The organism is Stenotrophomonas sp. CASM110, assembly GCF_049384345.1.
In the GTDB taxonomy this organism is placed as follows: Bacteria; Pseudomonadota; Gammaproteobacteria; order Xanthomonadales; family Xanthomonadaceae; genus Stenotrophomonas; species Stenotrophomonas muris.
In genome coordinates this window covers 1-56,012 of sequence record NZ_JBMRGI010000003.1, presented here as the reverse complement: position 1 = coordinate 56,012, position 56,012 = coordinate 1, and the positions used below count along the sequence as shown (strand labels likewise).

Sequence of the window (56,012 nt, the reverse complement as noted above, 5' to 3'; positions counted from 1 at the left end):
AGGCCCTGCACGGCGGCGCACTGCCGCTGACGATGGTCTCCGGCAGCCGCTTCATCATTGCCGGCGGCCTGATGTTCCTGGCGCTGCGCCTGTTCTGGAAGCTGCCGAACCCGACCCTGCGGCAATGGCGCAACCTGGTCATCATGGGCGTGACCATGCTGGTGCTGGGCAACGGCATGGTGGTGCTGGCCGAGCGTGAGGTGTCCTCGGGCCTGGCCGCCACCGCGGTGGCCTCGGTGCCGCTGTGGATGGCGCTGTTCTCGGCGCTGCGCGGGCAGCATGCCAGCCGCGGTGAGTGGCTGGGCATCGCCATCGGCTTCCTCGGTGTGGTCTGGCTCAATGCCGGCAGCAGCCTGACCGCCTCGCCGACCGGGCTGGTGCTGCTGCTGATCGCGCCGATCGGCTGGGCCTTCGGTTCGGTGTGGGCACGCGGGCTGGACCTGCCGGGCCCGTTCATGACCGCGGCCGGGCAGATGATCTGCGGTGGCGTGCTGCTGGTGCTGATCGGCCTGGCGGTCGGCGAGCGCCCGAGCACGCTGCCCGATACCGGTGGCCTGCTGGCGATGGCGTACCTGTGCGTGTTCGGCTCCATCGTCGCGTTCACTGCCTACGTGTGGCTGCTGCAGAACGTGCGCCCGGCGCTGGCCGGCAGCTATGCGTACGTCAATCCGGTGATCGCGGTGCTGCTCGGCGCGCTGCTCAACGGTGAGCGCTTCGGCTGGCGCGACCTGCTGGCGATGGCGGTGATTCTCCTGGGTGTGGTGGTACTGACGATGGCAAGGACGCGAAAGAGATGAGCATGGACGAGAAAGAACAACGCCGGGGCCTGCTGGTCACCGCGTCCACCTTCGTGATCTGGGGCCTGGTGCCGGTGTACTGGCACCTGCTCAACGAGGTGCCTTCGTTCCAGATCATCGCCCACCGCATCATCTGGAGCACCGTGCTGGTGCTGGGCTGGCTGCTGATCAGCTCGCGCCTGGGCTGGTGGCAGAAGATCGCCGCGCAGCCGCGCGCGCTGCCGATCCTGCTGGTGTCGAGCCTGACCATCGCCTTCAACTGGGGCCTGTACATCTGGGCGGTCAACGCCGGTCATGTCATCGAGACCAGCCTGGGCTACTTCATCAACCCGCTGGTGAACGTGCTGCTGGGCGTGCTGGTGCTGAAGGAACGCCTGCGCCGCCTGCAATGGGTGGCGGTGGCGATGGCGGCGGTGGGCGTGGCCTGGCTGACCATCGACGCCGGCACACCGCCGTGGATCGCGCTCGGCCTGGCTTGTTCGTTCGGCCTGTATGGCCTGCTGCGCAAGCTGGTCTCGGTCGACCCGGTGGCCGGCCTGGGCGTGGAAAGCATGTACCTGTTCCTGCCGGCGCTGGCCTTCGCGATCTGGGCGGAAAACGGCCATGGCGGTGCGTTCTTCCATGGCTGGGGCTGGCGCAACGACCTGCTGCTGATCTTCGGTGGCGCAGTCACCGCCGTACCGCTGATCGGCTTTGCCTACGGAGTGAAGCGCATTCCGCTGTCGCTGGTCGGCATCCTGCAGTACATCGCACCGAGCCTGCAGCTGCTGCTGGGCGTGTTCTTCTTCCACGAAGCGTTCGATACTGCCAAGGCGATCGGCTTTGCCGCGATCTGGGCCGGCCTGATCCTGTTCGTCGGCGACAACATCCGCACGATGCGCGCCAAGCGCTAGCGCCGGCGGGGCTGCGGGGTCGGATCCCTCCGCAACGCGGAGGGCTCTGACCCTGTTCTATCCGTCGCCTGGGGTCAGAGCCCTTCGCAGGGCGAAGGGATCCCACCCGCTTCCACCCAAAAAAGAACGGCGCCCCGAGGGGCGCCGTTCTGCTTCCGTCCACGGCCAGGAGAGAGGGATGGCCGTGGCGGGAAGGCGGTTGCAGGCTTAGAAGCGCTGCTGGTACTTCATGTACATGAAGCGGCCGATGTCGAAGCCACCGTAGTAGGTGAAGCTGCTGTTCGGCTGGCTGTACATGATCGGACCCTGGTGGTTGAACACGTTGTTCACGCCCAGCGACACGGTGCCATCCCACGGCAGGCTGTAACGCACCTGCAGGTCGTGGAAGGTGTTGGAGCCCACCTTGTTGGTCGGCGACGCGCTGGTGTACGACGAGTTGAAGCCCGGCAGGTTGCACTCATCCATGTACGAGCACTTCTCCTTCATGCTGGAGTAGTAGCGCGCGGTCCAGCCGATGCCGAGGTCGCCATACTGCCAATCCAGGTTGAAGGTGGAGCGCACGCGGAAGTCGCCGGCCCAACCGGTACGCTGTTCCACCGGGGTGGTCGCGGCGCTGTCGTTGCGCTGCTCCAGGTAGTCGGTGTAGGTGGTGTTCCAGTTGACGGCGAACTTGCCGAACGCGGTTTCCGGCAGGCGGTAGCGCACGTTGATGTCATAGCCGGCGGTTTCGCGGTAGCCCGCGTTGACCAGCGAGCGGTCCAGCGAGTTGACCTGGCCGTTGCTGCCACGGGTGAAGCGGCCGCAGGCGGCATCCGAACCCTGCACGTAGCACTGTTCCAGGATGTTGGTGGCCGACTCACCAACGATGGCGTTGTCGATGCGGATCTTCCACCAGTCCAGGCTGACGTCCAGGCCCTGCACGAAGTCCGGGCTGTAGACCAGGCCGACGGTCCAGGTCTTGGCGGTTTCCGGCTTCAGGCCCGGGTTGGAACCCGAGCTGAAATCGGTGGTGGCCTGCTGGCCGGGCTTGGTGGCCACGCTGCCATCGCTGTTGAGCTGGTGGAAGTTGGCCGGCACCTTCAGCGCCTGGCAGCGGGCAGCAACGGTCGGGCTGGTGGCGGCGGTACCGAAGGAGGTATCGCACGGATCGGTGAACGAGTCGCGGCTGCTGACGGTGCCGCCGTACAGGTCATCCACGGTCGGCGCACGGAAGCCGGTGCCGTAGGTGGCGCGCACCAGCAGGCTGTCGATCGGCTTCCACTTCAGGCCGAACTTGCTGTTGGTGGTCGAACCGAAGTTGTTGTAGTCCGAGTAGCGGCCGGCCATGTCCAGCGACAGTTCGCGGGCGAACGGCAGGTCGGCCAGCAGCGGCACCTGCAGTTCCAGGTAGACCTCGTTGAGCGAGTAGTTGCCGCGGGTCGGCTGGCCGCTGGTGCCGGCGATCTCGCCCTTCTGCACCATCGTGTCCGGAGTGTAGCTGGCTTCTTCGCTGCGGTGCTCGAAGCCCATCGCGGCCAGGATGTCGCCGGCCGGCAGGGTGAACAGCGAGCCGGAGATGTTGCCGCTGGCGACCTTGGTGGTGCTCTGCATCTTGTCGACGAAGCGGGTGAACAGGTAGTCCTGCACGTCCTGGTTGCTCAGCGAGCCGGGTCCGGTGTAACCCATCGGGGCGGCCGGGTTCCACGGCACGCAGCCGGCGATCACCGCGCCCGGCGCACCGCAGCGGGCCACGTTGCCGTCCATGAAGGACGGGCCGACGGCCAGGTTGACGTGCGGCTGGTACATGCTGCCGGTACCGATGCGCTCGCCTTCGTTGCGGTTGTACATGTAGTTGACGTTCCAGTCCCAGTACCGCGAACCGGTTTCGAAGCTGCCTTCCAGACCAATGCTGGCGCGCTTGGTTTCCAGGTTGTTCTCGGTGCCGCGCGGCAGTTCCTCGGTACGGTGCGCGAACAGCGCATCCTGGCCCCACAGGTTGAACGCGCTGTCCTTGGACAGGGCGGCACGGCTGCCATTGCGGGCCTGCGCGGCGCTGACCGAGTACGGGTAACCGGCCAGGTGCTTGGTCGACTCGCGCTTGCTGTACAACGCGTCGGCGACGATGCGCAGGTTGTCGGTGATCGAGAAGCCACCGTTGGCGAACACCGAGGTGCGTTCCAGGCCTGTCAGCAGGCTCATGTTCGACTTGGTGTTGGCACCATCAGCCGGGTCCGGCGCATGGAAGTTGCCGGCCTTGCCCGGGTCGCCGCCCGGGCCCACCGTCAGGTTCTTGCCACCGACGGTGACGTAGCCCCACGGGGTGTTGCCATTGAGGCCATCGTTGGGGTGGCGCGGGCCGTTGGTGTAACGGCTGAACGCGCGGTCCTTGCCCAGCACCTCATCTTCCTTGGTGCGCTCGGCGCCCACGCTGAACCAGCCGCGCTCGAAGGTCTTGCCGAAGGTCGCGCTGTAGGCGCGCTTCTGGCCGTCACCCTGGCCGTACTGGCCGACATAGACGCTGGCTTCGCCACCATCGAAATTCTTGCGGGTGATGATGTTGACCACGCCGGCGATGGCATCGGAGCCGTACAGCGCGGAGGCGCCGTCGGTCAGCACTTCCACGCGCTCGACGATGGACGACGGGATCGAGGCCAGGTCGGAGTAACCGCCGGCGCTGACGCCCATGCGGCGGCCGTCGATCAGCACCAGGCTGCGTTCCGGGCCCAGGTTGCGCAGGCTGACGTACATGCCGCCGAAGTCGCGCGAGGAGGTCAGCGACGAGGCGCGGCTCATGCTCGGCGCACCGGCGGCAGGAATGTCCTGCAGGATGTCAGCGACGTTGACGTAGCCCTTCTTCTCGATCTCGGCGCGGTTGAGCGCGACCACCGGCTGTGCGGTTTCGACACTGGCCTGGCGGATGCGCGAGCCGGTGATTTCGATGCGGTCGAGGTTGGTCGGGGTATCGCTGGTGCTCTGTGCGAAGGCGGGGGTGGTGCAGCTGGCGGCCAGCGCGATGACGATCGCGTTGCGCAGCGGATTGGTTTTCAGGGACATCCGTGAAATCTCGTGTTTCGGTAAAAACAAGCGCCCGTTCTATGGGCGCGTGGGGTGCTGCAAACCAACGTGGGGGGCGCGATTCTAGAATGTTTCCATTCGTAACTGTTTGTCTCGGCGCTGCTGGAAGTGCGCGAAAATGAATCGCAACCAACAATCCACAGATGCGCTGTGCGCAGCGTCACGCGCGCTGCGTTTGCGATGGGCAGAGGCATCGATAGCGGCACGAAGCTGGCACGCTTGAGTGGTTGCGACAACGCGTCGCAGTACGCGCTTGTATGCAGGCGCGCAGGCGTTGTGATGCACCTGCCCGCATGAAATGCTCTTCGCCTTGTCATCGAAGGCAGGAGACGAAGGAATGATCCAGCTTGAAGAAGCACGCCGTCGCGTGGAGGCTGCACTTGCCAGCGACGATGAGCCGGTTGCCATCACGCATGAGCACGAAGTGGTCGAAGGCTGGCTGTTCTGCTTCCAGTCGCTGCGCTACCTGCAATCCGGCGAAATCTCGGATGCATTGGCCGGCAATGGGCCGATCTTCGTCGACCGGCACACAGGCGAGCAGCACGCGCTGGGCACGGCGTATCCGCCCGAGGAGGTCCTTCGCCAGCATCTGGCCGCGCGCGGCCCCGCCGTCTGATGCTGCGGCGGCGGATTTCTGAGTTCGGCAACGTGAAAGGGACGGAGCCTTCGCTCCGTCCCCTTGCGTGATGCGCAGTCCACCGCTGCGCGATGCTCAGGTTTCGCGCAGCGCCGTGGTGATCGGCAAACGTGCCGCGCGCAGTGCCGGGAACAGGCCGCCGACCAGGCCGATGCCCAGTGCCCATTTCAGGCCGGTCCACAGCAGTTCCGGCGACACATGGAACTTGAACACCACTGCGCTGAAGTTGCTGCCGATGGTGGACACGCTGTAGCCATTGAACAGCAGCCACGCCACCGCACAGCCGAGCAGGCCACCGAGCAGCGCCAGCAGCATCGTCTCCAGCATCACTGCCGTCACCACCGGCAGGCCGCGGAAGCCGATCGCACGCATGGTGGCGATTTCGCGGGCGCGCGTGGCGACGGCCGCATACATGGTGTTGAGCGCGCCAAACACCGCACCGACCGCCATGATCGTGCCGATCACCTTGCCAAGGATGTCGATCAACTTGGTCAGCCCGCCGCCCTGCTTGCTGTAGTACACGCGGGTGGTTTCCACGTCCAGTTTCAGGCGCGGGTCGGCGGCGACGGCGGCCTTGAACTGATCGAAGCCTGCCTTGCCCTCGGTGCGCACGCTGATCGACTGCCAGGCGCTGCGCTGGTAGGTGGTGGCCAGCGTATCGGCGTCGGTCCACAGTTCCGAATCATGCGCATCGCCGGTGGCGAACACACCCACTACGGTCCAGGTCTGGTTGCCCAGGGTCAGTGTCCTGCCCACCTCCATGTCGCGGAACTGGCCCTTGGCGCCCTGGCCGACCACGATCTCGCGCAGGCCGGTGGCGAACTTGCGCCCCTCGACGATCCTGACCTTGTCATGCACCGCCCATGCCTGCGGGCCCACGCCGCGGAACTGCGCGTTGACGTCGGTGCCATCGGACTTCGACACCAGGTTGACCACCTGCGACAGCTCCGGCGACAGCAGCGGCCGGCCCTGCGCATCGCGGCTGATGCCGGGCAGGGTGGACAGCATCGGTACCTGCTCGCGGGTGATCACCGAGTTGGTCTCGGCCTGCGAGCCACCGCGCAGCACGATGGCAGTGGTGTCATCGCCGGTGTTGTTGAGCGTGGCCTGGAAGCCTTCGCCCATCGCCAGCATTGCCACCAGCACGCCGACCACGCCGGCGATGCCGACCACGATCACCGAGGACGCGCCCCAGCGCTGCGGCAGGCTGGCCACGCCGATATGGGTGGCGGCCAGCGCCAGTCGCCCCCCGCGGGTCAGCAGCAGCCACAGGGCCACCAGCACGGTCACGGCCAGCACGCCGGTCCACGGCAGGCTGATCCACAGCACCAGGCCGACCGCCAGCAGCAGCACCGTCACGCCGTTGCCCAGCCACTTCTTGAGTTTGCTCTTGAACATGTCTGTGTTCTCCTCAGCGACCGGCCAGTGCGTCGACGATCTTCAGGCGCTTGGCACGCAGCGCCGGCAACAGGCCGACGATGATGCCGATCACCACGATCAGGCCCAGCCCCATCAGCCAGGTTGGCGTCGGCACGTGCGGCGGCAGCATGCCCATGCTCTTCGGGCCGATGGCCGGCAGGATCAGCGCGGCCAGGCCCATGCCGATCAGGCCGCCCAGGCCGATCAGCAGCACCGATTCCACCATCACCAGGGTCAGCACGGTGCTGTCCTTGAAGCCCAGCGTTTTCAGCGTGGCCAGCTCCGGCACGCGCTCGCGCACGGCCTGCGCCATGGTGTTGCCGGTCAACAGCAGCAGGGTGAAGAACACCGCGCCCATGATCGAGGTGACGATCATGCCGATATCCGCGAACTGCTTGACGAAGGCCTGCTGGAACGCCGATTCGGTCTGGGTCTTGGTCTCGTGGTCGGAGTTGGCCGAGATCGCGTCGATCGCCTGCGCCACCCGCGAAGAGTGGTCCGGGTTGTCCAGCGTTACCGTGTACCAGCTCACCTGGTTCTTGATGTAGTCGTTGGATTCATCGAAGTACTTCCAGTTCATCATCAACTGGCGTTCTTCGTTGGCGGCCAGCGCACGGTCCTTGGAACGGTAGATGCCCTTGAGCACCAGCGGCCAGTCGTTGCTGCCGCCACGCGGGAAGATCGTGGCCTGCAGCGGGATGGTGTCGCCGATCTTCCAGCCGAACTGCTTGGCCAGGGTTTCGCCGACGATGGCGCCGGTACGGGTCTGCTTCCAGTCTTCCAGTTGTGCCGGGTCGATCTGCAGCTCGCGGTAGACATCGAAGTAGTTGGGGGACACCGAGAAGTTCGGGAAGAAGTTCTTCGGGTCCTGGTAGATGCCGCCGAACCACATGCCATAGGCCACGTCGCGCACGCCGGCCACCTGCCGCACCTGGGCCTCCAGGCGGATCGGCAGCGACTGGGTGATCGACAGCCGCGATGCGACCACCAGGCGGTTGGCGCCTTCCACGCTGCCGCCGGAGGTGAATGCCACGCGCACCGAATCGAGCATGCCGAACAGCAGGAACGCGGCCACCACGGAGAGCAGGGTCAGCAACGTGCGGGTACGGCTGCGGAACAGCTGCGCCCACACCAACGAGAAGTATTTCATCGCCGTGGCCTCCGTCAGTGGGCCAGCGGCGCGTCGGCCAGCTCGCCCTTGTCCAGGTGCACCGTGTGCGTGGCGTACTCGGCGGCCTTCGGGTCATGGGTGACCATGATGATGGTCTTGCCATGCTCCCGGTTGAGCTGCTGCAGCAGGCCGAGGATCTCCTCGGCGGACTGGCGGTCGAGGTCGCCGGTCGGTTCGTCGCAGATCAGGAAGGTCGGGTCGGAGACGATCGCCCGGGCGATTGCCACGCGCTGCTGCTGGCCGCCGGACAGTTCATTCGGGCGGTGGCTGCGGCGGTCGGCCAGGCCGACCAGGGTCAGCGCGATCTCGGCGTTGCGGCGGCGCTGCGCCGCATTGAGGTGGGTCAGCAGCAGCGGCAGTTCCACGTTCTTCTGCGCGGTCAGCATCGGCATCAGGTTGTAGAACTGGAACACGAAGCCGACGTGGTGGCTGCGCCAGGTCGACAGCTGGCCGCCGCTCATCTGGTCGATGCGCTCGCCCTCGATGCTGATCTCGCCGCCGCTGGGGTTGTCCAGGCCGCCGATCAGGTTGAGCAGGGTGGTCTTGCCCGAGCCGGACGGGCCCATCAGCGCGACGAAGTCGCCGCTGGCGATGTCCAGGTCGATGCCGTGCAGCACCTGCACTTTCTCGGGGCCACGCTGGTAGGTCTTGGTGATGTTGCGCAGTGAAACCAGGGTCGACATGGGTGGTTCTCCACGGAAGGCGGGAAACGGGGAAGCGCCACGGCAGGGGCCGCAGGCGTGCGTCGAGCGGTGCTGCCGGCGGCGCCCGTGGGCGCCAGGCCGCTACTGCGCTTGTTTCTGTTGCACCTTGGCGCCATCGCGCAGGCTGTCCGGCGGGTTCAGCACCACCGATTCACCTGCGCTCACGCCCTTGAGGATCTGGCGGTCCTTGCCCATCGCCTGGCCGGCCTCGACCGTGCGCTGCTGCACGCGGCTTTCGTCACCCAGCACGAAGGCAACCGAGGCGCCCTCGCGCTGGACCACGGCGCCCGCCGGCACGCGCACGCCCTGCGGTTTGGCGGCCGCCTGCGGCTGCGCCTGTTCCAGGAAGCTGACGCGCACGCCCATCTCCGGCACGATGCGCGGGTCCTTCACCTTCAGCGCCACGCGCACCTTCACCGTGGCCTTGCCGCGGTCGGCGGTGGGGATGATGGCGATCACCTCGCCCGGAATCTTCCACTCCGGATAGGCGTTGAGCGTGGCTTCGACCGGCATCTTCGGCTGCACGCGGCCGATGAAGGCCTCGCCGACCTCGACTTCGATCTCCAGCGAGTCCATGTCGACGATGGTGCCGATGCCGGTACGGGTGAACCCACCGCCCGCCGACAGCGGCGAGACGATTTCGCCGGGCTGCGCGGCCTTGGCAGTGACCACGCCGGAGAACGGCGCGCGCACGATGTTGTTGTCCACGCCCAGATCGGCGATGGCCAGCTGGTCGTTGGCCACCCTGACGTTGCGCTGTGCGGTGTCCAGCTGTGCACGCAGGCTGTCACGCTGGGCCACCGCCTGGTCGTACTGCGAGCGCGACACCAGCTGCTGGCCGACCAGCGCCTGCAGGCGGCTGGCTTCAGCGGCCGCCTGCCTCTGCTGCGCTTCCAGCCCGGCCACCTGGCTGCGTGCGGCCTGCAGCTGCGAGGCATACAGGCTGCGCTGCGCGTCGGCATCGATCGGGTCCAGGGTGGCCATGATCTGGCCCTGTTCCACGCGCATGCCTTCCTCGATCATCACCTCGCGCACCTTGCCGGTGATCTTGGCCGATACCGTGGCCATGCGCCGGGCGACCACGTAGCCACTGGCATCGAGCACCGAACTGCTGGCGCTGCCCTGCTGGATGGCCACGGCGGGGGCGGTTTCCACGTCCACTGCCGGCGTACGCCCGAACAGGGCGAAGCCGACAGCGGCCAGCAACAACACGACCACGATGATCGCGATCCACAGCCAGCGGCGGCCACCGCCACTGCCGCCGGAGGCGGGCGGCGGCGATTTGCGGTCGATACGGAGTTCCTTCAACAGCTCGGCAGAAGCGTTCATTCGTTCCATCACAGGCGTTTGGGCGGGTGTGGCCGGAAGGGCGGACGGCGGCGGTTCCGGCGGTGGAGCGTGCGGCACAGCATGCAGGCAGGCACAGCGATGACGGCAGTGACAGCTGTCACCCGATGACACTGACGGCGGCAACTGCGAAACGTGACCACGGCGGCACAGGATGGCAACGTCCCCGCTACCGGTACCGCCCATGGATCCGATCACCCCGTCGCTGGCCCGCCACAGCCGCGCCGCCAAGCGTACCGTGATCCGCGCTCGGTTGCGCCGGTGCCGCCCGGCCGGTGGTGGCGCCTGCGCGCAGGCGGCTGAACTGGCATGATCGGCGGCGATCGTCCCCGCCTGGAACCGCCCGTGCCGTCGACATGGCTTGCCTCGCTGCTGCGCCCCGCGCCGGACTCGGCGGTGGCCGATACGCTGCGCCGGGGAAAATCGCCCTGGAGCGAGGCAGTCCACCTGCTGTGGTCGGTGTGGATCTTCCTGACGCCCTTGCTTGGCCACGGCTTCACCCTGCGCTGGCTGCTGCTGACGCTGGCCAGCTACCCGGTGTTCCTGCTGCTGTACGCCAAGGTGATGGTGGCGCCGCGCCATCACGCTCCGCGCTATGCGCTGGGCCTGATCGCGATGTCGCTGGTGCTGCTGCCCTGGTATCCGTCCGGGCTGACCTACTTCGTGTTCGGCTGCGTGCTGCTGCGGGTGAGCGGACGCGGTGGCTGGTGGCAGTATCTGCTGCAGCTCACTGGCCTGAACCTTCTGTTCTGCAGCCTCGCGCTGCTGTTCCAGTACCCGTGGCAGAGCCTGGTCTGGATCCCGGCCGTGTCCTACATCGTGGGGCTGGTCGTGAACGTGGAAGCGCTCAACCAGCAGAAGGATGCGGCACTGCAGCTGTCGCAGGACGAGGTGCGGCGGCTGGCGGCCACTGCCGAGCGCGAACGCATCGGCCGCGACCTGCATGACCTGCTCGGCCACACCCTGTCGCTGATCACATTGAAGCTGGAGCTGGCGCGCAAGCTGCACGACCGCGGCGACGCGCGCGCGCGGCTGGAGATCGGCGAGGCCGAGGCCATCGCCCGCGAAGCGCTGGCACAGGTGCGCAGCGCGGTTACCGGCATCCGCGCCAGCGACCTGGCCGGTGAGCTGACATCGGCGCGGCTGCTGCTGGAATGCCAGCAGGTCCACCTTCAATACGCACCACCACCGGCGATGCCGGTGGATGTCGAACGCGGGCTGGCGCTGGTGCTGCGCGAGGCCGCAACCAATATCGTGCGCCATGCACAGGCGACACAGGCACGGGTGGAGTTCATGCTGGAGGGACGCATGCTGGCGATGCAGATCCGCGACGATGGCCGTGGCGGCGTGCAGGCCGAGGGCAACGGGCTGAGCGGCATGCGCGAACGCGTGGCCGCCCTGGGGGGCAGCCTGCAGGTACAGTCCGCAAAGGGTGAGGGCACGCGACTGACCGTGCGCGTGCCACTGGCTGCCGCGACCACACCGTTGCCGCCGGGAGCGCCGCCGTCGCTGGCACAGGACGGTGCCGCATGATCCGCATCCTGCTGGCCGAGGATCAGGCGATGGTGCGCGGTGCACTGTCGGCGTTGCTGGGCCTGGAGCCGGATATCGAGGTGCTGGGCAGCGCCGCCGATGGCGAAACCGCGTGGCGGATGCTGCAGCAGCTGCAACCGGACATCCTGGTCACCGACATCGAGATGCCCGGCCTGTCCGGGCTCGAGCTTGCCCAGCGCATCGCGCGCCACGAGCTGCCGATCAAGGTGGTGATCGTGACCACCTTCGCCCGCGCCGGCTTCCTGCGCCGCGCGCTGGAAGCCGGCGTGCTGGGCTACCTGCTGAAGGATGCACCGGCCGAGAACCTGGCCGATGCCCTGCGCAAGGTGAAACAGGGCATCCGCGCGATCGACCCGCAGCTGGCACTGGATGCGTGGTCGCAGGCCGATCCGCTGACCGACCGCGAGCGCCGCGTACTGCGGCTGGCGGGCGAGGGCCGCACCGCCAGCGAGATCGCCGAGCAGCTGGGGTTGTCGCACGGTACGGTGCGCAATTACCTGTCCGAGTGCATCGGCAAGCTGGGCGTGGCCAACCGGATCGAGGCGTACCGGCTGGCGCGGCAGAAAGGGTGGTTGTAGCGGATCATTTCCGCGCCTGCGGAGACGTGTCACTTTCTTTGCTCGTGCAAAGAAAGTAACCAAAGAAACACGCCGCCAGAGCGCGAGCCGTCGCTACGCGACGGTTCCCTGCGCTTCTCGGCGAATCAGGGGACGGCGCCGAACTCGCTGCGCTCAGACACCGGCGCCTCTGCGCCCCCTGATTCCCCTGCGATGCTCGGCTCGCTCAAGGCGGACCCAACGTCAAAGGCAAAATCTGCACCCGGTAGATCCACGCCATGCGTGGATGCTCTTGCTGTTGATCTTGACCTTCCAGTCCGCCTTCAAGCGAGCCGAGCACCGCAGGACCGGCGAGGGCGAAGAGGCGCGGGTGTCTGAGCGCAGCGAGTTCCCGCGCCGTCCCTCGACGGACCGAGGAGCGCAGGGCACCGGCGTGCGAAGCACGCCGGCTCGCGGCCGGCGGAGCGTTTCTTTGGTTACTTTCTTTGCGCGCAAAGAAAGTGACACCCCCCGCGGTCGCGGAAACAATCCGCCGGGAACGCCCGGCGAATCCTTTCAATTCTTCCCGCGCGCCATCGCCTGGAACACCCCGTCACGCCGCACCCACAGGTGGAACAGCGCTGCACCCACATGCATCAGCACCGTGGCAAACAACACATAGGCCAGCAGGCTGTGCGCATTGCGCAACGCGGCATACAGCGCCGGGGTATGGGGCACGATCGGCGGCAGGTGCAGGCCGCCCCACAGCACGATCGGGTAACCGCCGGCCGACAGCATCGCCCAGCCGATCAGCGGCATCGCCAGCATCAGTGCGTACAGCATCCAGTGCGAGGCCTTGGCCGCCATCACCTGCCACACAGGAAGATCCGCCGGCAGCGGCGGTGGGCGATGACGCAGCCGGTTGTACAGGCGCAGCAACACCAGTACGCCGATGGTGATGCCCAATGGGCGGTGCAGGTCGATCAGCATCGGTCGCAGGTGCAGCGAGGCGACCATGGTCACGCCAATGAACAGCATGGCGACGATCATCAGCGCCATGGACCAGTGCAGCACCCGCGCCAGCAGGTTGAAGTGGCCGTTGCCGGTGCTCATCGTGCGGCCTCCTTCCGTTGCTCGACGTTGCCGGTGGCGCGCTCGCGTTCGCGGCGGTTGAAGGACTGCGAATACACGGCCGAGCGGGCCGCCAGGATCGGATCGTCACTGCCACGCACGCCGCTGGGCAGGATCAGCGGATCGAAATTGATCTGCCCGCAGGCGCCCTGTTCCTGCGACTGCATGCGGTCCAGGCTGAGTACGCCGGCCACTACCTGATCACGCGATTCGGGCCACGGTACCGACGGATCATCGATGGCATCGCCAGGCTCGGCGGTGGTCACGACCAGGTTCCAGCGCACCGGGCCGCTGGCCAGGCGCTGCTGCAGTTCCTGGCTGAGGAAATCGACGCTGGCCTGCTTGCGGGTTTCCGCATCCATCTCCACCACCGGCGCCTGCGGCTGCCAGCGCCAGCGCACCGCGCGCTTCTGGCCCTGCGCATTGGTGAACCAGAAGCTGTTGACGCTGTTGAAGGTGGTGTCGGCCCAGCTGCTGGTCCACGGCGCGGTCTTGGCCCACTGCTGGAAAGCCTGCGCACTGGGGTATTTGGCCAGCACCGCGGCCATCTTCTGCGGATCGGGCTTGCCGGTGACCGGGTCGGGAATGGAGGCGCGGGTCTGCTCGTAGAACGCCTCGGCGCTGGGCACGGCGAAGAACGGGAAGCTGTTCATCGCCATGCGCCATTCCTGGCCATCATCGCTGACCATCTGCACCGCGAGGCTGCGCACGCGTGCAGTGTTGTCGGCGCCGTAGGGGTCGCCGCCGCCGATCGACAACCGGCCCATCACCGGCACGCGGCGCTGCGAGAACACCCGTGCGCTGGACAGGGTGGGGGCCTGCGCGCTGGGTTCGAACCAGCCGCTCACGCAGATGCCCTTGCTGTGCGCGCGGCGGAAGCCCGGGTGGGCCGGGCCGGTGGCCTCGATGGTGTCGGTGAAGCGCTGCGCGGTCAGGCGGTTTCCAATCCAGCCGGCCAGCCAGGCGAAGGCCAGCGCGACCGCACCCAGAATGAGTGCGATCAGTGCGATCCAGAGCAGGGGTGAATGCTTGCGTGGCGCGCCCGGCGTCTGGCCAGCGCGGGTGTAGCGGAAGAGCGACATGGTCGGAGTCCTGCCTTCACGGAGCGTGTGGGTGGTCGACCCACACATCCTCGCAGAACCCGGCCGGGGCCGAAATTCAATTTTTCGTCAGATTTTCCGGGGACGGGGTGCCGACCAACGGTCGGCACCCACCCGATCAGCTGTAGCGCTGCTTCAGCATCGCCCACGCCGAGCGCAGCGCCAGCGCTTCGCCACCGGCCGGACGGCCCGGGCGCTCGCCGTCGTTCCAGGCATACACATCCAGGTGCGCCCAGCGCTGGCCGTCTTCCAGGAAGCGTTCCAGGTACAGCGCGGCGGTCACCGAGCCGGCCATGCGCGAACCGGCGTTGGCCAGGTCGGCGATGCCGCTGCTCAGGTAGCGCAGGTAGGGGCGCCACAGCGGCATGCGCCAGACCGGGTCGCGGGTCGCGTCACCGGCCTGCAGCCACTGCTGGGCCACCGTGTCGTCGTTGCTGAACAGTGCCGGCAGGTCCGGGCCCAGTGCGATGCGCGCGGCACCGGTGAGGGTGGCGAAGTCCAGCACCAGGTCCGGCTTCTGCTCACCGGCGAAGGTCAGCGCATCGCACAGGATCACGCGGCCTTCGGCATCGGTGTTGTCGATCTCCACGCTCAGGCCCTTGCGGGTGGCGATCACTTCGCCCGGGCGGAAGGCATCCGGACCGATCGCGTTTTCCACCGCCGGCACCAGCAGGGTCAGCCGCACCGGCAGCCCGCGCGCCATCACCAGGCCGGCCAGGGCCAGTGCGTGCGCGGCGCCGCCCATGTCCTTCTTCATGTTGCGCATGCCGTCGGCCGGCTTGATGTCCAGCCCGCCGGTATCGAAGCACACGCCCTTGCCCACCAGCACCAATGCCGGATCGGTGTCCTTGCCCCAGCGCAGCACGACCAGGCGCGGCGCACGATGCGAAGCGCGGCCCACGGCGTGGATGGCCGGGAAATTCTGCTTCAGCAGTTCGTCGCCGGTAATCGCCTCGACCTGCGCACCATGTGCATCGGCCAGCGCGCGCGCGGCGTCTTCCAGCTGCTGCGGGCCCATGTCTTCGGTCGGGGTGTTGACCCAGTCGCGCACGCGCAGGCTGGCGGCGATCAGGTCGGCCACTTCGCCGGTCGGCGAGGCCACCAGCTGCGCCGGTGCGCGATTGCGCTTGCGATAGCGGTCAAAGCGGTAGCTGCCCAGGCCCCAGCCCAGCTGCAGCAGCGCCCGTTCGGCGGCCGGCAGTTCATTGGCCAGCTGCCAGACGCTGCCTTCCGGCAGCGCGTGCGGCGCATGCGCATAGCTGTAGGCATCGGCACGATCACCCACGCCCATCACGGCACCGGCCAGGCCATCGGCGCCCGGCAGCAGTGCCACGCTGTGGGCGCCGGCGTCGAAGCCCTGCGATGCCAGCCACGCCTGCGTGGCAGCCGGCTGGCTGTCCTTCCAGGCGGCGAACTGCTCGCGGTCCAGCACGTACAACGGCAGCGCCGCAGCGGTGTCGGCGGTGAAACCAGTGATCTCGCTCATGCGTCAGGTACTCCGGGGTGCGGCGGCGTCGAGGTTGGCATCCAACCAGTCGGCCAGGCCGGTAAGGGTGTCGAACTGCAGGTCCGGCTGCAGCTGCGGATGGGTCCAGGTGGCTGCGTCGCGGTTGATCCAGCAGCCGCGCAGGCCGGCGGCAATCGCCCCGGCCACGTCCATGTCGGCATGGTCGCCGACGTGCAGCACCTGTGCCGGTGCCACACCCAGGCGGGTGCACGCGGCATGGAAGATGCTGGCTTCGGGCTTGGCCGCGCCGTGTTCGCGCGAACCTAGCTGGAAGGCGAAATGATGGGCCAGGCCGATCCGCTCCAGGTCGGCGTTGCCGTTGCTCAGCGCCGCCACCGGTACCCGTGCGGCAATGCGCGCCAGCGCGTCGATCGCATCGGGATAGCACTCCACCTGGTTGCGCGCGGCGTAGAACACTTCATACGCAGGCTCCAGCAGATCGAGGCTGGCACCGCTGGTGTGCAGTGCTTCGTGCAGGGTCAGCCGGCGCAGCGCACTCAGGTCGTGGTGGAGGTGCGGATGGGCGTGGTACAGCCGCTCGCGCAGTTCGCGCATCGCCTCCACCGGATACATCGCGGCGGTAGCGGGGCTGTGTTCGCACATCCAGGCGTGCAGGACCTGTTCGATGCGGGCGCCGATCGGAGCGAACGGCCACAGCGTGTCGTCAAGGTCGAGGGTGATGGCTTGGACGGGGAAATTCACCTCGCCATTCTACCCCTGCCCGCGCGGGCTTTCATGCGGCGCGGCGGGCGGGTGGGCACTGTGGCTGGGCCGGGTCAGCGCAGGTTGTACGAGCAGGCGATGGTGGTCTGGCCGTCGAACTGCTGCACGTCCAGGTTGTGCCGCCCAACTTCCTTCGTGTAGGTGCCTGCCACCGGGTCGGACATCTTCGCCAGTGCCGCGACCTGTTCCACACTGGCCGAGCTGAAGTACGCGGTGAAACTGTCGATGCCATCCTCGCCGCTGTCGCCGTCATAGGACTGCAGCCGGTTCACGGGCTGGCCCAGCACCATCAAGGGCGTGGTCAGCCGGAACTCGCCGCTGGATTCGCCGTCCTGCGCCCTTGCCGGGGCCGGTGCCAGCATCCGGGCCATGGCGTCGAACTGCATGGGCGTGAGGTGCCGCTTGCAGGTAACCGCCTCAGCAAGCTGGGTGCGCGCCTGATCGGCAGTCGGCGGCGTCGCGGCGAACGCGGGAGCGGCAATGCAGGCCAAGGCAAGGCAACGCGTGGCGAGAGAGTTCATACGAGCGGATCCATCCGGGTAGGGCGCCATAGTCTGCCACTTCGTCCCTGTTTCTGGTTCCGCCACCTGCGTCCATCCGTTGTTGATGCCGTCACTCCAGCAGGCGTGCCCAGCCCTGCATGCCATCCAGGCGTGCCAGCACCAGCTTGATGCACACCAGCAGCGGCACTGCCAGCAGCAGCCCGATCATGCCCCAGGCCCAGCCGAACACCATCAGCGCCAGGATCAGCACCAGCGGCGACAGCTTCATCCGACGGCCCAGCACGATCGGGGTCACCATCTGCCCTTCCAGGGTGTGCAGGCCCAGGTAGGCGGCGGCCGGCAGCAGGGCCTGCAGCGGGTCGCGGAACTCGACGAAGCCCATCAACAGCATCAGCGCCACGCCGATCAGCGGACCCACGTACGGGGCGAAGTTCAGTAGTGCAGCCACCGTGCCCCACAGCAGTGCTTCCTGCAGGCCGATGCCGAGCAGCATCAGCACGCCGGCGAACACCAGCCCGACCAGGGTGTTGATGACGCTGATGGTCAGCACGTAACGCGAGACCTCCCGTTCGATCGAACGCAGGATGTCGGTGGTGAACCGCTGCTGCTGGCGGTTCGGGAACAGGGCGATCGCTGCGCGCTGCAGGCTCTGCCCGTAGATCATGAAGAACAGGGTCAGCAGCACCACCGCCAGCACCGACGCGGCCAGGCGCGGTGCACGGGTCAGCATGCGGTATGGATCGTCCAGCTGGGTGCGGATCACCTGCACCTTGTGGTTGCTGTCACCGCCGGCCACGCGGGCGAAGTTTTCCGCCGCCTGGTTGGCCTGCTGCACCGGCTTGGTCAGGTCCTGCACCTGCCGGGCCACCTTGCGCAGCTGCTGCGGTGCTTCCTGCGCCCATTCCATCGCCGGACCGATCAACTGCACCGCCAGCGAACCGGTCACGCCCAGCCCGGCGCCGAGGATCAGCAGTGCGCCCAGCGCGCGCGGAATCCACAGCTTCTGCAGCAGGCGCAGGATCGGGTTGCCGACCAGTGCGAAGAACACCGCCAGCAGCACCGGCAGGATGATGTCCTGCGCGGCCCACAGCGTGTAGCCCACCGCCAGGGTGGCCAGGACCACCAGCGACATCGGCCCGCGTGGACGCGACGGGGGCGGCAGCGGTGCCTCCGCACCCTGCGGATCGGCTGGTGACGGGGACAGGAGGGACTCGCTCATCGACGCACCAACCGGGAAGGGGAGCGCATTATCCGCCGGCCGCGATCGGCGCGGCGGAGTGCGTGGATCAACGTTCGGACAGCTCGGTGGCGGCTTCGGCCGGGCGCGGTTCGCGCGGTTCCGGTTCGGGTTCCGGGCGGGGGGCAGGTGCCGGCCGTGCGTTGGCGGAGGAGGCCGCCGCCTGTGCCTGCTCGCTGGCATCGTCGGCTTCTTCGGCCGCGTCGTCGGCGGTCGCTGCAGCCTGTGCCGCCATCGCCGTGGCGAACGCCGCCTGGGCACTGGCGAACAGGTTCGAGACCGAACCGACCATCTGCAGCCAGCGCGCACCGTTGACCTTGCCGGGCACTTCCAGCTTGCCGGCGATGAAGCCACCGGCCAGGCCGACCACCACGATGCGCAATGGCGACCAGCCCTTTCGCCAGACGTCGCTGAGCGTGGACCAGTGGTCATGGGTCTCGCCCAGGCGCACGGTCACCACCTGTTCGCAGCGTTTCACCCGCCGCTGCAGCGCGCCGAACTTCATGGCTTGCCCTCGGGCAGCTGCACGCCGGCATCGGGGTCGTCTTCGCTGGGCTCGTCGAACAGGCCCAGGCGTGACAGCTGGCGCCGGGTGGCATGCATGCCGGTGTGATGGAAGAAGTAGGACACCCGCCAGATCGCGTAGCCGGTGACGGCCAGGCTCAGCAGCGAGGTGATCAGCAGCGCCTGCAGCCAGCTAAGGCCCCAGCTCTGCAGCAGGGCGATGAGGGTGGCCGCCATCAGCAGCCAGGCCGAGGCACCAAATACGATCGCCACGCCGGCCCAGGCCAGCGCACGGCCGAAGGCGCTGCGGGCCAGGGCGAAGTCGGCCGAGGCCAGCCGGCGCAGCGAGCGCACGGTGTGCTTGGCCGAATCGGCGGCGGCACGACCGGCCGCGCCGACCTGGCGGATGCTCTCATCCAGCGGCGGGGTGGCCGCCGGATCAGGGGCTTGCGCGTTGTCTTCGCTCACGCCGCGGCTTACTTGTCGCTGCTGCCGCGGGCCAGCTTGGCGATGATCCAGCCGGCAGCGAAGGCGACGCCGAACGAAGCCAGCGGACGCTCACGGATCAACTCGGCGGCGCTGTCGATCAGGTCCTTGCCCTTGTCCATCAACGCGTCAACCTGTTCCTTGGCAGCGGCACCACCGAATTCGGCGGCGGCCAGGCCAGACAGTGCGCTGTCGGACAGTTCGGCCTTGACGTTGGCCTTGCCGATGCGCAGCTCGTCGGTCGCGGCACCGGTTGCGCCCTTGATCGCACCGCCGGCGGCCGTGGCGGCCTGCTTCAGGTGGGAACCGGCTTCACCCAGGTGTTCCTTCAGGTTCTCGGTATTGGTGGGGCTCATCGAATCACTCCTGTTGCGATGGGGGAACGGGTGTCGGCGGTGCCGACCTGGACTGACAGCAATAGCATTGCCGGGGTATAGGGGGTGTTACGGCAGGGCGATCAGCGCATCACGAGCTGGCCCTGCTGCTGGCCATTGTTGCGCAGCACGCGCACCACCAGGGTCGGCGGGCGCTGCTGGAAGTTGGCGCGCCAGCTGGCCAGGTCGGCGAATTCACCCACGGTGGCGTCGGTGATGATGTCGCCCTGCTGCAGGCCGTTGCTGGCCGCGCGGCTGCCACGCTTGACCTCGCTGACCAGCACGCCGCCGACACCCGACTGTCGCAGCGACTCGGGCAGGTCGACGAAGGTGGCACCGGTCAACCGCGGGTCCAGGCTCTCGCCGGTGACCGCACGCGCCTGTTCCTTCAGCGTGGCCTTGATCTGCACGGGCTTGCCTTCGCGGCGTACATCCAGCGTCATCGGGCTGCCGACCGCAGCCAGGCCTTCCACGTTGTGCAGGGCTTCGGCGCTGTCCACGCGTTGGCCGTTGGCCGAGACCACCACGTCGCCCGGCTTCAACCCGGCCGCGGCGGCCGCCGAACCGGCCAGCACGCGGGTGATCAGCGCACCGCGCGTTTCGCCCAGGCCCAGCCCCTGCGCGATCTGCGCGGTCAGGTTCTGGCTCTCCACGCCCAGCGTGCCGCGTACCACCACGCCGTGCTTGACCAGCTGGTCGACCACGCTGCGCGCCAGGTTGGACGGAATCGCCAGGCCCAGGCCGATGTTGCCGGCCATGCTGCCCTGCGGGTTGAAGCTGGCGGTATTGATGCCGACCAGCTGGCCCTGCAGGTCGACCAGGGCGCCGCCGGAATTGCCGGGGTTGATTGACGCATCGGTCTGGATGAAGTTCTGGTAGCCCAGGCCACGGATGCCGCTGCGGCCCACCGCCGAGACGATGCCCGAGGTGACCGTCTGGCTGAAGCCGAACGGGTTGCCGATGGCCACCACGAAGTCACCGACCCGCAGCTGGTCGCTGTTGCCGAGCTTGATGTCGGTCAGGTTCTGCGCCGGGATGCGGATCAGCGCGATGTCGGTATCGCGGTCCGAACCGAGGAACTCGGCCTTCACCGTGCGCCCGTCGGCCAGTGTCACCTGCACGTCATCGGCGTTGTCGATGACATGGTGGTTGGTCAGCACCAGGCCTTCCTTGGCGTCGATGATCACGCCCGAGCCCAGCGATTCGTTGATGCGCTCCTGCGGGATATCCGGGAACAGGCGGCGGAAGAACGGGTCGTTGAAGAACGGGTTGCGCACGCGCACCACCTGCTTGGTGTTGACGCTGACCACGGCCGGCATCGCCTTTTCCAGCATCGGCGCCAGCGAAGGCACCGCCTGTCCGGCCACCGCGGCCGGCAACGCGGCGGTGGTCGGCAGCACCGCTGGCAGCGGTGCTGCATCGGCACGGTTGTCCAGGTGGGCATTGATGCCGGTGGCAACGAAGCCACCGAAGGCGGCGGCGATTGCGAGCGTAAGCAGGGTGGGAAGCGGTCGCATGGTTGTCGGTTCGCTGGCGTGGGTGGGGGCGGTTCGGCCCTACGGTAAAACAAGCTGAATGAGTGTGTCGCGATCTGGATAAATGCGCCATGAAAACCGCAGGCCGCGAAAGGCGAGTGAGGAGGCTGACAGCATGGCTGTGGCGACACCGCACAGGCGACGCCTGCACCACCGAAGACGATCGCCGGGGGCGCCGACACAGACCGATACCTGCGCAGTTCCGCGCAACCGGGTGCCGCAATGCGCCACAGCACGCATCGGATGCCGCGTCCGTGCAACGGCACGCAACGGCCATCTTCGACCACGCGCTTGCTGTGGCGTAGTCCTTAAAAAAAGGGGTTTCCTGTGAACCCGCCGCTTCTGCGGCAGTGGTGGGCTACACCATGGCCGTCGCATCAGATGCGATTGCGGGCGCGTGCCCCGTTCCACGATCGTCAATGTCGGTATAGCATCGCCCCGTTTTGATACTTAAGGCCCCCAGGAGGGCAACATGAGCAACGGTAATGGTGTGTCGGTCGTGACCGACGCCGTCGAGAACGTCAAAGAAGCCGCCACCAACGTTGGCGAGACCATCGCCCACGCCGCCGAAGACGCCGTGAAGTCGGTCAAGAAGACCGTCAAGCGCGCCACCAAGGCGGCCGGTACCCGCGTTGCCAAGGCCAAGAAGGCCGTGGCCAAGGTCGAGAAGACCGTTGCCAAGAAGGCCGACAAGGCCGCCAAGTCGGTCGGCAAGACCGTTGCCAATGCCAAGAAGAAGCTGGAAGCGGCCAAGAAGAACGCCAAGGCCGAAGCCGCTGCCCTGAAGAAGGAAGTGGCCAAGAAGAAGGCCGCTGCAGGCAAGGCTGTGACCAAGAAGGCCGCTGCCGCCAAGAAGGCCACCAAGGCTGCCGGCAAGAAGGTCGCCACCGTGAAGAAGGCCGCCACCAAGAAGGCCGCCGTCGCGAAGAAGACCGTTGCCAAGAAGACCGCGGCCGCCAAGAAGGTGGTCGGCAAGAAGGTCGCCACCACCAAGAAGGCTGTGGCCAAGAAGACCGTCGCCGCCAAGAAGGTCGCCGGCAAGAAGGCCGTGGCTGCGAAGAAGGTTGTCGGCAAGAAGGTTGCCGCCACCAAGAAGGTCGCCACCAAGAAGACCGCGGCCGCCAAGAAGGTTGTCGGCAAGAAGGCTGCCGTCGCCAAGAAGGCTGTTGGCAAGAAGGCCGCCGTCGCCAAGAAGGCTGTCGGCAAGAAGACCGCCGTCGCCAAGAAGGCGGTGGGCAAGAAGGTTGCCGCCACCCGCAAGACGGTCGCCAGGAAGGCTGCGCCGCTGAAGAAGGTCGCCGCCAAGAAGGCTCCGGCCAAGAAGGCCGTGCGCAAGGTCGCCAAGCGCAAGTAATCGCGCCGTGACCGAAGGCCCTGCCACCCACCGGGTGGTAGGGCCTTTCGCGTTTCTGGGGCGCTACCTGGGGCAAGATGCAGGTTCTTCCCGCCGGAGCCCCGACCATGCGCGGTATCGACTTCAGTTCCTGGCAGGGCGTGCTGTCCACGTTGGCCGGCCTGGTCCTGATCACCCTGCTCGGCGTCGGCATCCGCCTGCTGGTGATGCAGACCCTGCAGCAGCGCCGCGAGCGCGAGAACCGGCAGATCAACGAACGGCTGCGCACGCTGATGGCCGCCTACAAGACCCTGGGCGGTTCGTTCACCGGCGAGCTGGGCGTGGATCCCAGCCATCGTCGCGACCTGCGCCAGCGCGAAGATGCCGACGGCATCGCCGAGCCGCGCTCGGACCGTGCGCGGCGCATCCGCGATGCGGTCGAGGCCGCGCTGTCGGACATCCTGCTGCTGGGCACCGACGAACAGGTGCGGCTGGCCACGCGTGCCGCCAACGAACTGGCACAGGGGCGCCCGGTGCATACCCACGAACTGGTGGTCTCGCTGCGCGACTTCGTGCGCGAAGCGCTGGATCTGGCCCCGATTCCGGCCGATCTGCAGATTCCACCGCAGGGGCCGACCCGGCCCGTTGCCAGTGGTGGCGGCAAGGGCCGTAACGACGGCGATGCCAAGGGCGGCCGTGCAGGCGGTGGCGGTGGTGGTGGAATGGGCGCCGGCATGGGCGGCATGGGCCTCGGTGCCGGCGCCGCACTGGGCGCCGGCCGTGCTGCTGCCAGCGATGAAACGGACGCGCGCTGAGCACGTCCGCCGGGTTCAGCGCGTCAGCTCGTAGAGCGGCACGAAGCCGCCGTAGATCATCCGCGCGCCGTCGAACGGCATCGGATTCTTCGTTGGATCAAACCGCGGGTCCTCCATCATCTTCTTCATGCCGGCGTCGCGGGTCGGCTTGTCCGGCCATTCGATCCAGGAAAACACCACCGTCTCATCCGGCGTGGCTTTCACCGCGCCGAAGAAGTCGGTGGCCTTGCCGTGCGGCACGTCATCGCCCCAGCACTCGACCACGCGCAGCGCGCCGTACTCGATGAAAACGGGATCCCCTGTGCGTGCATGGGCGAGGAACTTCTCCTTGTTGGCGGTGGGCACCGCCAGGACGAAACCGTCGATGTAGCTCATTGCCTGCCTCCGGATGGACCGTGCCACATGCACGGCCTTCAGGTACACGACGAACCAGGGGATCGGGGATCGACAACGGTGGACGGTGAAGAAACCTGAAAAATGCACGCGCGCCGCGCGCGTATGCCAGACGCAGCCTGAATCAAGCCAAAAAATTCAGCAATGCGAAGACCGCTGTTTTCAGGGAGCGTTGTGGCGAATAACGGAGAATTTACATTCCCGATGCGATGGCGCCCTGGCGCTGCTGCACACCATAAGAAAGTAAAGGTGTACCCCCATGAAGAATTCGCTGATTGCTCTGGCCCTGGCCGCTGCCCTGCCGTTCACCGCTTCGGCTGCTGAGAACCTGTCCTACAACTACGCCGAAGCCGACTACGCCAAGACCGACGTTGAAGGCATCAAGGCCGACGGCTGGGGCGTGAAGGGTTCCTACGGCTTCCTGCCGAACTTCCACGCCTTCGGCGAATACAGCCGCCAGGAAATCGACCACACCAACCTGAAGGTTGACCAGTGGAAGGTCGGTGCCGGCTACAACGTTGAAATCGCTCCGAGCACCGACTTCGTTGCCCGCGTTGCCTACCAGAAGTTCGACCGCAAGCACGGTCTGGACTTCAACGGCTATAGCGCTGAAGCCGGTATCCGCACTGCCTTCGGCGCCCACGCCGAGGTCTACGGCATGGTCGGTTACGAAGACTACGCCAAGAAGCACGGCGTCAATCCGGATGGCCAGTGGTACGGCCGCCTGGGTGGTCAGGTCAAGCTGAACCAGAACTGGGGCCTGAACGGCGAGCTGAAGATGAACCGCCACGGCGACAAGGAATACACCGTCGGCCCGCGCTTCAGCTGGTAATTGCTGCCTCGGCGCGATTGCGCGCTGGAGACGCCCCAACAGGCCCGGCATTTGCCGGGCCTGTTGCGTTTGCGCCGTGGCAAACCGGAATGCTGTCTGACTGGCGGAATGCGCGGGCCAGCCATTGCAAGGAATTGGATTCCGCCGCTGCGGGCACCGACCTACGTTGGATGTCCCATGTTGCCTGGACATGCCGCAATGCCGCTGACCCTCCCGCCTCTGCTGCCTGATCGGCCACGACGCCTGGCGCTGCTGGACCCGCACCCGGTACTGCGGTTGGGCGTGGAAGTGCTGCTGCGCCAGCACGCGGGTGTGCAGGTACGGGTGAGCCTGTCCAGCGAGGCGCACCTGCTGCACCTGCTGGAGCGCAGCCCGACGTGTGTCGACCTGCTGCTGATCGATGCGTTGCCCATGGGCGACCTGGGCGATGGGTTGGCCCTGTTGCACGTGCTGTCGCAGCGCTGGCCGGCACTGCCGGTGCTGGTGCTCTCGGCACACTGCAATGCCAGCACGGTGGCCACCGCGATGCGTGCCGGTGCGCGCGGCTTCCTGTCCAAGTCGACGCCACCGGACGTGTTGCTGCGTGCCATTGATGTGGTCGCCCGGGGAGGGCGCTTCGTGCCACCGGAGCTGCGCGCGGAACTGAACCTGCCGGGCACGCGTGCACGCAGAATGCAGGCCCCGGCACTGGTGCCGTTGAGCCAGCGCGAACGGGAAGTGCTCGGGCTGGTGCTGAAAGGGGTCAGCACCAGCGAAATGGCCCTGCGATCGGGGCGTTCAGCCAGCACGATCAGCTCGCAGAAAACCTCGGCCTACCGCAAGCTCGGCATCCGCGGGGACGGTGACCTGTTCCGCTTCCGCCACCTGCTGGAATGCGGATGAGCGGCGTTACTCGCCCTGGTACTGCTTCTCTTCCACCAGTGCAGAACCGGCCAAGCGGTTGATCTCGTTCTTCACCTGCACGCGCTCGCCATTGGTGCCATAGACACCGCGTGCCAGCTGGATGAATGCATCATCGAACACCTGGGCCGCTTCCTTGTCGCGCAGCTGGTCCTGGATGTCCCACATACGCTCGTTGATCGCCTTCAACTGCTGCTGCAGCGCGGCCAGGGCCGGCTGTGCCTGCAGCTGCTGCTGCAACAGGGGCAGCAGGCCGTCCAGCTCGGTGCGCACGTTGGCCAGCTTGGCGGCATCGTCGATGCGCTCGGCCTTGATCTGGAGAATGGTGATCTTGTCGATCAGCTCGCCGATCGATACCGGGGTCAGGATGGCGTCCACGCGGTTGGTTCCTGGAAACAGGGCGCCATGATACCGCGCCGCTGGCGCATGGCCCCGATCCACGGGATTTACGCCGAATTTGCGCCGCGGGCCGGGCCGCACCCTCGATCCGTTACGGCCACGCGCTGGACACTGCCGTCCCGGCGGCGTGACCGCCTTCGACGAGGAACACAGTGCAGTGAACAGCAAGGGGATGATGGCGGCGGTGGTGGCCGCCCTGGCAGGGCTGCTTGGCATGGGCAGCGCGCAGGCACAGGTGCAGGTCAGTGGCAGTGCGGCCTTGACCAGTGACTACGTGTGGCGCGGCAGCTCGCAGAGCGATGGTGACCCGGCGGTGCAGGCCGGCGCGAAGATCTCGATCCCATCGGGCTGGTACGCCAGCGTGTGGGGGTCCAACGTCTCGTTCAAGCCGGACAATGGCGCGCGCAGCGAGTTCGACCTGGTGGCGGGCTGGTCCGGCGCGCTGGCACCGGACTGGACGCTGGATGCGAACCTGACCCGCTATGTGTATCCGGGTACCGGTCGTGCGCTGGACTGGACCGAACTCAACACCAACGTGACCTGGAAGCAGCGCGCCTGGCTGCAGGTCGCGCATTCCAACGATGCGTTGGCCGGTGGCCATCGCGGAACCTATGCCCAGCTGGGCGTGCGTGTGCCGCTGCACGAACGCGTCCGCCTGGAAGCAGCGGTGGGCCAGTACTGGCTGGCCACCGCGCAGGGCCCGGATTACCTGCATGGCCAGCTCAGTGCCATTGCCACGCTGACTCCGGCATGGGAGCTGCGCGCCACCGTGCATGACACCGACAGCGCGGCCAAGCGACTGTTCCCGGGCAATGCCGGTGGACGCTGGGAGCTGGCGCTGCAGGGCAGCTTCTAGTTCGACGATGCCGCCTGGCGCGCGCGCAGCGCGCCGGGCAGCCACAGCAGCAGGGCCAGCACGGCCACGGCGGCACCGGCCACGCAGACGCCGGTCCAACCGTAGCGCTGGTAGACCTGCGCCGACAGCAGCGAACCCAGCGAGCCGCCGATGAAGTAGCCGGTCATGTAGCCGGCATTGAGGCGGTTGCGCGCCGCGGGCTGCAGCGCATAGATCAGGTTCTGGTTGCTGACGTGCAGCAGCTGTGCGGCCAGGTCCAGCACCACCACGCCGATCAGCAGCGCCAGCAGCGAGTGGGCCGACAGCCCCAGTGGCAGCCACGACAGCAGCAACAGCACCAGCGCGATGGCAGTGGCGCGTCCGGTCTGGCCGCGGTCGGACATGCGCCCGGCCAGGCCGGCCGCCAGCGTACCGGCTGCACCGACCAGCCCGAACAGGCCGATGGTGGCATCGCTGTAGGCGTACGGTGGCTGCGCCAGCAGGAACGCGAGCGGGGTCCAGAAAATCGCGAACATGGCAAAGCTGCAGGCGCCCAGCAGGGTGCGCTGGCGCAGCACCGGCTCCTGCACGAACAGCACGCCGATCGAGCGCAGCAAGGCGAAATAGCCCAGGCCGGCGCTGTGGTGGAATCGCGGCAGGCCGCGCTGCAATGCCAGTGCGGTCAGCACCAGGGTGCCGGCAGCGATGGCATACACCAGGCGCCAGTCACCCAGGCTGGAAAGCAGGCCGGCCACGGTACGCGCCAGCAGGATGCCCAGCAGCAGGCCACTCATCAGCGTGCCGACCACGCGGCCACGATGTTCCGGCGCGGCCAGCGTGGCCGCGAACGGCACCAGCACCTGTGCCACCACCGAAAACAGTCCGGTGATCGCGGTCCCGACCAGCAGCCAGGCCAGCGACGGCGCGCAGGCACTGATCACCAGGCCACCGGCCGACAGCAGGCTCATCACCACGATCAAGCGGCGGCGCTCGAACAGGTCACCCAGTGGCACCAGCAGGATCAGTCCGGCGGCATAGCTCAGCTGTGCTGCGGTAACCACCATGCCGACCTGGCCGAACGGCACGCCGAAGGCATCTGCGATGGTGTGCAGCAGCGGTTGCGCATAGTAGTTGCTGGCCACGGCCACGCCGGTGGCGACCGACATCAGCAGCACCTGCCAGCGGTGCAGAGGGGGAAGGGACGGGCTCACGCGGTGTTCCAGGAAGCGGGGTGCACAGTGTCCGCCTGCTGCGGTCATGATGGAAATGAATCATCATCATCCTTGTCATCTGAAAACAAGATAGCTGGATGAACCTCAAGCAGCTCGAGTTTGCCGTCGCCCTGGCCGAGGAGGGCAATTTCACCCGTGCCGCCGAGCGCTGCCACGTGGTGCAGTCCGCGCTCAGCCACCAGATCGCCCACCTGGAACAGGAACTGGGTGCCACGCTGTTCGAGCGCCTGCCACGCCAGGTGCGGGCTACCGCCGCCGGCGAGGCGTTGCTGGTGCACGCACGCCAGGTGCTGGCCAGCCTGCGCCACCTGCGCGCCGACGTGGCCGCCGTCAGTGGCGAAGTGCGTGGCCTGCTGGCCATCGGGCAGATTTCTTCGCTGACCGACATCGACGTCGTGGCGATGCTGGCGGCCTTCCAGCGGGTGCACCCACAGGTGGAGTTCCAGCTGCGCGTGGACAAGAGCGAAGACCTGATCGCACAGGTGCAGTCGCGCGCGCTGGATGTGGCACTGGTCGGCCTGGCGCCGTCGGCAGCGCTGGATGGCGTCTGCCACCAGGTGCTGCAGGAGGAGGATCTGGTAGCGGTACTGGCGCCGTCGCACCGGCTCGCCGGGCGCACGCGGCTGCCATTGACCGCACTGCAGGATGAAGCGCTGGTCGACTTCCCGCGCGGTACCGGTGCGCGCCGGCAGACCGACGATGCCTTCGCCGCCGCTGGCCTGCCGCACACGGTGCGTTTCGAGGTCAACCTGATGGAACTGGTCGAGCGCTTCGTCCGCCACGGATTGGCGGTCGGCATCGTGCCGGCGTTGATCGCCGAAGGTTTCCAGGGCGTGGTTCAGATTCCACTGCAACCGACCCCGACCCGGCGCGTACACCTGGTCTGGCAGCGGCTGCCGACGCCGGCCGCGCGCGCCTTCGTCGAGGCCGTGCTCAGCCGCGCAGGCGCAGGCTCAGGCCCTTGAGGAAGTTGCGCAGCATCTGGTCCAGGCAGCGCCGGTAGTTGGTGTGCCCGGGCTGGCGGAACAACGCACCGACTTCCGACTTGGACACGTTGAAGCCGGCGCTGGCGAAGATCTCCATCAGGTCCACGTCGCGCAGCTGGAAGGCCACGCGCAGCTTCTTCAGCACCAGGTTGTTGTCGATGCGCGTTTCCACCGCACGCTGCGGCTGGCTCTCGTCGCGACCGCGCAGGTGCACGATCAGGCCATCGAGGAAGTGCGCCAGTGCGCTGTCGTTCATCGCCTCGAAACCGGCTTCGTCCTCGCGGCGCAGCCAGGCCTTCACCTGCTCGGTATCCACGGCGAAGGCCGGGTCGGCCATCTGGCACAGGGTGACCACGTGCTGGTCACCCAGGTCCAGGGAGTAGCGCACGCTGCGCAGGACATCATTGTTGATCATGGCGCAATTGTACCGGTCACCCCGGCACGTGGGGTCGCCGCCGGGGTCAGATCCCTTTGCTCCGCAAAGGGATCTGACCCCGGATCCGGCCGATCCGGCAACACGGGTGCTGCCGGACGGTGCCAGAATGGAGATCTGGTTTTCCCCCTGGAGTTGCCTGATGACCCGCACTGTCCTGATTACCGGCGCCACATCCGGCTTCGGCGCCGCCGCCGTCCACCGCTTCGCCCAGGCCGGCTGGAAAGTGATCGCCACCGGCCGCCGCGGCGAACGCCTGCAACCGCTGGTCGAGCGCTATGGCAAGGACGTGGTGCACGCCGCCGCCTTCGACATCCGCGATCCGGTGGCGATGGAGGCGGCCCTGCTGGCGCTGCCGCCGGCCTTCGGCGAGATCGACCTGCTGGTCAACAACGCCGGTCTGGCGCAGGGCACCGCACCGGCACAGAGCGCCAGGCTGTCGGACTGGACCACGATGATCGACACCAACATCACCGCGCTGGTGACCCTGACCCACCGCCTGCTGCCGCAGCTGGTGGAGCGCAAGGGCGCGATCATCAACATCTCGTCGGTGGCCGGCGTCTACCCGTACCCGGGTGGCAACGCCTACGGTGGCACCAAGGCCTTCGTCAGCCAGTTCTCGCTGGGCCTGCGTTCGGACCTGCACGGCACCGGCGTGCGCGTGACCACGATCGAGCCGGGCATGGCCGAGACCGAGTTCACCGTGGTCCGCACCCATGGCGACCAGAATGCGTCGGACAAGCTGTACAGCGGTGCCAATCCGATGACCGCCGAAGACATCGCCGAACAGATCTTCTGGGTGGCCACACTGCCACCGCACCTGAACATCAATCGCCTGGAGCTGATGCCGGTCAGCCAGTCCTTCGCCGGGTTCCAGGTCGCCCGCGAGGGCTGACGCCGTGTGTGGAGTCGAGCCATGCTCGACTCGGCAGAAACAAAAAAAGCCGGGCAATGCCCGGCTTTCTTCATGCAGTCCCGCAGAACGTCACTGCGCCTTGATGGCCATCGCCTGCAGGCCGGTGCCATCCAGCTTCTGCTTCGCTTCAGACAGTTCGCCGGCGCTGCCGTACGGCCCCATGCGCACGCGATACACGGTCTTGCCGTTGATCTGCGCCGACTCCACGCGTGCCGCCAGGCCCATCATGGCCAGCTTGGCCTTGGTGGCTTCGGCGTCGCCGGACGCACCGAAGGCACCTGCCTGCAGGATGTAGCGGGCGTTGTCGGCGGGCGCCGGTGCGGCAGTGGTCGCCGGCGCGGTGGGCGCGGCTTCCGCGCGCGGCGCGGGGGTGGCGGCCGTGCTGGTCGACGCCGGTGCGGTGCTGGCCGGCGGGGTTGCCGCGGCCGGGCGCTCGCTCAGCGGTGCCGGCAGCGGACGGTTGCTCGCGGTCACCGGTGCGGTGCTGGCGACGCTGGCCGTTGCGGTCGGTGCCGGCGTGGCCGTGCTCGCCGGCGGCACCGGCTTGCCCTCCAGCGCGGCCTGCGCGCGCGACGCTTCGGCCTTGGCCCGGCGCTGGTCCTCGGCACGCGCGCTGGCGGCCAGTTCGGCGTCGGACATTTCCACTTCCTTGCCCGGCAGCAGGGTGTAGAAGTCGTACTGCGTCGCCGCGGGCTTCTCCGGTTCGGCCGGCTTCGGCGTGGCCGGCTGCGCGGCTGGCTGGCTGCCGACATCGCTGTCTGCATCAGCAACCGGGGCCGGCTGCGCGTTCGGGTTCGGCTGCGGACCGGCGCGCAGGAAGCCGTCGCCTTCGCCCTTGAACAGGTTCGGCGCCGCCAGGAACACCACGGCGGCGATCGCCACACCGGCCACCAGCCACACCCATCCGGGTGTGCCCTGGCTGCTGCTGTTGCGTCGTGCCTGGGTTTTGCCGCGTCGTGCTGCCATGTGTACTGCGTCTCCTGATGCTTACATTTTTTCCGGGGCGCTCACGCCCAGGAGTTCAAGGCCGTTGGCCAGCACCTGGCGCGCCGCGCAGGCCAGGGTCAGCTTGGCGTTGCGATCGGCGGCGTCTTCCACCAGCACCGGCGTCCCGTGATACCACGTGTGGAAGGCATGCGCCAATTCACGCAGGTACTGCGCCACCAGGTGCGGCTCCAGCGCCACGCCGGCCGCTTCCACCACTTCCGGATAGCGCGAGATCTCGTTCATCAACAGCAGCGAGGCATCGTCGGCCAGGTGGCCAAGGTTGGCCAGGCCATTGCCCTGCTCGTACACCAGGCCCTTTTCCTGCGCCTGGCGCAGCAGGCTGCAGACACGGGCGTGCGCGTACTGCACGTAGAACACCGGATTGTCGTTGCTCTGCTGGCGCGCCAGGTCGATGTCGAAGGTCAGCTGCGAATCGGGCTTGCGCGCGATCAGGAACCAACGGGTGGCATCGCGGCCGGCTTCTTCGATCAGGTCGCGCAGGGTGAAGTAGCTGCCGGCACGCTTGGACAGCTTCACTTCCTCGCCGCCGCGCATGACCGTGACCATCTGGTGCAGCACGTATTCCGGCCAGCCCTGCGGGATGCCCACTTCCATCGCCTGCAGGCCGGCGCGCACGCGCGCCAGCGAGCCGTGATGGTCGGCGCCCAGTTCGGTGATCGCGCGCTCGTAGCCGCGCTGCCACTTGGACAGGTGGTAGGCCACGTCCGGCACGAAGTAGGTGAAGGTGCCGTCGGACTTGCGCATCACGCGGTCCTTGTCGTCACCGAAGTCGGTGCTGCGCAGCCACAGCGCGCCGCCTTCCTCATAGGTGTGGCCGGACGCCTGCAGCTTGGCCACCGCTTCGGCAACCTTGCCGTCGGCGTACAGCGAGCTTTCCAGGAAGTAGATGTCGAAGTCGACACCGAACGCGGCCAGGTCCAGGTTCTGCTCGTTGCGCAGGTAGGCCACGGCGAAGCGGCGGATTGCCTGCATGTCGTCCGGGTCCTTGGCGCCGACCACGGTGCTGCCTTCCAGGTCGACGCTGGCACCGGCCATGTAGGCGCGGGCGACATCGGCGATGTACTCACCGCGGTAGCCGCCTTCCGGCCAGCCGTCCTGATCGGGTGCGATGCCCTTGATCCGCGCCTGGGTGGACAGCGCCAGGTTCTCGATCTGCACGCCAGCGTCGTTGTAGTAGAACTCGCGCTTGGCGTTCCAGCCGTTGGCATCGAGCACGCGGGCCACGCAGTCGCCGATCGCCGCTGCGCGGCCATGGCCGACATGCAGCGGGCCGGTCGGGTTGGCCGACACGTACTCCACGCCCACCGTGCGGCCATTGCCGGACAGGTTGCGGCCGTAGTCGTGGGCTTCCTTGATGACCGAGGCGGTTTCGCGCTGGTACGCGGCCGGGGCCAGATGGAAGTTGATGAAGCCGGGGCCGGCGATCTCGACCTTGCTGACGTCCTCGCTGCGCGGCAGCGCCTCGACCAGCGCCTGTGCCAGTGCGCGCGGATTGCTGCGCGCGGCCTTGGCCAGCAGCATCGCGGCGTTGGTGGCGAAGTCGCCGTGGTCACGGGTCTTCGGGCGCTCGACCACGAAGTCCGGCGGCAGGGAGTCGGCGGGCAGGGTGCCATTGGCGCGCAAGGCTTCGATGCCTTGGCTGATCAGGGCGCGGAGGAGATTTTTCACGAGGCCTGCTGTGAGAATGAGCGGCGGAATCGCCCATTTTAGCGCAGATGCCCGCGCCCACGCTGACCAGGACATGCCTGCGGGGCGCCCGCCCGGCCCTGACCAGGGCCGTTCAGCCGAACAGGCGCGGCTGGGGCGGGGACAGCAGGCCCCGTTCAGCAAATGAAACGGGGCGGCCCTCGCCGACCACGAAGTGGTCGAGCAGGCGCACGTCCACCAGTGCCAGCGCCTGCTGCAGTTCATCGGTGATGCGGGTGTCGGCGCCGGAGGGCTCGGGGTCGCCGGAAGGATGATTGTGGCTGAGGATCACCGCTGCCGCATTGTGCAGCAGGGCTCGACGCACCACCTCGCGGGGATAGACCGGGGCGGCATTGATGGTGCCCTGGAACAGTTCTTCGCAGGCGATCAGGCGGTGGCGGTTGTCCAGGAACAGCGCCATGAAGATCTCGCGGGCCTGGCCGCGCAGGCGGTGCTGCAGATAGCGGCCGACCGCAGCCGGGTTGTTGCCGACGGCCTCGCCCTGCTGAAGTTCGGCCGCCAGATAGCGGTGGGCCAGTTCCAGCCCGGCGGCCAGTGCACAGCTTCGAGCAGGGCCCAGCCCCGGCAACCGGGCCAGCTCGCGGGCCGGGCGGTCCAGCAGCACACGCAGGGGACCGTGCGCCTGCAGCAGGTCGCGCGCGGTCTGCACCGCATCGCGTCCACCGAAGCCGGAGCCGAGGAACAGTGCCAGCAGTTCTGCGTCGGACAGCGTGGCGGGGCCGCGTGCGATCAGCTTCTCGCGGGGACGTTCCTGTTCGGGCCAGTCGTGGATGGGCATGCCTGCATCATCGCCAGTGGGGGCGATGCGGCCCATCAGGGCAGGACGCATGCCCGGGTCGGCCGTTGCCTCAGTCGCGTCGCGACTGCAGGTAGGCGAACAGCTCCTGGTTGTTCTGCAGCCCCAGCTTGCGCTTGGCCTCGGCCTTCTGCCGGCTGATCGTCTTGGGGCTGCGGCCGCAGTGGACGGCGATGGCGTTCACTTTCAGCCCGGCGGCCAACAGGTCCAGCACTTCCTGTTCGCGGGCGGACAGCGCCGCCGGTTCGCGCGCGAACATCAGGTCGCGCGCCTGCAGGTGGTGGCGCAGCTGCTGCGAGACGAACACCTGCCCTGCCATGGCCGCGTTCAGGGCCTGCGGCAACTCGCCGAAATCGGCGCACTTGTCGACCAGGCCGCTGACACCCTCACGCAGCAGGCCATCGAGCAGGCCGGGGTGGCGGGCGCCGGTAAGCACCACCACGGGCATGCGCGGGTGGCGTGCGCGCAGTTCAGCGATCAGTTCCGGGCCATCCGGGCCGGTGCCCGGCATGGAGAGGTCGGTCAGCACCGCGTCGCAGCCGTGGTGCTCGACCAGCTGCAGCAGCTCGGCGCCGTCACGCGCGCTGCCGACGACCTCCATCAGGTGGGTCTGCAGCACGATGCGGATGCCGTGCAGGACGACGGGATGGTCGTCGGCGATGATGATGCGCGGGTGCACGCGGAATCCTCGAAAAGCGAAGCGGCACACCTGCGGCGGCCACTGACGATTCTGCAAACGTGGCCGGCCTACAGGTATAGGAAAGTTCCGAATCGCAGTGTCTTGAACCCCGGAAGCGCTGTGGTGCAAGTCCCATCTGCTGATAGCTGCCCGCTATGTGCGCTGTGCACCGGGACATTACCGACCATCGGGTAAGCTAATGCCCTCGTTTGCACAGGAATTCCAGGTGGCTGACTCCCCCAACGCTTCCCCCGCGCCCGGCCGCGCGCTGGAAGGCCAGAAACTGCTGTTGTGCGTCGGAGGCGGGATCGCGGCCTACAAGGCCCTGGAACTGGTGCGACGCCTGCGTGATGCGGGCGCCCAGGTGCAGGTGGCGATGACCGCCGGTGCCCAGCAGTTCGTCACCCCCCTCAGTTTCCAGGCCCTGTCCGGGCAGCCGACCCGCACCACGCTGTGGGACAGCGCCGCCGAACAGGCCATGGGCCACATCGAGCTGGCCCGCTGGGCGGACCGCATCGTGGTCGCGCCGGGAACCGCCGATCTGCTGGCCCGGCTGGCCCAGGGCCATGCCGATGACCTGGTCAGCACCCTGTGCCTGGCCAGCACCGCACCGCTGACGATCTGCCCGGCGATGAACCATCGCATGTGGCTGCATCCGGCCACCCAGGCCAACATCGCCCTGCTGCGCCAGCGTGGTGCGCAGGTGATCGGCCCGGTCGATGGCCCGCTGGCCGAAGGTGAATCCGGTCCCGGCCGGCTGGCCGAACCCGGCGACATCGTGGCCGCGCTGGCCGCCAATGGCGGCGCCGCTGCGACGGTTGCCGCGCCGGAAACCCGTGCCCTGCAGGGGCTGCGCCTGCTGATCAGTGCCGGCCCGACCTACGAAGACATCGATCCGGTGCGTTACGTCGGCAACCGCAGCAGCGGCAAGATGGGCTTTGCCCTGGCCGCCGCTGCTGCCGCGCTGGGCGCGCAGGTGGTGCTGGTCAGCGGTCCGGTACAGCTGCCGACGCCGCCGGGCGTGCAGCGTATCGACGTGCGCTCGGCCGCGCAGATGCGCGATGCCGTACTGAAGTCGCTGCCCGCCGACATCTATATCGGTGCCGCCGCGGTGTCCGACTACACGCCGCGCCAGGTCGCCGCCCAGAAGCTGAAGAAGACCGCCGACAGCCAGTCGCTGGTGATCGAACTGGTGCGCACGCCGGACATCCTCGCCGAAGTCGCTGCACAGACGCAGTCGCTGAAGCTGGTGGTCGGCTTCGCCGCCGAGACCCACGACGTGGAGAAATACGCGCGCGGCAAACTGGTCGACAAGCGCCTGGACCTGGTGATCGCCAACCAGGTCGGCATCAGTGGCGGCGGTTTCGAGAGCGACAACAATGCCGCCACGGCCTTCTGGCAGGACGGCGAACAGGTATTCCCGGCCACTTCCAAGCGCGAGCTGGCCGAACAACTGCTGGCGCTGATCGCGCGGAGACTCCAGGCATGACCCAGGCATCCACTTCCCACCCGCTGCAGGTCAAGCTGCTCGATCCGCGCTTCGGCGACAGCTGGCCGCTGCCGGCCTATGCCACCGAGGCCAGTGCCGGCATGGACCTGCGCGCGGCGCTGGATACCGCGCTGACCCTGCAGCCGGGCGACACCGCGCTGGTGCCCAGCGGCCTGGCCATCCATATTGCCGACCCGAACCTGTGCGCGGTGATCCTGCCGCGTTCCGGGCTGGGCCATCGGCATGGCATCGTGCTGGGCAACGGCACCGGCCTGATCGATGCCGACTACCAGGGGCCGCTGCTGATCAGCGTCTGGAACCGTGGCCGCGAGGCCTTCACCATCGAGCCGGGCGATCGCATCGCGCAGCTGGTGGTGGTTCCGATCGCCCGCGTCAGCCTGCAGGTAGTGGATACTTTCACCGACAGCGTGCGGGGCGCGGGTGGATTCGGCCATACCGGGGTGCGTTGACAGGGGACATCGATGAGCGGCATCGGGGAAGGACAGCGGGGACGGTCGTTGGGTCGCAGTGCACCTCTACTGGGGGTGCTGTTGATCCTGTTGGCCGGCTGGTTCGGATGGAGCGCGGTGCAGCAATGGCGGCAGGAGGCCAACGGGCAGGCGCTGGAAGAGGCGCGTGACCAGGCCGTGCAGGGCCTGCAGCAGGCTGCTGCGGGCCAGTTGCAGCAGCTGCAGCAGCAGTTGAAGAACGATCGCGTGCAGCAGGCGCTGCAGGCCGGCGACGCCGCTGCGGCGGCGCTGGCCGTTCGCGAGAGCTGGACCGGGGTCGAGCAGGTCGAGGTGCTGGCGGCCGATCTGGCCAACGCCTATGCCGATCCGGCCACCTTCGGGTATTCCCGCCTGGCGCTGCTGGAAGCGGCGCTGGCCGAGGCCAGGCCAAGCCTGCGCGTGGTCCGCGACGGCGGCGGCAACCGCCTGGGCCTGGCCGCGCCGGTGCAGCTGGGCAGCCTGGGGCCGGCCGTCATCTATGTCCGCCAACCGCTGCTGCGGCTGACGTCGCCGCTCGACCAGGTCAGCGCGCCGTCCGCCGGCTTCCTCGGCCTGCGCCAGGGAGCATTCGATCTGGTCACCCAGGGCGACCCGAGCCTGGCCGAAAGCGCGGAAGCGCTGGCGCGCCCGGTTGCAGGCACGCCGTTGCGGCTGGTCGCGTCGGTGCCGAATGTCGAGGCCGGTCCGCTCGGCCTGGGCGCGCTGGCCAGCGCCATTGTGGCGTTGCTGCTGGCGTTCATTGCCGTGTTGCTGGTGGTGGGGCGCGACCGGCTGCCGAAGTCGCTGCCGTTGCCGCGCCGCGCCGCCGCGTCCGAGGCCGACCATGGCCCGACCCTGAGCGAGAGCCTGCAGCAGGCGCCGCCACCGGTGGCCGCCGTGACCGGCAGTGGCGATGCCACGCCACCGCCGCCACCGCCGGTGCCTGCCGAAGAGCTGGCCGCCGGCATCTTCCGCGCCTATGACATCCGCGGCATGGTGGGCAGCGAACTGACACCGAAGACCGCGGCGCTGATCGGCCAGGCCATCGGCACCGTGGCACTGGAGCAGGGCCTGCGCGAGGTGGTGATCGGGCGCGATGGCCGCCTGTCCGGACCCGAGCTGACGGCCGGGCTGGCCGAGGGCCTGCGCCGTGCCGGCTGCGCGGTGATCGACATCGGCCTGGCGCCGACCCCGCTCGTGTACTACGCCGCCTTCCATCTGCGTACCGGCACCTGCGTGGCGGTCACCGGCAGCCACAACCCGCCCGAGTACAACGGCTTCAAGGTGGTGATCGGCGGCGAGACGCTGTCCGGCGACGCGATCACCGATCTCTACCAGCGCATCGTCGAGGGCCGCCTGGTGCAGTCCGCCGAGCCGGGTGACTACCAGCAGCGCGATGTCAGTGCCGACTACATCCAGCGCATCGCCGATGACGTGCAGCTGGACCGTCCGTTGAAGGTCGTGGCCGATGCCGGCAATGGCGTGGCCGGCGCACTGGCCCCGCAGCTGCTGGAAGCAATCGGCGCCGACGTCATTCCGCTGTACTGCGATGTCGATGGCACCTTCCCCAACCATCATCCCGACCCGAGCGAGCCGGCCAACCTGGAAGACCTGGTGCAGACGGTCAAGCGCTTCGGCGCCGACCTCGGCGTAGCCTTCGATGGCGACGGCGACCGGTTGGGCGTGGTCACCGGCGAAGGCAGGATCATCTATGCCGACCGCCTGCTGATGCTGTTCGCTGCCGACGTGCTGATGCGCAATCCGGGCGCGATGGTGATCTACGACGTCAAGTGCACCGGCAAGCTGTCCGACCATGTGCTGCGCAACGGTGGCAGCCCGCTGATGTGGAAGACCGGGCATTCGCTGATGAAGGCGAAGATGCGCGAGACCGATGCCGAGCTGGCCGGTGAGATGAGCGGCCACTTCTTCTTCAAGGAACGCTGGTTCGGTTTCGACGACGGCCTGTACGCCGCTGCGCGCCTGCTGGAGATCCTGGCCCAGCGCGAGGAAACCCCGGACAAAGTACTGGGCGAACTGCCGGAGATGGTCGCCACGCCGGAGCTGAAGGTAGCGGTGGCCGACGGGACGCCGCATGCGTTGGTGGCGATGCTGGTGGCGGCGGCGCAGTCGCCGGACAACCCGTATGTGGGGGGCCGCCTGTCGACCATCGATGGCCTGCGCGTGGACTTCGCCGATGGCTGGGGCCTGGTGCGCGCCTCCAACACCACGCCGGTGCTGGTGCTGCGCTTCGAAGGCAACGACGAGGCCGCACTGGAGCGCATCAAGGCCTTGTTCCGCAGCCAGCTGCAGCCGGTGCTGGGCGACACCCCGCTGGGGTTCTGAGGTGGGGCCGGGCGGCGCCCGGCACCCGCCGAATCAACGTCAACGTCAAAGGCCGGCTATCCGTAGGATGCGGGGTGGGTCCGGTTACGGGGGACGCTGCAAGTCCCCCTCCGGGGCCCGGCCCAGCCGCTGGCGGCTGGGCGTTCGGGCGCTTGCGAAGCAGTGCTTCGCAAGCAAAGCGCCCTCACCCATGTAAGCTCGGTCGCCGCATCCATGCGGCTCACGCCCCCGCAACCGGACCCACCCCGCCTTCGACAGATTTCCGCGATCTGTCCGAACCGCATGAACTGCTCTTGGTAGGTGTCGACCTTGGTCGACACAGCAGAGATCCACGCCATGCGTGGATGCTCTTCCGAATTTGCTTTGGTGGGTGCCGACCGTTGTTCGGCACACCCTCACCCCTTGAATCGCAAGCCCACGCCCGGTTCGGTGAACAGGTAGCGTGAATCCAGCGCCGAATCGCCCAGCTTGTGCCGCAGCTTGCCGACCAGGATGCGCAGGTAATGGGTATCGTGCTGGTGGGTCGGCCCCCAGATCTCCTGCAGGATCTGCGGCTGTGTCACCACCCGCCCGGCATTGCGCAGCAGCAGCGACAGCAACGCGTACTCCTTGCGGGTCAACGCCACCGGTTCACCCTGCAGGGCGACTTCGCGGCGCACCAGGTCCACGCGCAGGTGGCCGTCGTCGAACACCGGCGGCGTGCCATCACTGGGTACGCTGCGCGTGCGCAGCAGCGCCCGCACCCGCGCCATCAGTTCCTGCGTGCCGAACGGCTTGGTCACGTAGTCGTTGGCGCCGGTATCCAGTGCGCGCACCTTCTCGGCTTCGCCGGCGCGCACGGTCAGCATGATCACCGGCACCTGGCTCCACTGCCGCAGCTGTTCAAGTACCTCGTGGCCTTCCATGTCCGGCAGGCCGATATCCAGGATCACCAGGTCCATGTCCTCGCTGGCGGCCAGCTGCAGGCCTTCCTGGCCGGTGGCGGCCTGTCGCACCTGGTAGCCCTGCGCGCGCAGGCTGATGTCCAGGAACCGGCGGATCTGGGTTTCATCATCGATCACCAGCACGCGCGCGGCCGGCACGCTGGCATCAATCGGGGTCGGGCTCATCGTGGGAGGCTGGCTTGAGCAGGGGCAGGGTGATGCGGATCAGGGTACCGCGACCGTCGCGTCCGGGCAGCGCCTGCACGCTGCCGCCATGTGCGCCGATCATGCCCTGGCAGATGGTCAGGCCCAGGCCGGTGCCGTGGCGGCCGCGGTCGCCGCGCTCGACGCTGTAGAACATGTCGAAGATGCGCGCGCGCTCGTCGTCGGGAATGCCGGGGCCGGCATCGATCACGTCGATGCGCAGCTGGCCGTCCAGTTCGCGCGCCTGTACCTGCACGGCGGCGTCGGGCGGCGAGAACTTGGCCGCGTTCTCCATCACGTTGAACACGGCCTGTTCGACCAGCGCCGGGTGTACCCAGATCGGCGCCAGCGTGGACGGAATGTCCAGCTCCAGCCGCACCTTGGGCTGGTAGCGCTGCAGGCGCCGTGCGGCCGAGCCGATCAGTTCGTCCACGCCGATCCAGTCACGGTTGATCTTCAGACCTTCGTGGCCAAGGCGGGTCATGTCCAGCAGGTTCTGGATGTAGCGGTCCAGCCGCTCGCCTTCGACCAGGATGGTGTCCAGCAGGGCACGGCGATCGGCCGTGTCCATCGCCGCGCCGTAACTGGCCAGGCTGTCGGCCGAACCGATCATCGCCGCCAGTGGAGAGCGCAGGTCGTGCGACACCGAAGAGAGCAGGGCCGAGCGCAACCGCTCGGTCTCGTTGCTGACATGCGCCTGTTCCAGTTCGGCCACCAGCCGGGTACGCAGTGCGGCCTGCGCGATGTCATCGACCATCGCTTCGGCAAGCTGCCGTTGTTCGGGCAGCAGGCGTGCCTGTGCGCCGGGCAGGTACAGGCCGGCCACGCCGATCGCGCGATCTTCGCCATCCAGCAATGGCAGGAACCACCACTGCGCACCGGCCAGGGTGTCGGTGAAGCGGCCGCTGGGCTGGCCGTGGCGCAGCGCCCAGTCGGCGGCAGCCAGGTCGGTATCGCCGGGTTGGCTGCGGCCACCGGCGGCAGTGTCCGCGCCGATCCGCAGCCACGCCGGCACATCCATCGCCTGCTCCAAGGCATGCCGACCTGCCTGTGCCACCTCGCCGTTGCCAGCGGCGCTGGCCAGCTGACGGCCCAGCTGCTGGCGTGCACGTGCATGGCGATTGGCCGCACGCAGCGCAATGACCTGCATGCGCAGGCGCGAGGCCAGCCGTCCGGCCACCAAGGCGGCGGCCAGGAACAGGAACACGGTGATCACGCCCTGGCGCGCACCGATGGCGAAGGTGAAGCGGGGCGCGATGAACAGGAAGTTGTAGGCCAGGAAGCACAGGATCGCCGCCATCACCGCCACGCTGGCACGCGTGCGCGCCGCCACCAGCACCACTGCCACGATGAACACCATCGACAGGTCGGCCATGCCGACCCAGCGTTCGGCCAGCCAAGCCACCGCACAGGCCAGCGCGGTGGCGATCAGTGCCTGTACCGGCTCGTAGCTGATGCCGCGCATCGGTGGCAGCAGACCTTCGCGGCGCGAGCGCGCCCGGGCCTGCGGCGTGCTGATGATGGTGATCTCGTAGTGCGCGCCGCGCTGGATCAGCTGCTGGGTCAGGGTTCGGTTGAACATCCGCGCCAGCGGGCGCTCACGGGTGCGCCCCAGCACCAGGGTCGATACGCCGTTGTGCGCTGCATGGTCGAGCAGGGCATCGGCGATGCTCGATCCGTGCAGCAGTTCGGCGTCGCCGCCCAGCCGCCGTGCCAGGGCGAAGGCCGCATCGATCTCGCGCCGCGTGGCCTCGTCCTGGCGCCGGCCCTGCACGGTCACCACCGTCCACGGTGCGTCGCGGCGCTCGGCGATGCGGCGCGCCACCCGCACCAGGTACTCGCTCTGGCCGCCGCCATCGATGGCCACCAGCACGCCGCGCCGCAGCGGCAGGTTGCCTTCGCCCCGTGCGGCGCGGGTTTCACGCAGGCTGCTGTCGACGCGGTCGGCGGCTTCCTGCATCGCCAGCTCACGCAGGGCGGTCAGGTTGGCCGGCGAGAAGAACGCCTGCAGCGCCTGCGCGGCCTGTTCGGGCACATAGACCTTGCCCTGCTGCAGGCGCGCGATCAGTTCGCGCGGCGGCAGATCGACCAGCACGATGTCGTGCAGGCGATCGAGCACGCCATCGGGCACGGTCTCGCTGACCCGCACGCCGGTGATGCGCATCACCACGTCGTTGAGGCTTTCCAGATGCTGGATGTTGACCGTGGTCCAGACGTCGATGCCGGCGTCGAGCAGCTCCATCACATCCTGCCAGCGCCGCTCATGGCGGCTGCCGGGCGCATTGCGATGGGCCAGTTCGTCCACCAGCACCAGCGCTGGATGCCGTGCCAGCACGGCATCCAGGTCCATCTCCTGCAGGGCGTGGCCGTGATAGGCCACGTCCTTCAACGGCAGCTGCGGCAGACCTTCCAGCAGGGCCTGGGTTTCGGCGCGGCCATGGGTTTCCACCAGCCCGACCACCAGGTCCACGCCGCGGCGCAGCTGCTCCTGGGCACGGGTCAGCATGGTGTAGGTCTTGCCCACACCCGGCGCAGCGCCGAGGAACACGGTCAGCTTGCCACCGGCTTCGCGTTGCAGGCCTTCCACCAGGGCATCGGCCTGGCGGGTACGCGCATCAGTCATGGGGGCCGCTGTCATGGCCGCCATTGTGCGCGCAGCCGATGCAGGCCGGCATCACGGCGCCTTGGCCGCATGGTCCAGCGCGAAGTTCAGCGTCACCACGTTCACCCGCGGCTGGCCGAACACGCCCCACTGGCGCCCTTCAGTATGTGCCTGCACCATGGCCTGCACGCGCTCCACCGGCAGGCCGCGGGCACGTGCCACGCGTGCCACCTGCAGCTGCGCCGCCGCCGGCGACAGCTGCGGATCCAGCCCGCCGCCGGACTGGGTGACCAGGTCGGCCGGCACCTGCGCCGGGGCGACACCTTCGCGCGCGGCCACCGCCGCCGTGCTGGCGGCAACACGCTCGGCCAGCGCCGGGTTGCTGCGCGCCAGGTTGGAACCGGCCGCGGCCATCGGGTCGTAGTTGGCCGCCGACGGCCGTGCCTGGAAGTAGCCATCGCCGGTGAACGGCTGCGACAACCATGCCGAGCCGCGCACCTGGCCGCTGCCATCGCGCAGCAGGCTGCCCTCGGCCTGGGTGGGGTAGGCCAGGCCGGCGAAACCGGTGGCGATGCCGGCGTAGACCGCGCCGGCCAGCAGCAGGGTGGCCAGGCCCAGGCCGATCGCCGGGCGCCAGCCGGCGCCGTCCTGCAGGCTGGCCACGCGGGCTTCGGCCTTCGGTTCGCGGGGAAGGGTGGTGGAGGTGGAAGCAGAACGGTTCATGCGCCGAATACCAGGACAAGGAAGAGGTCGATCAGCTTGATCGCCGCGAACGGCAACAGCACGCCGCCGAGGCCGTACACCAGCATGTTCCGCCGCAGCAGCGCGGTGGCCGTGGCCGGGCGGAAGCGCACGCCACGCAGGGCGAGCGGGATCAGCGCGGGAATCACCAGCGCGTTGAAGATCAGCGCCGCCAGCACCGCGTTGCGTGGGCTCGACAGCTGCATCACGTTCAGTGCGGCCATGGCCGGAACCGCAGCGGCAAACAGCGCCGGCAGGATCGCGAAGTACTTGGACACGTCGTTGGCCAGCGAGAAGGTGGTCAGCGCACCGCGGGTGATCAGCTGCTGCTTGCCCACTTCCACGACTGCCAGCAGCTTGGCCGGGTCTGAATCGAGGTCGACCATGTTGCCGGCCTCCTTCGCCGCCTGCGTGCCGGAGTTCATCGCCAGGCCGATGTCGGCCTGGGCCAGCGCGGGAGCATCGTTGGTGCCATCGCCCACCATCGCCACCAGGCGGCCACCGGCCTGTTCCTGGCGGATGCGTGCCAGCTTGTCTTCCGGACGGGCCTCGGCGATGTAGTCATCAACGCCCGCTTCGGCGGCGATGGCGGCAGCGGTCAGCGGGTTGTCGCCGGTGATCATCACCGTGCGGATGCCCATCGCCCGCAGCTGTGCGAACTTCTCGCGCATGCCGTGCTTGACCACGTCCGACAGCTCGATCACGCCCAGCACGTGGCGGCCCTCGGCCACCACCAGCGGGGTGGCGCCATTGCGCGCGACTTGCTCGACGCGGCCGGCCAGTTCAGCCGGCACGCTGCCGCCGAGCGCCTGCACGTGGGTGCGGATCGCATCGGCAGCGCCCTTGCGGATCTGCCGCCCATGCTCCAGATCGACGCCGGACATCCGGGTCTGGGCACTGAAGGCCAAGTAGTCGGCACGGTCCGGCTCGGCGGTGGCGCAGCCCTGTTCGCGCGCCAGGCGCACGATCGACTTGCCTTCCGGGGTCGGGTCGGCCAGCGAGGACAGCAGTGCGGCCTCGCGCAGCTGGCTGGCGTCGATGCCGGCCAGCGGATGGAAGTGGCTGGCCTGGCGGTCGCCGTAGGTGATGGTGCCGGTCTTGTCCAGCAGCAGCACGTCGACGTCGCCGGCCACTTCCACCGCCTTGCCCGACTTGGCCAGCACGTTGGCAGCCAGCGCACGGTTCATGCCGGCGATGCCGATGGCCGGCAGCAGGCCGCCGATGGTGGTCGGGATCAGGCACACCAGCAGTGCGATCAGCAGCAGTGGATCGACCTGCACGCCCACGGCCGCGCCGATCGCCGGCAACGTGGCCACCACCACCAGGAAGGTCAGCGTCATCGCCGCCAGCAGCAGGGTCAGCGCGATCTCGTTGGGGGTCTTCTGGCGATTGGCACCTTCTACCAGCGCGATCATGCGGTCCAGGAAGCTGTGGCCCGGCTCGGCGGTCACCCGCACGATGATCTGGTCGGACAGCACCTTGGTCCCACCGATCACACCGGAACGGTCGGTACCGGCCTCGCGCAGCACCGGTGCCGATTCGCCGGTCACTGCCGCTTCGTTGATGGTGGCCAGGCCCTGCACGATCTCGCCATCGGCCGGCACCAGCTCACCGGCACTGACGATCACATGGTCGCCCGGGCGCAGCTCGGCGGCAGGCACCTGGGCTTCGGCTGCGCCCGGCTGCGGCGCCGCCAGCCGGCGCGCCACCAGGTCCTGGCGGGCACGGCGCAGCGAGGCGGCCTGGCCACGGCCACGCGCTTCGGCCACTGCCTCGGCGAAATTGCCGAACAGCACGGTCACCAGCAGGATGGCGGTCACCGCCAGGCCGAAGCCCAGCGGTGCATTGCCGGTCAGGGTGACGATCGCGGCGACGATCGTGCCGGCCATCACCACCGCCATCACCGGGCTGCGCACCAGATGCATCGGCGCCAGCTTGCGCACCGCTTCGACCAGCGCACGGCGCAGGCCGGCGCCATCAAGCAGGGCAGGGCGCGGTGCATGGGTACTACGGGTTGAACTTGCTTGGGTACTCATCACGGTGTCCTCAGCGCAGTCCCAGGCTCAGGTGATCGGCGATCGGGCCGAGTACCAGCGCCGGCATGAACTGCAGCACGGTCAGGATGACGATCACCGAGACCAGGGTCAGGGCGAAGGTCGGGGTTTCGATCTGCAGGCTGCCGGCAGACTCCGGCGCCTGGCGCTTGGCGGCCAGCTGTGCGGCCACCACCAGCGGAATGATCAGCAGCGGGAAGCGGCCCAGCAGCAGTACCAGCGAGCAGCTCAGGTTCCACCACAGCGTGGCGTCACCCAGTCCTTCGAAGCCCGAACCGTTGTTGGCGTAGGCCGAGACATACTCGTAGAACACCTGGCTGATGCCATGGAAGCCGGGGTTGGAGGTGCCGGCCAGGCCGGGCACGGCCAGGGTGATCGCAGTGAACACCAGCAGGGTGATCGGCTGCAGCAGCACCAGCAGGGCCAGCAGGCGCACCTGGGGCGTCTCCAGCTTGCGGCCGAACAGTTCCGGCGTGCGCCCGGTCATCAACCCGGCCAGGAACACACCCAGCAGCAGATAGACGATGAACTGCTGCAGGCCACAGCCGATGCCGCCCCAGATCGCGCTGACCAGCATGTTGACCATCGCGATGCCACCGCTCAGCGGCGCCAGCGAATCGTGCATGCCGTTCACCGAGCCATTGGAGACCTGGGTAGTCACCGCCGCCCACAGCGCCGTGCCGTCGGCGCCGAAGCGCACCTCCTTGCCTTCCATCAGCAGCGGTGTGGCGGCGCTGGCGCTATGCCCTTCGCTCCACATCATCGCGCCGGTGGAAAGCAGCGACATGCCCAGCATGCAGCTGAACACCAGGGCGCCGAAGCGACGCCGGCCGGTGAACGCGCCGATCATGAAGATCACCGCCATCGGCACCAGCAGGATGCCGACGATTTCCAGCGCGTTCGACAGCGGGGTCGGGTTCTCCAGCGGGAAGCTGCTGTTCGGGCCGTACCAGCCGCCACCGTTGGCGCCAAGCTGCTTGGCCGCGACCATCGCCGCCACCGGGCCCAGCGGCAGCTTCTGTCCGGTCATGCCGGCGCTGGCATCGATCGGCGTGGCCTGCGGGCCACCGGCCATCGTCGATGGCACACCCTGGCTGGTCAGCAGCAGGGTCCACACCAGGCACAGCGGCAACAGGAAACGCACGCACAGGCGCACCACGTCCACGTAGTAGTTGCCTACCGCCACCTGGCGGTCATCGCCGGCACCGGTGGCCGCCGCAGCCTGCGGCGCACGCGAGAACAACGCGCGCAGCGTCGCCACCGCCAGCGCCAGGCCCATCATCGGCGTCACCACCTGCAGGCCGGTGATGCCGGTCATCTGCGAGAGGTAGGACAGCTGCGCCTGGCCCGAATAGTGCTGCTGGTTGGTGTTGGTCAGGAACGAGATCATCGTGTGCAGCGCGGTGTCCCAGCGCATGTTCGGGATCTGGTCCGGGTTCAGTGGCAACCAGGCCTGGGTCATGAACACCGCCTGGGTCAACACAGCGACCACCACGTTGCTCAGCACGAAGGCCAGCACGTAGCCGCGCCAGGACATCGCGCGCGAGGGATCGACGCCGAACACCTTGTACAACGGCTTTTCGATCCAGTTGAACAGCACGTCGACCTTCATCGGCGTGCCGCGCATCACGCGGGCCAGGTACAGGCCCAGCGGCCACGCCAGCAGCAGGCTGGCGGCAAGAATGACAAGCATCTCAGTCATGGCCGGCTCCGTTAGAACGATTCGGGCCGCAGCACGACATAGAGAAGATAGGCGGCGGCGACCAGCACCAGCACGCCACACAACAAAGACAGCCAGGGGGACATTTCAATAGCGACCTGGTGGAACCCCTCCACCTCAGGCCGTCATCGTCGTCCTGCCACCCATAAACGCACTACGCGCCGGACCGGGCCGACGCGTAAAGAGTGCATAAATTCCGTGGGCCAACCCGTAACCACGCGCCGCCTGCTGTAGAGCCGAGCCCATGCTCGGCTGCCCTTTCCCAAGGTCACGCGGAGTCGAGCGTGGGCCCGACGCTACAGGCGAATCACGGCGCCTGGCTCGCCTGCGCCACGCCCTTCAGCTCGCGATAGCGCTGCAGCGTGCTGTCGATCTCGGCCTTCAGCGCCTGCTGCTGCTGCAGGAACCCGGCCTGCAGGCGTTGCTGCGACTGCAGTTGTACATGCCGCTGGCGGATCGCCTCGGCCTGCTTGTCGGCCACCTTGCCACCGGCCAGTTCGCGGTCACCGGCGGCCGACAGCAGCGCCACCAGCGATTCGCGCAGGCTGGTGACGTTGTACTCGGCGGTCTTCAGGTTGTTGTCCAGCACTTCCTGGCGTTCGGCGAACACCCGGCGCAGGTCGTCCTCGCTGCCATAGGTGGACAGCATCGCCTGCTCGGTGCGCTGGCGGGTCTGCTCGGCCATCAGGTCCAGCTGCTGCTGCTGTGCCACGGTGCTGGCTGCGGCGCGCTCCTCGTCGGTCAACGCGCGCTGGACCTGCGCATTGCGCAGGCCGCTCTTCGCGTTGAACTCCTCGCGGGCGTGATTGACCGCATCGGCCGGCAGCGAATCACTGCAGATCCGCTCCTTGCCCTCGTTCCAGCAGTACAGCTTCTTTTCCACCTTGCCGCCGTCGCGCGACTGCGCCGGCACGGTGAACGGCACGGCCAGCAGCAGGCCGGCAAAGAGAACAGCAGGAACTCGGGACATGACCTTTCCCCTGGTCGGTCAGCGGATCGAACGGACGCCGTACTGGGCCCGGTAGGCTTCCAGCGGCTGCCGGTAACCGACAAGTTCCGGGTTGCCGGAGGCGAAATCAAGCAGATCGGCCAGCGATGCCACGGCGATCACCGGAATGCCGGCTTCTTCGGCCACCGACTGTGCCGCCGAGCGACGGTCGGCTTCCGAGGCGATCTCCTGGCGGTCCAGTGCCACCACGATGCCGGCCGGGGTGCCGCCGGCAGCGCGGATGATGCCCAGCGCTTCGCGGATCGCGGTACCGGCGGTGATCACGTCATCGACGATCAGCACGCGCTTGCCATTCAGGTCGGCGCCGATCAGCTGGCCGCCTTCGCCATGGTCCTTGGCTTCCTTGCGGTTGAACGACAGCGGCAGGTCGCGGCCACGCTGGGCCAGCTCGCAGGCCATCGCGGTGGCCAGCGGAATGCCCTTGTAGGCCGGGCCGAACACCACGTCGTACTTGATCCCGGTGGCATCGATGGCATCGGCGTAGCAGGCGCCGAGCTGCGACAGCAGCGAACCGGAGTCGAAACGACCGGCGTTGAAGAAATAGGGGCTCAGCCGGCCGGACTTGAGGGTGAACTGGCCGAAGCGCAGGGCGTCGGCAGTCAGGGCCAGCTGCAGGAAACGGTGGCGGTGGTCGCTCATCAAAACTCGATTCATCTTCATTTGGAGCACAAATCCTAATCCAGCTGGGCGTTTCGCGCTCGTCCAGCGCCATGTGAAAGCCGTCCAGGCCCGGCCTGGCGGACTGCGCAGCCCTGCGGGCAACCGTTATGCTTGCCCGGTTTCCCGCCGCAGGTCCCCCGCATGCGCATCATCAGTTTCAACGCCAATGGCATCCGTTCCGCCGCGACCAAGGGCTTCCTCGACTGGTTCCGTGCCCAGGACGCCGACGTCCTGTGCATCCAGGAAACCAAGGCCCAGGAAGACCAGCTGACCGACCCGATGTTCCGTCCGGACGGCCACCACTGCTTCTATCGCGATGCCATCACCAAGAAGGGCTACAGCGGCGTGGCGATCTACAGCAAGCGCGAGCCGGACCAGGTCATCACCTCGCTGGGTTGGGCGCCGTTCGACGACGAAGGCCGCTACATCGAGGCGCGCTACGGCAATCTCAGCGTGGTTTCCTTCTATATCCCATCGGGCAGCTCGGGCGACCTGCGCCAGGGCTTCAAGTTCGAAGTGATGGAATGGCTGCGGCCGATCCTCGAAGCGTGGGCGCGCAGCGGCCGCGACTACGTGCTGTGCGGTGACTGGAACATCGTGCGTTCGGCGCTGGACATCAAGAACTGGAAGTCCAACCAGAAGAACTCCGGCTGCCTGCCGGAGGAGCGCGACTGGCTCAACGCGCTGTGCGCCGACCACGGCCAGGCCACCGATGTCGCCGGCGGCCGTGGGTGGGCCGATGCCTACCGCCTGCTCAACCCCACCGGAGAGGACTACACCTGGTGGAGCAACCGCGGCGCCGCCCGTGCCAACAATGTCGGTTGGCGCATCGACTACCAGTTCATCGCCCCGGGCCTGCGTGACCGGCTGCGCAGCTGCTCGATCTACCGCGACGAGCGCTTCTCCGACCACGCCCCGTTCACCGTGGACTACAACCTGTGACCGAGGCCGCCACGCCGGTCAGCTACAAGGGCTGGGCCGGCATCAAGCGCGCCTTTGGTACCCCGTCGGCGCTGACCATGGCCATGCTCGGCTTCGGCAGTGGCCTGCCGTTCCTGCTGATCGCCTCGCAGACCCTGTCCACGCGCCTGCGCGACGTCGGGCTGGACCTGGGCAGCATCGGCCTGATCAGCCTGGCCAGCTTCTTCTACCTGCTCAAGTTCCTGTGGGCACCGCTGCTGGACCGCTACGCCTTCCCGCTGCTGGGGCGGCTCGGCCGCCGCCGCTCCTGGCTGCTGGTGTCGCAGGTGCTGGTGCTGGTCGGGCTGGTCGCGCTGGCCTTCGTGCGGCCCGAACAGGGCGTGTGGCCGTTGGTGATGTGGGTGCTGGTGGCGTCGTTCGCCGGCGCCACCCAGGATTCGGCCGTCGATGCCTACCGCATCGAGATCGCGCCGCAGACCGCCCAGGCGGCGCTGGCCGCCACCTATACGCTGGGCTACCGGATCGGCCTGATCCTGGCCGGTGCCGGCGCGCTGTACCTGGCCCAGTTCGAAGGCTGGATCGTCGCCTACCTGGCGATGGCCGCGCTGATGCTGCTGCCGATCGTCACCACCCTGCTGTGCGCCGAACCGCAGCGCCCGGCCACCGCCGTGCAGCGCCGCATCGATATTGCCGAAGCGTTCGTCCAGCCCATCTCCAGCTTCTTCAGCCGCAATGGCGTGGCACTGGCGCTGGTGCTGCTGGCGTTCGTCGGCCTGTTCAAGTTTCCCGACCAGGTGATCGGAGTGATGGCCGGGCCGTTCTATCTCGACTCGGGGTTCGACAAGGCCGACATCGCCACCGTCTCCAAGCTGTTCGGTGTGTGGATGGGCATCGGCGGCGCGTTCCTTGGCGGCATCGCGGTGGCTGCGTTCGGCTTCCGCCGCATGCTGCTGGTGGCCGCGCTTGGCGTGGCGCTGTCCAACCTGGCCTTCCTGCTGATGGCGCACAATCCGGGCAAGCTGTGGGCGTTCTACGCCGCGCTCAGTGCCGACAACCTGTTCCAGGGCTTTGCCGGCACCGTGCTGGTGGCCTTCATGTCGTCGCTGACCGACCGCAACTTCACCGCCACCCAGTACGCATTGCTGGTCTCGCTGGCCAACCTGCCGGGCAAGTTCGTCGGTGGCATCTCCGGCTACATCGTCGAAGCCACGTCCTACAGCACGTTCTTCATCCTCAGCTCGATCACCGTGGTGCCAACCCTGCTGCTGCTGGCGTGGCTGTGGCCGCGGATCGCCGATCGCGGGCCGCCGCCGGTCGCCTGATTGCCTGCCCGCCCGGACTGCGGGATCATCGCCCCCGACGCGCCGAGGGGGCGGTGCCTTGCGAACGGGGAAGTGAGCATGGCCGACGTTGTGCTGCGGGACCTGGACCCGCTGCTGCTGGAACGCATCCGACGGGTCGCGGTCGCCCGCGGCTGGACCCACGAACAGACCTGCGCCGCCTTGCTGGAGCAGGGGCTGTTCAGCAGTGAACTGGAGGTCCGCTCCGGCTTCGGCGATCCCGAAGTGGACGCCCTCTCCGCCGCGATTGCCGCCCTGCAGGCCCTGCCGGCAGGGCAGGGCTTCGATTAGCGCCTTTGTAGAGCCGAGCCATGCTCGGCTGCTCTTGGCCCGGCCCGCGCTAAGCCGAGCAGGGCTCGGCTCTACAACGGCGCCTCACCTGCGCGGACGGCCCACCTCACGCCAGGTGGATCGCCCCCAGGATCCGCGGGCCCGTTGCCCCGGTCACGCTCGGCAGGTTGCCCGCCAGCCCGTCCATCGTCCGCTGCGCCAGCCAGGCGAAACCCATCGCCTCCACGTACTCCGGGTCCAGCCCATGCACCGCGCTGGACTCAACCTGCACCTCCGGCAGCCGCGCCGCCAGCCGCTTCATCAGCTGCCGGTTGCGCACACCGCCGCCACAGACCAGCAGGCGCCGGGTCTGCGGCTGCTGCGCCAGCAACGCATCGGCCACGGTCGCCACGGTCAGCTCCAGCAGGGTGGCCTGCACATCGGCAGCGGCGTACTCGCCTTCCCCCATGTGGGCTTCGGCCCAGGACAGGTGAAACTGTTCGCGCCCGGTGCTCTTCGGCGGCGGCAGCGCGAACCACGGGTCCGAGCGCCAGCCGGCCAGCAGGCCCTCGTCCAACGTGCCACTGGCAGCGTAAGCGCCATCGGCATCGAAGGTGCGGCCGGTATGGCGCTGGCACCAGGCGTCCATCAGCGCATTGGCCGGGCCGGTATCGAAGCCACGCACCGCGCCTTCGCGCGGGATCAGGGTCAGGTTGGCGATGCCGCCCAGGTTGAGCACCGCGCGGTCTTCGTCGGCGGTGCCCAGCATGCCCAGGTGGAAGGCCGGCATCAGCGGCGCACCGTGGCCCCCGGCCGCCACGTCGCGGCGGCGGAAGTCGGACACCGTCGTGATCCCGGTCAGTTCGGCAATGCGGTTGCCGTCGCCCAGCTGCACGGTGAACGCCGGGTCGGCCAGCGGGCGGTGGCGCACGGTCTGGCCGTGCGAGCCGATCGCGCGCACCTGGCTGCGGTCCACGCCGGCCTCGGCCAGCAGTTGATTGGCGGCCCCGGCGAAGTTGATCGCGATCCGCGCGTCCAGTTCGCCCAGTTCCTCCAGCGACTCCAGCGGGCCACCTTCGCCCAGCGCCACCAGCCGCGCGCGTAGCACCGGCTCCCAGCGGGCGGTCAGGCCGTGCACGAAGCGGCAGCCACCGCCGGCGGGGAACTGCACCAGCGCGGCATCGATGCCATCGGCGCTGGTGCCCGACATCAGGCCAAGGTACAGGGGGGCGTCAGCGTCGGCAGTCGTGTTCATGGCAGGCATAAAAAAAGGACGCGGCAAGCTTGGGCTGCCGCGTCCTTCTTCGTCAACGCAAGACGCTCAGCCGCGCTTGCGGCCGGTCGCCTGCTTGTCCTTGGCGCTGGCCACCTCGGGCGCAGCATCGTCGCGGCTGGTCGGTGCCGGGCTGGCGTCGGCGTAGATCAGCTTCTCCATGCCCTGGATGCGCGCCATCGCCGGCGCGGTCTGCGCGCGGAAGGCGACCAGCTCGGCGCCCTTCAGCGGTTCCGGCGGCGGCATGGTCACGGTCAGCGGGTTGCGGTGCTCGCCGTTGACGCGGAATTCGTAGTGCAGGTGCGGCCCGGTCGCCAGGCCGGTCGAGCCGACATAGCCGATCACCGTGCCCTGGGCCACGCGCTGGCCGGTCCTGATGTTCGCAAAGCGCGACATGTGGCCGTACAGGGTGGTGTGGCCGCGGCCATGGTCGAGGATCACCACGTTGCCGTAGCCGCGCTGCACGCCGGCGAACTGCACGCGGGCATCGCCGGCGGCCATGATCGGAGTGCCGGTGCGCGCGGCGTAGTCCACGCCCTTGTGCATGCGCATCTTGCCCAGCACCGGGTGCTTGCGCGCGCCGAAGGTCGAACTCAGCCGCGCGAACGGGATCGGCATGCGGATGAAGCTCTTCTTCAGCGAACGGCCGTTGATGTCGTAGTACTCGGACTTGCCGTTGCGGTCGAAGCGGAAGCCGGAATAGGTCTTGCCACCGGTGGTGAAGGTCGCCGCCAGGATCTTGCTGGTGTCCACCTTCTCGCCTTCGCGCCAGGTTTCATCCATCACCACGCTGAAGCGGTCGCCCGGCTGCAGGTCCTTGGAGAAGTCGATGTCGTACTTGAAGATGTCGTCGGTCATCGTCGCGATCGCCGACGGCGACAGCCCGGCCCGTCGGGCCGCGGCATACAGCGAACTGGTGATCTCGCCGCTGGTGACCACGGTGCGCGTGGAGGACTCGCGCTTGGTCACTTTCTCCTTGATGTCATCGCCGGCCAGGCTCAGTTCCACGCGGTTGTCGGCATCGCGGTCGAAACGGATGCTGCGCAGGTCGCCGGACAGCGGCATGTCGAAGGCGATCTCGGCACCCGGGCGCAGCTTGGTCAACGCCTCACGCGCGCCGGGGTGGTCCAGCACCCGGTGCAGGGTGGTGGCCGGAATGCCAGCCTTGTCGAACAGGTCGCTCAGGGTCTGGCCACGCTGCACGCGCAGCACCTGCCAGCTGTCACCCGGCACCTGCTGCTGGCGGGCCATGGTCAGCGGCGGCAACGGCAGCGCCAGGCTGGTGTGGCTGTCGGCGTAAGGCGCATCGATGGTGTGCGAGAAACCGGGGACGATCGTCGCCACCAAGGCGCCGATGGTCGCAAACAGGCTGGCGTGCATCCAATGGCGGCGGGTCCAGCGCTCATTGAAGGCGGCGGGAAGATGTTGCCTGAGCTTCCGATGCAGGGTGTTGTCGTGCAGGACGTGGAGGCGTTCCTGGAAGCGCTGCTTGCGTGCGCGCCCTTGTTCGGAATTGTGCATCGGCGGTTTTTTCCTGGCGGCCTGGGAGTGCGGGCCTGATCGCCGGTTACCATAGACACCTCAGAAAACCGCGTCAAACCCTTGTGCCCATTGGCTTTTGTGAAGCCAATCGGGTTAACTTCGCTTTAACACCCCACACAAGAATCGGCGTTGCCGGGAGTAGTCACGTGTCCTCGATTGAAGAAGCCCTTGCCCTGATCGGCCGTGGTGCCGACGAGATCCTCAAGCTCGAGGATCTGCGTGCGCGCCTGCAGGAAGGCCGTCCGCTGCGGATCAAGGCCGGCTTCGACCCCACCGCGCCCGACCTGCACCTGGGCCATACGGTGCTGCTGAACAAGATGCGCCAGTTCCAGGACCTCGGCCACCAGGTCATTTTCCTGATCGGCGACTTCACCGGCATGATCGGCGACCCGTCCGGCAAGAGCCTGACCCGCAAGCCGCTCAGCCGCGATGACGTGCTGGCCAACGCCCGTACCTACGAGGAACAGGTGTTCAAGGTGCTCGACCGCAGCCGTACCGAAGTCCGCTTCAACTCGGAGTGGTTCGGCAAGATGGGCGCGGCCGACATGATCCGCCTGGCCGGCCAGCACACCGTGGCGCGCATGCTCGAGCGCGACGACTTCGCCAAGCGCTATGCCGCCCAGCAGTCCATCGCCATCCACGAATTCCTGTACCCGCTGGTGCAGGGCTACGATTCGGTGGCCCTGGAGGCCGACGTCGAACTGGGCGGTACCGACCAGAAGTTCAACCTGCTGATGGGCCGTGGCCTGCAGGAACACCACGGCCAGAAGCCGCAGGTGGTGCTGACCATGCCGCTGCTGGAAGGCCTGGACGGCGTCAACAAGATGTCCAAGTCGCTGGGCAACTACATTGGTATCAGCGAGCCGGCCATCGACATCGTCACCAAGACCATGAAGGTGGACGACACCCTGATGTGGCGCTGGATCGAACTGCTGTCCTTCGACATCAGCCAGGCCGAAGCCGTGCAGCTGCGCGAGCAGGTGGCCAATGGCGGCTTGAACCCGCGTGTGGTCAAGCTGCGCCTGGCGCGTGAACTGGCGACCCGTTTCCACGACGCCGCCGCGGCCGAGCAGGCCATTGCAGGCTGGGAAGCAGCGGTGACCGGGCAGGGTGACATTACCCAGCTGCCGCTGCAGGAGGTGGCGATTCCGGCCGAAGGCCTGCGTATCGCTGCGCTGCTGACGGCGGCCGGCCTGACCCCGAGCAACTCTGAAGCCAACCGCAAGCTCAAGGAGCGCGCGGTCAAGGTCGACGGTGAAGTGGTCGAAGATGGCCAGCAGGTGCTGCAGCCGGGCTTCGAAGGCCTGCTGCAGGTCGGCAAGCGTACTTTCGCCCGCGTGCGCCTGGTCACTGCCTGACAGCAGGGAAGGGCCGGCGCCAGCCGGCCCTTCCTTATGCTCTTGTAGAGCCAAGCCTACGCTTGGCTGCGCTTCGCGGGTTCCTACCGCAGCGCGACGGATGAACAGATGCAACATCCGGTGAAAAAAATCGCCACACCCCCTTCACAAATGATGTGGATGGGGCCATACTTCTCCTCCCCCGTCGCAGGGGTCGCCACCAAGGGGCTTCAGCGACATCAGGGTGCCCACCACCGCCGAACGAGATGATCGAACGAAGGTGTTGACGGACTGAAAAAGTCTGGCATAATGGGCGGCTCGCTACGAAGGAAAACTTCGCAGCACACGGGAACGGCGCTGAGGCCACTTCCCCAGATCTTTGAAAGTATGCGCAGGTATCTTGTGAAGGCGCCTGCAGGAAGGATGATTGTCCATCTTGCAGACGTTTGATCAAGCAACTATTAATTGTTTTAAAGCAAGCGATACGTTGCCGGAATCAATCATCTGCAGCTTTAAATTTTGATCTTCGGATCATGTAGTTTTAAGTGAAGAGTTTGATCCTGGCTCAGAGTGAACGCTGGCGGTAGGCCTAACACATGCAAGTCGAACGGCAGCACAGG

At 67.8% G+C, this 56,012-nt stretch carries 53 protein-coding genes and 1 rRNA gene (1 of these 54 running past the window's edge); 21 read left to right on the top strand and 33 right to left on the bottom strand.

Going from position 1 to position 56,012, the window contains the following annotated elements; all coding sequences use genetic code 11:
* Positions 1 to 797 carry the 3' portion of a drug/metabolite exporter YedA gene (gene yedA, locus VG561_RS02875; protein WP_049404006.1) on the top strand. 109 nt of this gene lie to the left of the window's left edge, so 797 of the gene's 906 nt are visible here — the last part of the coding sequence; its start codon lies beyond the left edge, outside the window; the stop codon is at positions 795 to 797.
* On the top strand, positions 794 to 1,690 hold the full coding sequence (rarD, locus tag VG561_RS02870) for an EamA family transporter RarD (protein WP_014645638.1): 897 nt from the start codon (positions 794 to 796) through the stop codon (positions 1,688 to 1,690). Before yedA ends, rarD begins: the two co-directional genes overlap by 4 nt.
* Positions 1,691 to 1,897: 207 nt before the next feature.
* On the opposite strand, the gene VG561_RS02865 is transcribed toward rarD, so the two are convergent.
* The gene (locus tag VG561_RS02865; protein ID WP_423179361.1) at positions 1,898 to 4,723 is read right to left on the bottom strand and encodes a TonB-dependent receptor; all 2,826 of its coding nucleotides are present in this window, start codon (positions 4,721 to 4,723) and stop codon (positions 1,898 to 1,900) included.
* A gap of 358 nt (positions 4,724 to 5,081) precedes the next feature.
* On the opposite strand from VG561_RS02865, the gene VG561_RS02860 reads away from it, so the two are divergent.
* Positions 5,082 to 5,360 carry a YrhB domain-containing protein gene (locus VG561_RS02860; RefSeq protein WP_019661820.1) on the top strand — a complete coding sequence of 93 codons (279 nt, stop codon included), beginning with the start codon at positions 5,082 to 5,084 and terminating at the stop codon, positions 5,358 to 5,360.
* Positions 5,361 to 5,456: 96 nt separating this feature from the next.
* Here the strand turns inward: VG561_RS02860 and VG561_RS02855 are convergent, their stop codons facing one another.
* From VG561_RS02855 to VG561_RS02840, 4 genes are all read right to left on the bottom strand, one after another.
* Positions 5,457 to 6,779 carry an ABC transporter permease gene (locus VG561_RS02855; protein ID WP_197575379.1) on the bottom strand — a complete coding sequence of 441 codons (1,323 nt, stop codon included), beginning with the start codon at positions 6,777 to 6,779 and terminating at the stop codon, positions 5,457 to 5,459.
* Between the two features lie 13 nt (positions 6,780 to 6,792).
* On the bottom strand, positions 6,793 to 7,950 hold the full coding sequence (locus VG561_RS02850) for an ABC transporter permease (protein WP_014035671.1): 1,158 nt from the start codon (positions 7,948 to 7,950) through the stop codon (positions 6,793 to 6,795).
* Between the two features lie 14 nt (positions 7,951 to 7,964).
* On the bottom strand, positions 7,965 to 8,654 hold the full coding sequence (locus VG561_RS02845) for an ABC transporter ATP-binding protein (RefSeq protein ID WP_004137569.1): 690 nt from the start codon (positions 8,652 to 8,654) through the stop codon (positions 7,965 to 7,967).
* Positions 8,655 to 8,756: 102 nt separating this feature from the next.
* Positions 8,757 to 10,004 (bottom strand): efflux RND transporter periplasmic adaptor subunit, encoded by a 1,248-nt coding sequence (locus VG561_RS02840; RefSeq protein WP_164077833.1) that lies wholly within the window; start codon positions 10,002 to 10,004, stop codon positions 8,757 to 8,759.
* A 202-nt stretch (positions 10,005 to 10,206) separates the two neighbouring features.
* On the opposite strand from VG561_RS02840, the gene VG561_RS02835 reads away from it, so the two are divergent.
* Genes VG561_RS02835 through VG561_RS02825 form a run of 3 tightly spaced genes read left to right on the top strand, consistent with a single transcriptional unit; the run spans position 10,207 to position 12,154 of the window.
* Positions 10,207 to 10,335 (top strand): hypothetical protein, encoded by a 129-nt coding sequence (locus VG561_RS02835; protein WP_257473236.1) that lies wholly within the window; start codon positions 10,207 to 10,209, stop codon positions 10,333 to 10,335.
* Positions 10,332 to 11,555: a sensor histidine kinase gene (locus tag VG561_RS02830; RefSeq protein ID WP_423179360.1), complete on the top strand. Its 1,224-nt coding sequence runs from the start codon at positions 10,332 to 10,334 to the stop codon at positions 11,553 to 11,555. The genes VG561_RS02835 and VG561_RS02830 overlap by 4 nt, the downstream gene beginning before the upstream one ends.
* Entirely contained in the window at positions 11,552 to 12,154 is a 603-nt protein-coding gene (locus tag VG561_RS02825; protein WP_014645643.1) for a response regulator transcription factor, read from the top strand. Before VG561_RS02830 ends, VG561_RS02825 begins: the two co-directional genes overlap by 4 nt.
* A gap of 534 nt (positions 12,155 to 12,688) precedes the next feature.
* Here the strand turns inward: VG561_RS02825 and VG561_RS02820 are convergent.
* From VG561_RS02820 to VG561_RS02775, 10 genes are all read right to left on the bottom strand, one after another.
* Complete coding sequence (locus VG561_RS02820) at positions 12,689 to 13,225, bottom strand: cytochrome b (RefSeq protein ID WP_049441850.1); 537 nt, start codon at positions 13,223 to 13,225, stop codon at positions 12,689 to 12,691.
* Entirely contained in the window at positions 13,222 to 14,325 is a 1,104-nt protein-coding gene (locus tag VG561_RS02815; RefSeq protein ID WP_053495702.1) for a catalase family peroxidase, read from the bottom strand. Before VG561_RS02815 ends, VG561_RS02820 begins: the two co-directional genes overlap by 4 nt.
* A gap of 136 nt (positions 14,326 to 14,461) precedes the next feature.
* On the bottom strand, positions 14,462 to 15,829 hold the full coding sequence (locus tag VG561_RS02810) for a leucyl aminopeptidase family protein (protein WP_423179359.1): 1,368 nt from the start codon (positions 15,827 to 15,829) through the stop codon (positions 14,462 to 14,464).
* Positions 15,830 to 15,832: 3 nt separating this feature from the next.
* Complete coding sequence (locus tag VG561_RS02805; protein WP_049441851.1) at positions 15,833 to 16,552, bottom strand: HAD family hydrolase; 720 nt, start codon at positions 16,550 to 16,552, stop codon at positions 15,833 to 15,835.
* Between the two features lie 74 nt (positions 16,553 to 16,626).
* Entirely contained in the window at positions 16,627 to 17,094 is a 468-nt protein-coding gene (locus VG561_RS02800) for a hypothetical protein (protein ID WP_032961458.1), read from the bottom strand.
* 91 nt (positions 17,095 to 17,185) lie between these two features.
* A complete protein-coding gene (locus tag VG561_RS02795; protein WP_049441853.1) occupies positions 17,186 to 18,295 on the bottom strand; it encodes an AI-2E family transporter in 1,110 nt (369 codons plus the stop codon).
* 67 nt (positions 18,296 to 18,362) lie between these two features.
* Positions 18,363 to 18,818 (bottom strand): protein sip-5, encoded by a 456-nt coding sequence (locus tag VG561_RS02790; protein WP_423179358.1) that lies wholly within the window; start codon positions 18,816 to 18,818, stop codon positions 18,363 to 18,365.
* Positions 18,815 to 19,285 (bottom strand): phage holin family protein, encoded by a 471-nt coding sequence (locus tag VG561_RS02785; RefSeq protein ID WP_014645651.1) that lies wholly within the window; start codon positions 19,283 to 19,285, stop codon positions 18,815 to 18,817. The genes VG561_RS02790 and VG561_RS02785 overlap by 4 nt, the downstream gene beginning before the upstream one ends.
* Positions 19,286 to 19,293: 8 nt before the next feature.
* Positions 19,294 to 19,659, bottom strand: a complete 366-nt coding sequence (locus tag VG561_RS02780) for a hypothetical protein (RefSeq protein WP_004153835.1) — start codon at positions 19,657 to 19,659, stop codon at positions 19,294 to 19,296.
* 101 nt (positions 19,660 to 19,760) lie between these two features.
* Complete coding sequence (locus VG561_RS02775; RefSeq protein WP_014645652.1) at positions 19,761 to 21,194, bottom strand: Do family serine endopeptidase; 1,434 nt, start codon at positions 21,192 to 21,194, stop codon at positions 19,761 to 19,763.
* 490 nt (positions 21,195 to 21,684) lie between these two features.
* On the opposite strand from VG561_RS02775, the gene VG561_RS02770 reads away from it, so the two are divergent.
* On the top strand, positions 21,685 to 22,566 hold the full coding sequence (locus VG561_RS02770; RefSeq protein ID WP_134808438.1) for a histone: 882 nt from the start codon (positions 21,685 to 21,687) through the stop codon (positions 22,564 to 22,566).
* Between the two features lie 107 nt (positions 22,567 to 22,673).
* Positions 22,674 to 23,360, top strand: coding sequence for a hypothetical protein (locus tag VG561_RS02765; protein WP_164077657.1), 687 nt, complete (start codon positions 22,674 to 22,676; stop codon positions 23,358 to 23,360).
* A gap of 15 nt (positions 23,361 to 23,375) precedes the next feature.
* Here the strand turns inward: VG561_RS02765 and VG561_RS02760 are convergent, their stop codons facing one another.
* The gene (locus VG561_RS02760; RefSeq protein WP_164077656.1) at positions 23,376 to 23,735 is read right to left on the bottom strand and encodes a DUF1428 family protein; all 360 of its coding nucleotides are present in this window, start codon (positions 23,733 to 23,735) and stop codon (positions 23,376 to 23,378) included.
* Positions 23,736 to 24,012: 277 nt separating this feature from the next.
* On the opposite strand from VG561_RS02760, the gene VG561_RS02755 reads away from it, so the two are divergent.
* Positions 24,013 to 24,585: an Ax21 family protein gene (locus VG561_RS02755; protein WP_014645657.1), complete on the top strand. Its 573-nt coding sequence runs from the start codon at positions 24,013 to 24,015 to the stop codon at positions 24,583 to 24,585.
* A 198-nt stretch (positions 24,586 to 24,783) separates the two neighbouring features.
* Positions 24,784 to 25,467, top strand: coding sequence for a response regulator (locus VG561_RS02750; RefSeq protein WP_423179357.1), 684 nt, complete (start codon positions 24,784 to 24,786; stop codon positions 25,465 to 25,467).
* 6 nt (positions 25,468 to 25,473) lie between these two features.
* Here the strand turns inward: VG561_RS02750 and VG561_RS02745 are convergent, their stop codons facing one another.
* On the bottom strand, positions 25,474 to 25,863 hold the full coding sequence (locus VG561_RS02745; protein WP_046428155.1) for a DUF6165 family protein: 390 nt from the start codon (positions 25,861 to 25,863) through the stop codon (positions 25,474 to 25,476).
* A gap of 178 nt (positions 25,864 to 26,041) precedes the next feature.
* Between VG561_RS02745 and VG561_RS02740 the strand changes: the two genes are divergently transcribed.
* Positions 26,042 to 26,740 carry a TorF family putative porin gene (locus VG561_RS02740; RefSeq protein WP_142235568.1) on the top strand — a complete coding sequence of 233 codons (699 nt, stop codon included), beginning with the start codon at positions 26,042 to 26,044 and terminating at the stop codon, positions 26,738 to 26,740.
* Here the strand turns inward: VG561_RS02740 and VG561_RS02735 are convergent.
* Positions 26,737 to 27,885, bottom strand: coding sequence for an MFS transporter (locus tag VG561_RS02735; RefSeq protein ID WP_329768298.1), 1,149 nt, complete (start codon positions 27,883 to 27,885; stop codon positions 26,737 to 26,739). The two genes, VG561_RS02740 and VG561_RS02735, sit on opposite strands and share 4 nt — an antisense overlap.
* Positions 27,886 to 28,028: 143 nt before the next feature.
* On the opposite strand from VG561_RS02735, the gene VG561_RS02730 reads away from it, so the two are divergent.
* Positions 28,029 to 28,916: a LysR family transcriptional regulator gene (locus VG561_RS02730; RefSeq protein ID WP_014645661.1), complete on the top strand. Its 888-nt coding sequence runs from the start codon at positions 28,029 to 28,031 to the stop codon at positions 28,914 to 28,916.
* Here the strand turns inward: VG561_RS02730 and VG561_RS02725 are convergent.
* Positions 28,885 to 29,352: a DUF1456 family protein gene (locus VG561_RS02725; protein ID WP_014645662.1), complete on the bottom strand. Its 468-nt coding sequence runs from the start codon at positions 29,350 to 29,352 to the stop codon at positions 28,885 to 28,887. The two genes, VG561_RS02730 and VG561_RS02725, sit on opposite strands and share 32 nt — an antisense overlap.
* Before the next feature lie 160 nt (positions 29,353 to 29,512).
* On the opposite strand from VG561_RS02725, the gene VG561_RS02720 reads away from it, so the two are divergent.
* Positions 29,513 to 30,265 (top strand): SDR family NAD(P)-dependent oxidoreductase, encoded by a 753-nt coding sequence (locus VG561_RS02720; RefSeq protein ID WP_014035694.1) that lies wholly within the window; start codon positions 29,513 to 29,515, stop codon positions 30,263 to 30,265.
* A gap of 90 nt (positions 30,266 to 30,355) precedes the next feature.
* Here the strand turns inward: VG561_RS02720 and VG561_RS02715 are convergent, their stop codons facing one another.
* From VG561_RS02715 to VG561_RS02700, 4 genes are all read right to left on the bottom strand, one after another.
* Positions 30,356 to 31,252: an SPOR domain-containing protein gene (locus tag VG561_RS02715; RefSeq protein ID WP_046428160.1), complete on the bottom strand. Its 897-nt coding sequence runs from the start codon at positions 31,250 to 31,252 to the stop codon at positions 30,356 to 30,358.
* A gap of 21 nt (positions 31,253 to 31,273) precedes the next feature.
* Positions 31,274 to 32,962 carry an arginine--tRNA ligase gene (gene argS, locus VG561_RS02710; protein ID WP_032961431.1) on the bottom strand — a complete coding sequence of 563 codons (1,689 nt, stop codon included), beginning with the start codon at positions 32,960 to 32,962 and terminating at the stop codon, positions 31,274 to 31,276.
* Between the two features lie 112 nt (positions 32,963 to 33,074).
* Positions 33,075 to 33,779, bottom strand: a complete 705-nt coding sequence (gene radC / locus VG561_RS02705; RefSeq protein WP_014035697.1) for a RadC family protein — start codon at positions 33,777 to 33,779, stop codon at positions 33,075 to 33,077.
* 70 nt (positions 33,780 to 33,849) lie between these two features.
* Positions 33,850 to 34,476, bottom strand: a complete 627-nt coding sequence (locus tag VG561_RS02700; RefSeq protein WP_014645666.1) for a response regulator transcription factor — start codon at positions 34,474 to 34,476, stop codon at positions 33,850 to 33,852.
* A 199-nt stretch (positions 34,477 to 34,675) separates the two neighbouring features.
* On the opposite strand from VG561_RS02700, the gene coaBC reads away from it, so the two are divergent.
* The 3 genes from coaBC to VG561_RS02685 are packed head-to-tail and all read left to right on the top strand — an operon-like array spanning position 34,676 to position 38,796.
* Positions 34,676 to 35,965: a bifunctional phosphopantothenoylcysteine decarboxylase/phosphopantothenate--cysteine ligase CoaBC gene (coaBC, locus tag VG561_RS02695; protein ID WP_014645667.1), complete on the top strand. Its 1,290-nt coding sequence runs from the start codon at positions 34,676 to 34,678 to the stop codon at positions 35,963 to 35,965.
* Complete coding sequence (gene dut / locus VG561_RS02690) at positions 35,962 to 36,435, top strand: dUTP diphosphatase (RefSeq protein ID WP_014035700.1); 474 nt, start codon at positions 35,962 to 35,964, stop codon at positions 36,433 to 36,435. The genes coaBC and dut overlap by 4 nt, the downstream gene beginning before the upstream one ends.
* Before the next feature lie 12 nt (positions 36,436 to 36,447).
* A complete protein-coding gene (locus tag VG561_RS02685) occupies positions 36,448 to 38,796 on the top strand; it encodes a phosphomannomutase/phosphoglucomutase (RefSeq protein ID WP_423179356.1) in 2,349 nt (782 codons plus the stop codon).
* A 395-nt stretch (positions 38,797 to 39,191) separates the two neighbouring features.
* On the opposite strand, the gene VG561_RS02680 is transcribed toward VG561_RS02685, so the two are convergent.
* From VG561_RS02680 to pyrE, 8 genes are all read right to left on the bottom strand, one after another.
* Entirely contained in the window at positions 39,192 to 39,905 is a 714-nt protein-coding gene (locus VG561_RS02680) for a response regulator transcription factor (RefSeq protein ID WP_032961423.1), read from the bottom strand.
* Positions 39,886 to 42,546 (bottom strand): sensor histidine kinase, encoded by a 2,661-nt coding sequence (locus tag VG561_RS02675; protein WP_014645670.1) that lies wholly within the window; start codon positions 42,544 to 42,546, stop codon positions 39,886 to 39,888. The genes VG561_RS02680 and VG561_RS02675 overlap by 20 nt, the downstream gene beginning before the upstream one ends.
* Positions 42,547 to 42,597: 51 nt before the next feature.
* Entirely contained in the window at positions 42,598 to 43,248 is a 651-nt protein-coding gene (kdpC, locus tag VG561_RS02670; protein WP_262093321.1) for a potassium-transporting ATPase subunit KdpC, read from the bottom strand.
* Positions 43,245 to 45,302, bottom strand: a complete 2,058-nt coding sequence (gene kdpB / locus VG561_RS02665) for a potassium-transporting ATPase subunit KdpB (RefSeq protein ID WP_014645672.1) — start codon at positions 45,300 to 45,302, stop codon at positions 43,245 to 43,247. The genes kdpC and kdpB overlap by 4 nt, the downstream gene beginning before the upstream one ends.
* 10 nt (positions 45,303 to 45,312) lie before the next feature.
* Positions 45,313 to 47,022 carry a potassium-transporting ATPase subunit KdpA gene (kdpA, locus tag VG561_RS02660; RefSeq protein WP_014645673.1) on the bottom strand — a complete coding sequence of 570 codons (1,710 nt, stop codon included), beginning with the start codon at positions 47,020 to 47,022 and terminating at the stop codon, positions 45,313 to 45,315.
* An 11-nt stretch (positions 47,023 to 47,033) separates the two neighbouring features.
* Positions 47,034 to 47,126 (bottom strand): potassium-transporting ATPase subunit F, encoded by a 93-nt coding sequence (locus tag VG561_RS02655; protein ID WP_005407770.1) that lies wholly within the window; start codon positions 47,124 to 47,126, stop codon positions 47,034 to 47,036.
* A 221-nt stretch (positions 47,127 to 47,347) separates the two neighbouring features.
* Complete coding sequence (locus VG561_RS02650) at positions 47,348 to 48,010, bottom strand: hypothetical protein (protein WP_032961414.1); 663 nt, start codon at positions 48,008 to 48,010, stop codon at positions 47,348 to 47,350.
* A gap of 18 nt (positions 48,011 to 48,028) precedes the next feature.
* Positions 48,029 to 48,688, bottom strand: coding sequence for an orotate phosphoribosyltransferase (pyrE, locus tag VG561_RS02645; protein ID WP_032961411.1), 660 nt, complete (start codon positions 48,686 to 48,688; stop codon positions 48,029 to 48,031).
* Positions 48,689 to 48,850: 162 nt separating this feature from the next.
* Here pyrE and VG561_RS02640 point away from each other — a divergent pair, with 162 nt between their 5' ends.
* The 3 genes from VG561_RS02640 (at position 48,851) to VG561_RS02630 (ending at position 51,261) form a co-directional block, all read left to right on the top strand.
* Entirely contained in the window at positions 48,851 to 49,651 is an 801-nt protein-coding gene (locus VG561_RS02640) for an exodeoxyribonuclease III (protein ID WP_423179355.1), read from the top strand.
* Positions 49,648 to 50,952, top strand: coding sequence for an AmpG family muropeptide MFS transporter (locus VG561_RS02635; RefSeq protein WP_423179354.1), 1,305 nt, complete (start codon positions 49,648 to 49,650; stop codon positions 50,950 to 50,952). The genes VG561_RS02640 and VG561_RS02635 overlap by 4 nt, the downstream gene beginning before the upstream one ends.
* 78 nt (positions 50,953 to 51,030) lie before the next feature.
* Positions 51,031 to 51,261 carry a hypothetical protein gene (locus VG561_RS02630; protein WP_014645678.1) on the top strand — a complete coding sequence of 77 codons (231 nt, stop codon included), beginning with the start codon at positions 51,031 to 51,033 and terminating at the stop codon, positions 51,259 to 51,261.
* Between the two features lie 106 nt (positions 51,262 to 51,367).
* On the opposite strand, the gene VG561_RS02625 is transcribed toward VG561_RS02630, so the two are convergent.
* Together VG561_RS02625 and VG561_RS02620 are read right to left on the bottom strand one after the other, a co-directional pair.
* A complete protein-coding gene (locus VG561_RS02625) occupies positions 51,368 to 52,495 on the bottom strand; it encodes an anhydro-N-acetylmuramic acid kinase (protein ID WP_080281908.1) in 1,128 nt (375 codons plus the stop codon).
* Positions 52,496 to 52,561: 66 nt separating this feature from the next.
* Positions 52,562 to 54,034, bottom strand: coding sequence for a peptidoglycan DD-metalloendopeptidase family protein (locus VG561_RS02620; RefSeq protein WP_423179353.1), 1,473 nt, complete (start codon positions 54,032 to 54,034; stop codon positions 52,562 to 52,564).
* Between the two features lie 167 nt (positions 54,035 to 54,201).
* Here VG561_RS02620 and tyrS point away from each other — a divergent pair, with 167 nt between their 5' ends.
* A complete protein-coding gene (gene tyrS / locus VG561_RS02615; protein WP_032961398.1) occupies positions 54,202 to 55,413 on the top strand; it encodes a tyrosine--tRNA ligase in 1,212 nt (403 codons plus the stop codon).
* Between the two features lie 521 nt (positions 55,414 to 55,934).
* Positions 55,935 to 56,012 (top strand): 16S ribosomal RNA (locus VG561_RS02610); the annotation flags it as partial.

Coding starts and splice junctions, on each gene's coding strand:
- rarD (WP_014645638.1), top strand. CDS start 794: ATGAGCATGGACGAGAAAGAACAACGCCGGGGCCTGCTGGTCACCGCG.
- VG561_RS02865 (WP_423179361.1), bottom strand. CDS start 4,723: ATGTCCCTGAAAACCAATCCGCTGCGCAACGCGATCGTCATCGCGCTG.
- VG561_RS02860 (WP_019661820.1), top strand. CDS start 5,082: ATGATCCAGCTTGAAGAAGCACGCCGTCGCGTGGAGGCTGCACTTGCC.
- VG561_RS02855 (WP_197575379.1), bottom strand. CDS start 6,779: ATGTTCAAGAGCAAACTCAAGAAGTGGCTGGGCAACGGCGTGACGGTG.
- VG561_RS02850 (WP_014035671.1), bottom strand. CDS start 7,950: ATGAAATACTTCTCGTTGGTGTGGGCGCAGCTGTTCCGCAGCCGTACC.
- VG561_RS02845 (WP_004137569.1), bottom strand. CDS start 8,654: ATGTCGACCCTGGTTTCACTGCGCAACATCACCAAGACCTACCAGCGT.
- VG561_RS02840 (WP_164077833.1), bottom strand. CDS start 10,004: ATGAACGCTTCTGCCGAGCTGTTGAAGGAACTCCGTATCGACCGCAAA.
- VG561_RS02835 (WP_257473236.1), top strand. CDS start 10,207: ATGGATCCGATCACCCCGTCGCTGGCCCGCCACAGCCGCGCCGCCAAG.
- VG561_RS02830 (WP_423179360.1), top strand. CDS start 10,332: ATGATCGGCGGCGATCGTCCCCGCCTGGAACCGCCCGTGCCGTCGACA.
- VG561_RS02825 (WP_014645643.1), top strand. CDS start 11,552: ATGATCCGCATCCTGCTGGCCGAGGATCAGGCGATGGTGCGCGGTGCA.
- VG561_RS02820 (WP_049441850.1), bottom strand. CDS start 13,225: ATGAGCACCGGCAACGGCCACTTCAACCTGCTGGCGCGGGTGCTGCAC.
- VG561_RS02815 (WP_053495702.1), bottom strand. CDS start 14,325: ATGTCGCTCTTCCGCTACACCCGCGCTGGCCAGACGCCGGGCGCGCCA.
- VG561_RS02810 (WP_423179359.1), bottom strand. CDS start 15,829: ATGAGCGAGATCACTGGTTTCACCGCCGACACCGCTGCGGCGCTGCCG.
- VG561_RS02800 (WP_032961458.1), bottom strand. CDS start 17,094: ATGAACTCTCTCGCCACGCGTTGCCTTGCCTTGGCCTGCATTGCCGCT.
- VG561_RS02795 (WP_049441853.1), bottom strand. CDS start 18,295: ATGAGCGAGTCCCTCCTGTCCCCGTCACCAGCCGATCCGCAGGGTGCG.
- VG561_RS02790 (WP_423179358.1), bottom strand. CDS start 18,818: ATGAAGTTCGGCGCGCTGCAGCGGCGGGTGAAACGCTGCGAACAGGTG.
- VG561_RS02780 (WP_004153835.1), bottom strand. CDS start 19,659: ATGAGCCCCACCAATACCGAGAACCTGAAGGAACACCTGGGTGAAGCC.
- VG561_RS02775 (WP_014645652.1), bottom strand. CDS start 21,194: ATGCGACCGCTTCCCACCCTGCTTACGCTCGCAATCGCCGCCGCCTTC.
- VG561_RS02770 (WP_134808438.1), top strand. CDS start 21,685: ATGAGCAACGGTAATGGTGTGTCGGTCGTGACCGACGCCGTCGAGAAC.
- VG561_RS02765 (WP_164077657.1), top strand. CDS start 22,674: ATGCGCGGTATCGACTTCAGTTCCTGGCAGGGCGTGCTGTCCACGTTG.
- VG561_RS02760 (WP_164077656.1), bottom strand. CDS start 23,735: ATGAGCTACATCGACGGTTTCGTCCTGGCGGTGCCCACCGCCAACAAG.
- VG561_RS02755 (WP_014645657.1), top strand. CDS start 24,013: ATGAAGAATTCGCTGATTGCTCTGGCCCTGGCCGCTGCCCTGCCGTTC.
- VG561_RS02750 (WP_423179357.1), top strand. CDS start 24,784: ATGCCGCTGACCCTCCCGCCTCTGCTGCCTGATCGGCCACGACGCCTG.
- VG561_RS02735 (WP_329768298.1), bottom strand. CDS start 27,885: ATGTCGGTCGCCACCGGCGTGGCCGTGGCCAGCAACTACTATGCGCAA.
- VG561_RS02730 (WP_014645661.1), top strand. CDS start 28,029: ATGAACCTCAAGCAGCTCGAGTTTGCCGTCGCCCTGGCCGAGGAGGGC.
- VG561_RS02725 (WP_014645662.1), bottom strand. CDS start 29,352: ATGATCAACAATGATGTCCTGCGCAGCGTGCGCTACTCCCTGGACCTG.
- VG561_RS02720 (WP_014035694.1), top strand. CDS start 29,513: ATGACCCGCACTGTCCTGATTACCGGCGCCACATCCGGCTTCGGCGCC.
- VG561_RS02715 (WP_046428160.1), bottom strand. CDS start 31,252: ATGGCAGCACGACGCGGCAAAACCCAGGCACGACGCAACAGCAGCAGC.
- radC (WP_014035697.1), bottom strand. CDS start 33,779: ATGCCCATCCACGACTGGCCCGAACAGGAACGTCCCCGCGAGAAGCTG.
- coaBC (WP_014645667.1), top strand. CDS start 34,676: ATGCCCTCGTTTGCACAGGAATTCCAGGTGGCTGACTCCCCCAACGCT.
- dut (WP_014035700.1), top strand. CDS start 35,962: ATGACCCAGGCATCCACTTCCCACCCGCTGCAGGTCAAGCTGCTCGAT.
- VG561_RS02685 (WP_423179356.1), top strand. CDS start 36,448: ATGAGCGGCATCGGGGAAGGACAGCGGGGACGGTCGTTGGGTCGCAGT.
- VG561_RS02680 (WP_032961423.1), bottom strand. CDS start 39,905: ATGAGCCCGACCCCGATTGATGCCAGCGTGCCGGCCGCGCGCGTGCTG.
- VG561_RS02675 (WP_014645670.1), bottom strand. CDS start 42,546: ATGACTGATGCGCGTACCCGCCAGGCCGATGCCCTGGTGGAAGGCCTG.
- kdpC (WP_262093321.1), bottom strand. CDS start 43,248: ATGAACCGTTCTGCTTCCACCTCCACCACCCTTCCCCGCGAACCGAAG.
- kdpB (WP_014645672.1), bottom strand. CDS start 45,302: ATGAGTACCCAAGCAAGTTCAACCCGTAGTACCCATGCACCGCGCCCT.
- kdpA (WP_014645673.1), bottom strand. CDS start 47,022: ATGACTGAGATGCTTGTCATTCTTGCCGCCAGCCTGCTGCTGGCGTGG.
- VG561_RS02655 (WP_005407770.1), bottom strand. CDS start 47,126: ATGTCCCCCTGGCTGTCTTTGTTGTGTGGCGTGCTGGTGCTGGTCGCC.
- VG561_RS02650 (WP_032961414.1), bottom strand. CDS start 48,010: ATGTCCCGAGTTCCTGCTGTTCTCTTTGCCGGCCTGCTGCTGGCCGTG.
- pyrE (WP_032961411.1), bottom strand. CDS start 48,688: ATGAGCGACCACCGCCACCGTTTCCTGCAGCTGGCCCTGACTGCCGAC.
- VG561_RS02640 (WP_423179355.1), top strand. CDS start 48,851: ATGCGCATCATCAGTTTCAACGCCAATGGCATCCGTTCCGCCGCGACC.
- VG561_RS02630 (WP_014645678.1), top strand. CDS start 51,031: ATGGCCGACGTTGTGCTGCGGGACCTGGACCCGCTGCTGCTGGAACGC.
- VG561_RS02625 (WP_080281908.1), bottom strand. CDS start 52,495: ATGAACACGACTGCCGACGCTGACGCCCCCCTGTACCTTGGCCTGATG.
- VG561_RS02620 (WP_423179353.1), bottom strand. CDS start 54,034: ATGCACAATTCCGAACAAGGGCGCGCACGCAAGCAGCGCTTCCAGGAA.